Origin of the sequence: Anaerocaecibacter muris, assembly GCF_943192945.1 — a bacterium.
GTDB lineage: Bacteria > Bacillota > Clostridia > Christensenellales > Pumilibacteraceae > Anaerocaecibacter > Anaerocaecibacter muris.
The window spans coordinates 57,672-115,342 of sequence record NZ_CALPCE010000001.1; the positions used below are offsets into that span (position 1 = coordinate 57,672).

Here is a 57,671-nt window from a genome sequence, read left to right on the forward strand (position 1 = left end):
CTTTCTTCGTCCTGCTCGAAGCCGAACGCGGCGGGCGCGTTTTCCTTGACGACAACGGCGTTGTCGCGTGCCGCAGTAGCGGGCTGTTTGATATTTTCCGCAACTTCCGCGGGCGGCGCGACCCTTACGGGCGCGGGCGCGACGGAAGCGGCAGGTGCGGGCGCGGGAGGTTGCGCCGTTACGGGCGCGCTTTCCTGCGCGACGTTATACGCGGTTTTGCCGTGAACGTCCGAATAGCTTTCGCCCGTTTCGGACGCGTAATATCTGTCTATTATAGACCGCGGATCGAGCGCGGTGCGGGTTGCGGGCGGTTCTTCGATAACAGCCTGTTCCCTCGGTTGCTCACGCTCCTGCGCGGGGGAGGGTTGCTCGATTTGATCCGCATACGCAAATAAATTCTGTTGCGCGTATTCCTGTCGGGGCGCGGTGTTGCTATCCGCATAGCCGTCGCTGTACGAAAATAAATTTTGGGGAGCTTCCGTCGGCTCGGCATACTCGGGCGCTTTATACGCGGTTGCGTCGTCGATAGGTTGACTGTCCGCAAAGCCCGTCGCCGTTTCCGCCTGTTCGGAAACAGGTTCGCGCTTTTTGTCGCGTTTTTTGACCGAGCGGCGTTTGGGCACGGAATAGCCCTCGTCCTCGACGTCCGAATAATCGTCCGCGGGTTGTATGAACAGGTTGTCCGCCCCCGAAATAATGCCGCCGAACAGCGCGGTTGCGCGTTCGAACTCGTTTTTGTAACGGATAAACACGTCCTTGCCGCTTTCGGTAAGCGAATAATACTTGCGCCTGCCGCCGTCGGACTCGGACGAATCCCAATAGGACGTTACAAACCCCTGTTTTTCCAATCTTTTAAGGCACGCATAAACGGTGGGTTGCTTAATTTCCCACTGACCGTCGCCGCGCGCATTGATTTGCTTGATCAAATCATAGCCGTAACGGTCACCTTCGTACAATACCTTTAATATAACGGTATCAACGTTTCCGCGAATTAAATCGCTTTCAGCCATGCTTCACCTCTGTATCGTATTATACAATACTATTATGCCTATGTCAATGTTTTTTTGCACAAATTAGCCAAACGACGGTATTCGCGCTTTAACGACACACCCGCTATGTCCGTAATTTTTATAATTAGAGGCGGGATAAAGTCGAAATTTGCACAAATATTATTGACAAATTATGAACAATATGTTAACATTTAACTGTATACACATATAAATGTGAACAAATTGTTAACAAAATGCCGTTTGTCGGCGAACAACTTGCTTGAAGCGAGGTTACACGATGAAACATAAAAAAGATAGCTTGACAGTCCCGTCGCGGGCTAAAAAGTTTTTGATAGCGGCAATCAGCGCGATTATCGCGGTTGCGCTCGTATTGACGTGCGCGCTGTGCTTTACGCAACAGGCAAAGCGGGTTGGAGTGAACAACGAAGTGAACGGCGGCGCACAGCCGTCGCGCACGCTTTCGGCAAACCTCTCGGGCGATCAAACGGCGTTCGGCGCACTGCTCAACGGCGATATTATAGATTTTACTTACAGCGGCGGAGTTCGCTCGATAACGTTGCCCAAAGGTACGTATACTTTGGAAGTGTGGGGCGCGCAGGGCGGCGGCGGCTATCAGAACGGAGTTTTCAGTGCCGGCGTCGGATTGGGCGGCTACATGAAAGGAAATATAACGTTTTCCGCTACTACAACTGTTTATATATGTATAGGCGGAAAGGGTGCGGACGGCTTGTTAGGTAAATGGGGTAATCCTACGTCGTCTGCGGCGGGCGGATATAACGGCGGCGGTAATTCCGGTTGCGAAATGAATAACGACGCTAACGACGAAGGCGGCGGCGGCGGCGGCGCGACTCACATGGCTACAACCAATAGAGGAACGCTTAATAATTACGCAAGTTATACGACTGAACTCCTTATTGTTGCGGGCGGCGGCGGCGGAACGTCCTTTAACCGTGCGGCAGGTTTGGGGCTGGGCGGCGGATCGAGCGGAACCAACGGTAATACCGGCGCCACCGGCGGAACTCAAAGCGCATACGGCGCGGCAGGTACAAGCGGCGAAACGGGCGGAAACGGAAATCCGGGAACTTTCGGTAAAGGCGGCGCAGGCGGTCACGGCACTTCGGGCGGCGGCGGCGGCGGCGGCGGTTATCGCGGCGGCGGCGGCGCGGGTGTAGGCGGTGTAGGCGGCGGCGGCGCGGGTTATTTTAAAAGCGGTATGACCGCTACCGCGCAAAAAAACGGCGAGCAGTCGGGCAACGGCAAGGCGCGTATAACAGTCGTATCGGTCAATCAAAAGCCTACGGCTAAAAATAATACAACGCAGACAATCGCTTCGGGTTTGACGCTCGGAACGGCATATAATACCACTACCGGCAAAAAGGTATACGCGAGCGACTTTGCGCAGACTGCGAGCGGCACTGCTTTGGCGTTTACAAACGGCACTGCAAGCAATTTGGATTCGTTTACAACTACAGCCAACACGGGCTTGTTTTTGGATGCCGCTTGTACGAAAGTCGCTAACTCATATATGGATTGGACGTGGAGCGGCAGTAGCTATTTTACCGTAACAAAGATTTACAAATATCCGAGAAACGGCGTAGACGGCTGTACGTCAAACGGCAGACTTACACTATACGCGCGAGTGCGCGATACGTTTGTATCGGATAGTACAAATGCCGTAAAACAGCGAGGATGGGCGGTTATTCCGTTCTATTTGACTGTCAATAAAAATACAATAGCGGAAAAAACGGCGAGTATAACGTCGCCGTCGGCTGTGTTTTTGGGTAAATCCAATACTGCAACCGCTCCCGCAAAAGACGCGAGCGCTTCCACGATTTACAATCCCAACGGGCAAAACATCTATACCGTTATAGCAAAATCGCCGTTGCGCATTAACCAGTCGTTCACGATAAACGCGTCTGATTTGATTACGAGCAACTATAACGGAACTTATGCGCAAGCGGTCGTATCGCTGACAAATACGAGCGCGTTTGTAAACAGCAACGCAAACCGCAAGTTTAAGGTCAATCAGCTTGACGCAGGCTCCAAGGTAACGGCGTACACGTCTGCCAAAGCCGCGATTGCCAACGCGTTTACACAGTTGACGTTTACTTGTATAAATCCCGATTCGACGTGGCAGGTTGTTCCCGCTACTGTTTATGTCGTGGAAAAAACAAGCGCATACGGATCGGGTTATCCCAACTGCGTTGCGGACGTTGCCGCGATAAATATCAATATTGTCTTTAAAGTAGACAATACGCGGCCTGTGCTCAATTCTGCGAGCAATATTTACAATCTTAAAGTAGGCGAAACCAAGGCGTTATCTTTGGCGAGCTATTTTTCGGATGCGGACGGCGCGATTTCAACTTCCTCGCATAAGATAACCAACGTGATTGTTCCGTCGCACGAGTTTATGCAACTGGACAGATACGGCGACGTCGTTACGGTAGCTTCGCCCAACACGTCTTACTATAATATAGGAACGAAAACGGGCACGACGTCAAAAGACGGCATGTCCGACAGGGCGACGGGCTTTAATTCGGCGATTGCTTTTAACGCGACAAAGGGCGGCACGGACACTTCCAACGAGGCGTTTATGCGCTACACGTATTCGGGCGTAACGCTTAACGTCGTGGGGTTGCGTTCGAGTTTTTCGCAGTATACTTCCGCGCGGGCGAGCGGCGCTCCCGGGCATTTCTATTTATTGATAAATATACAGGATTTGCGCGAGCCGTCCGATACGGGAATTTGGTTGCCTATTGCATTTACGGTAGGGAAAGACACTTCGTATACGCCGGTTGCGGCTATAACTTCGCCCAATTCGGGCACTTGCACCGATAACCTTACGGGTCAGTCCGCGAGCGCGGCGTACCCGACGGCGGCGGGCGACGAAGGCGATTCGTTCTACTTTGCGCCTATGGCTATAAACTACAACGGATCGCACGTTGTGGGCAAGTACAAAGCGGAGGACGCGGACGGCAACAATACGGGCGCGTTGACCGACGCGGGACTTAAACCGCTTGCAATAGACGGCGACAGTTTTTCCACGTCCAACGGTCTTACGGGGCGCGGCGCAAAGCTCAATGAATTTTTGACTATAACGAGCGCGTGCACGCCCGAGTCCATAGTCAAGTCCGTTAGCTCTGCGGGTTATACGTTTGCAAACGGCGTTGCCGAAAATGTTTACTTCAAAGCGCAGTATATACCTATATATATAGAAAAAACTTATTTCGCCGCCGACCCGTATCTTAACGGGCGCGTGGTAGTCAATGCTACAAGTAACGTTGCGGGCATGGGCTTTAACTATTTGACGTTGACCGCCGACGGTGATTATTACGTGTTTAACGGCATAAAAATCACGCTCAAATCGGCGACCATGAACAGATATTTTTACGCCAATGTTTTGATTGCGGACAGTTCGGGCAAGTCAGTGTCGGGCGGCGTAAATATTGCAATACGCGTTACAAACTCCGCGCCGACCGTAATAACCGACGCCGATAAGGTTGCGACGTACCAAAGCGCGGACAATGCGTCTGCGGGCAGTTCTTACGAATACGATCCCGATAACGGAGTTACCACTCCCACATTTACGTATAAAATTCCGCTCGGATCGCGGTTTATCGTAACGCCTTACGACTTTGTTTACGATCCCGACATGGTGACCGTTCACGGCGAGCAAGCTATGCTTTTGGCAAACGGTTTTACGCTCAACGGACTTTCGGGCAGATATAACGCGAGCACGGGCACGCTTTCCACAAGTGCCGCCGCGTCGTCCGACAACACCGCGTTCGACGGTTTGTTCGACAAATCGGTGTATTCGGCGGAGTACTTGACAAGATTTGCCGAGCGGCTCGCGGTCGAAAACAATACGGTAGGCAAGGTGAGCAGAACGGCGAGCGGCACTGCGTCGAGCTCGGCTATCGACGCAAATCAAACCGTTCGGTTCGACAAGCTATACTTTACGCGCACGAGCGACACGTCCGACCCGTACACCTACAATCCTACGGGTACCGACTTTATTGTCAATAAATCCAACACCGACAGCTATATTTCGTGCGAATACGGCAAGTCGGTGCAGATAGGCTCCGTCACGTTCGGCATGGACTTTTTAATCTTTACCGCCGACACGCGCACGACGCGTCCCGCAATTATCGAGCTTGCGGTGCGCGACAGATACGGCGACGCTTCGACCGATAGCGGCACGGTTATTCCCGTGAGAATAATGATAGAGGTTGTCAACACCTCGCCGCGCGTTAAGGACGTCAATCGTTACGCGGAACTTGCCGTTTCGCCTATAAACTCCGACGGACAAATTCAGATAAGCGAGGCGTTGTTCTCCGCAAACGGCAACAAGGGCGCGGACGGTCTTATGATAGATCCCGACGACGATTCGCCCGAATTTATCACTTCGCGCGGAACGTTCCTTGCAAACACACCCGACCTTGCCAAGGCTTACTCGCATATCACTTCGTTTACCGAAATTCCCGCGCAGTTCTCGACTGACAACGGCGTCGCAAGCGGCAGACCGCTGTCCGATTACGTGTCGGCTTCGCTTATTTCGCGTTTCGAGCTGTCCGCAAAGGCAGTAAGCTCGACAAAGGCTATCGAGAGCGGCGTATACGTTTATTTCTTCGTAAGCGACGGCAACGGCGGCTCGGCGCTCGGCTTTGTGCGTATCGAGGTGGTCAACTCCGAACCCGTGCGCAACGCTTCGCCCGAAAACGGGTTTGACGGCAAAGACCCGCTGTGGGCTATCGAAACGACCAGCCTTGCCGATATTGCGCGCAACAGATATATAGTCGGCTCGACTGCGGCGGCGGAAAAACTCAAAGCCCAACGCGGCGCGACCGACGGCGATATTAAACTTATTTCCAACGATTACGACGGATTGCACAACGCAACCGTGCTTTCGCCCGTGACGGTAGTTAAGAACGCCGTTGACGGCAAGGACGTTACGAGTTATGTAAATCTCGACGTGCCCGAGGACAAAACGCAAGCTATTTCGCGCGCGACGTTTGAAAACGCCGTGCCGTCCGTTGCCGTGGCGCTCAATTTTTCGTCCTCAACCGCGCCCGCCGCGGTCACGGTGTTTACCGCGCAAAAGACGGAAACGGGATATAATCACATTGCGGCATTGCCCGAAAGTCAGTTCTATGTCGGGTTCCTGTTCATGCTGAACGGTAAATGGGTCGATCGCGACACGCTTTTGAACGAGCTTAACGGCAAGAGGATTGATCAAGTTTCGGACTGGTTCGACGAAAACGGTCGGTGGATTGCTACCGATTGGGCGTTGCATTTGCAGGCGGCGCGCGGCTTTAACGACCGCTTGGGCATTACTTTGTCGGTGCGCGATCAAGCCTCGGTCGGCGGCGACACCGCGGGCAAGGATACCGCGTTCGCGTCGGACAGAAACGGTAACGCGACTGTTGTCGGCAGACTGGAAACGACCGTGTATCACACCGTAATGAGCACCGGTATCCGTACAAAAGACGAATATTCGGCGTACAACGGATATTACGTTGTCGAGCACGCGTTGAATAACGTTAATACCGCTTACGTTCCCACGTATGACGGCGACAAAACCTCTGTTTACGGTTCGGGCGATGACGTTACGAATATCACATACAACACCGTCAGCGGCAAGAACGTTCTTGTTACCGACGGTAGCGGTACGGAAACGATAAAAACTCGCGCGACGGGCAGCGCCGATAACACGCTTGCGGGCACAAACTCGGGTGCGGTATATTCCGCTACCGCGGATTACGAAAACAGCGGCGCGTATCGATACCCGTCGGTTATCGAAATTCCGAGCGACACGACTAAAAACGTGTACGTGCCTATGAGCTACTTCGGACTTATTGAAGACCTTATCGGTATTAAACCGAACACTGTCGGAAGTGTTTTGTACCTCGAAGACTATGTCGGTTACGACATGCGCAAGTGTGCGGTTAAAACGTACTCGCGCAATAATATCGACGCGTACAAAAATTTGGTGTTCAATATTTCGGACGGCACGACGAGCTGGGGCTTTGACGGCGAATCGATTGATAAAAACCCGTATATCGATATTTCCGCGTTCGACGATTATTCGGCGGACGGCTCGACGAGCAGTGCGAGTAAGTTTACAGATAAATACAGCGCGCCGTACTACAATAACCGTCTTTCCGTTCCCACGGTAAACGGCAATAACGAGCTTATAGGATACGAGCAGGATTCCGCCAATGTCGATAACTTCGTCGGCAACGGAACGCTTATGTATCTTGAAAATCAAGCGACGCAGTTGCAAGAACACAACTTCGGGCTTGTGTTTAAAAAGAAAGACGTTCGCACGGGCGTGCGCGATTTGACGCTTACAATCAAGCTCGCGCGTTCCAAAGGCAATAAGAATGCCGAGGACAACGACGATGACGATTACCGTACCGTTTCGGTCAATATTCACATCGAAAACGCAAAGTTGGATTTATATGCGGACGACGGCACGGGCACCGAAACGGGCTTGAAGTACGACGGCACGACCTACTATTACGACGTGGAAATGCCGTCCGCGACGTCGCGTTCGTTCGCGCTGTTGCGCAGGAACGCCAACGGCAATATCGAAGCCGCGTCCGACGAGTTTAAAAACGCCGACAAGATAGCGTACACCGACGCAGACTATCACGACGGAGATTATCGCGACCGCGCGTACTTCCTTACCGATTCGTTTGCTCGGTTGTCGCAGTGGACGTCGGGCGAGGCGGGATATACCCGCGCTATGGCGCTTAACGACGATCAAACGAAGTTCGTCAACACCGCCGCGAGCAAGTCCGCGCAAAGCTCGCTTGCCAATTATTTCGGCGTGGACGTAAGCAATTTGGCGGACGTTGAAAACATTACTTCCGCGTTCTGTCCGAACGACGGTATTTACGGATCCAACTCTTATCCCAACGGTTCCGACGGTTATAGCAGTTATTTCAACGTGTCGCTGTCCGACGAGGGCAGGGTGCTTAACATCATGTCCGGTCGGCAGACGTTTATAAACGCCGTGGCTCTGCCCGCTATCGTGGGCGGCGCGCTGACGCAAGAGAACGTCGCGGAAGCATACGCCAAGCGCGGGCTTGTTGCTGTTTACGACAACGCGTCCGTCGATCCCGCGGAGCCGTCGCGCATTTACTATCCGTTCCGCGCGCTTATTTACGATAACTGCGGCGCGGGCTGGATGGACAGCGCGTGCGTCGCGGTGGAACTGCGCATTACGGTTACCAACGCCGATCCATCGCTCAAAACCGTGGGCGATGAGGTTATAGAAAACGGCAAGGTTGTCGGGCGCGAATATTCCATGAACCTCGCGGTTGGCAACAGCGTTACCATCAACCTTTACGATCTTGTTACCGACCCCAACATGTACGTCGAGGGCGAGAACGGATATTATATGCTCGCCACAGAAAAGACGTTTAAAGAGAACGCGAAGGGCATAGACCTCGAAACGGGCGACTACCTCGATTCGCCGTTCAAGTATGACGAATATCTTAACGGCAAATCGTACATTGCGGATAACTACGCAATGGATAAGGACGGTAAGTATTTCCGCGACGGCGGCGGCTTGTCGCTGATGTCCGACAAAACCAAAGACGTCACTATGTGGATGGAAACGCCGCGCGGCACGGTTTTGGGCAACGACGTTAAGCCGAGCACCAACAATATATCGTTTACCGTGCATAGACGTTCAACGCAAACGGTTGAGGAAAACGGCGTGGAAAAGAGCGTCGCCGTCAACCGTTACAAATTCACGCTCAAATTTTACGACAGTTTCGAGCGCAGCACGCTCAAATTCACGTTTATAATCAATGTCACCAATCAAGCCCCCGTCATTACCGCGACCAAGCGCAACTTTACAATGCGCGCGGGCGACGATCTGACCGTGCTTACTTCTTATTACGACGCGTTTATCGGCGGCGTTGCAGGCGGCTCTGCGGCTTACAACAATTCCGCGACAAAGGCGTATCTCGACGAACGCACCAATCCAAGCTCGGGCGTATACCTCGGCGACGGTCAGAATAACGCGACGGGCGACGAATACTGGAAGTTTAAGGATATTAACAGCAGCCTTAAAGACGAAATCGTGTACGACAGCACGAGCGAGGTAAAGCCGAATATTCATCTCGGTTATCTTGCGCTTGCAAGCGACGACACGCCGTGGAGTTTGCGTATTACCGACATCAAGTACGACAATAACCCCGCAACGTCCAAAATTTGGGTTGACGCGCGTGATTTCCAACTCAAACACGAGAGCGGCGACGACTTATCGACTCATCCGATTTCGTTTGTTATACGCGCGCAGTCCGCTTGCGTAAACGAGCCCGTCACCATAACCTTGACGGACGGCGAAAACGGCGTTGTAAGTTGCACGCTGTACATTACGATAGTCAGTTCTCCGCCCGTCGCGCTCGATTATTCCGACGCGACCGATCGCGAACAGATTAAAAAAGCGGGACTCGAACCCGAATCGGGCGCAAACGGTTATTTGGACGGCGTTTATCGCATATTCACCGTGCCGAGCGGCGCGGGCACGTTTGCGGTAGAGGGCTTTACAGACCTTAAAACCGCAAAACGCGAATTTACGATCAACATGCAAAACGTCGCAAAAGACCCCGACGGCACGTCCGAAACAGCCAATATGAAGCTGTACCGCGACGGTAGCTTTACGGTCAACGGCGTTGCGCTTGTACGCGACGACAGCAGGGTATATCACGCCGACTATTTCGATATAAGCGTTGCTTCCGACGAGCGGTCGTTCACTTTGACGGCGACGGGCTTTAACCCCGATTCCGATCGCGGTTACGAGGAGCTTACGTTCCGCATAGCGGACTACGGCAACGGCGATTATGCCAATACGTTGCTTATAACTTTGCGCGTGTACACGCTGTATTCCGATATGACAAACCCGACCGTTTCGGCTATGTCGGAGGGCGCATATACGAGCTATCTTAAAGGATCGCAGGTCGTCAATGTCAAGTCTTACGACGGTTATTACAGCACTGCCAATGCCGAACGTTCCAAGTACGCGTATTTGAAACTCGACGGCAATACGGGCAACGACGGCAACACGTCGTCGCCGATTGTCGATCCCGACGTTTCAAAAACCGATAAACAGACGTATACCGCGCGGCTTTACGCGTTTATCGATCGCAACGAGTCGGGCGAGTGGAAAAAACTTTCCGACACGTCGTTAAGATCCATGTTCAAACTGGACGCGGCGACAAAAACGTTTAGGCTGAACACCGATAACAACCGCGATTACAGCGACTATTTTATCGGTGGAATATCGTATAACGGCAACGACTTGCTTACGTCGAGCGGCGCGGCGACGCGCATTGCCGAAATAGGCAAGTATGTCGATTTCGAGTTTACTGCCGACGGGTCCGCGGTTATGTTTACGCCCAAAGCCTCCACGCTCGATAACGAGAATATCTTGTTGTACGTCGAGGTCGAGAAGTATTTGGGTTCGCGGTCGTATACGCGCAAAGACGCAGTGCTGTCCGCCGGGTCGCTGTTCAAGTTGAAAGTAGAGGATTCCGCGCCCAACGCCGTTACCGACCCCGATCTTGCGGAATCGGAAATCAAAGACGTAAACTGGCTTGCTTCGGGCGCGAAAGGCGACAGCATAACGTTTAAAATTCACGACCCCGAAAATCCGTTCGGCGCGTTGTTTACCGATTCGGACGCGGGCGATATAGTCACAGTCAAACCTATTACGGACGACGGATATAAAACCGTGCTTGCCGAGGCAATTAAGGACGACCCTTCGCTCGATTGGGCGGCGTCCGAGGGCAAGCCGCGCGCGTTTACGATTGACGTAAATCAAGAACAAGGAACGCTCACGATTACCGTCAATCGCAGAATTGATAAACTTGTCAACGGCAGATATGCTTCGTCGGTCAGCTTCCCCATAGTTTTGGAGGGCGTTGACAGAATGAATAAGAAGGCGCGCACCGTTATTCGCTTGACGGTGCAAAACCGCGAGGCGAGCGCGCGCCCCGAAGTTTCCAAGTTCGACGAGGACACGGGCGTAGGCTATACCTTCCTGCGCGATACCGAGGGCAATTATTCCATTGACGCGCGCGTCAGATTCAGCCAGCCGCTCGATATCGATATTTACGACTTTATGATCGACGAGGATATTACGTCCATGACCGCGGACACCGATTCTTATGTGTTTGCGGGCGTGTCCGAATCGACCGCCATACAGATTTATCCTTACAAGTATCTTACTAACGAGCTGCAACAGGTTTATTGGTACGACACTTCTTCCGGTCAGCCCAGCGACGATCCCGATAAAAAACGCGAAATCGCCACGGTCGAGCCGCTCGGCAAAGATAATTGGCACAGAACGGGGCTGCGTATTGTCGCAACGGATACCACGCGCACGCTTTCGGCGCGGACGTTCTTGCGCATAGCCGACAGATCGACGGACACAGTTACGAGCGACGAGGTAGGCGGCGTGTTTATCACGCTTAATATAACCGTCATGAACGATGCGCCTACCGTCAAGAAGGATATGGAAACTACGTCCGTCGTTATGATGGGTTCGGACAAAGCTACTCCGTCGGGCATACTTTGCTATATCGGCGACTATGTCGAGGATAAGAACGAATCGGACGTTGTGGGCGATATTCCCAGCGCGTCGTCGGACACATATCTGCGCGTATTCTCGCAACAGCCGCTCAAACTCGGCAGTCTGTATTCCAAAATGTACGACGCCGTAGCCGATCAGGGCGTCGATGCTGTTGCGACCGTAGATTCGTCGGCGTTGTTTACGGTCACTATACCGCAACAGTTGCCTGCGGATTTATTGCGCGCGCGCAAGGATGCGGGGCTTACTCCCGAGGATAAGGACGATAAAAACGACTTTAACCAGTGGTTTGTTATCACGCCTATCATGGGTTATTACGGAAGCGGATCGGTCGAAATTACGGTCGCCGACGGCGATATTAACGCTCACCCCGACACGCTCACCACCACGTTCCGTATCAACGTTCAGGTCGTGTACAGCCCCGACGAAATGGAAGACACGCTCAATCCCGTAACCGTCGCATGCTGTAAGACCGTCACGCTCGATACCGATTCGCTCATGCCCGAGCTTGAAAACAAGCTGGATATAGACTTGGGCGGCGCGCGTGCGGGCGAGAACGATACGTTCAGTCAAGCCGAATATTACGCGTTGACTTATGTCGATTTCCAGAACGGCGCGGATGGCGATTATGCCGAAATCAAGCGCGTCGGGTCTACTTCGACTTGGACGGTCACTGCGGGGCGGCAGGTCACTTTCGACCCGATTAGAGTAAATGTAAGATACTCGCTTATCTCCGACCCGACAAAGGTTTACAGCAAGCATTTCTTCCTTAACATAATAGCGAACAAAGCGCCCAAACTTATATACGGCGAGATAACGTTCGTGCGCTATAACAGAACGGACGATATTCTGCGCGACCTTAACGACGCCAACTCGATTAAGTTGCAGGCGTATCAACTGTTCTCCGACGAGGACGACCCGCAGGGCACGGCGTTGCGCTTTATCAGCGTCAAGTCCAAGGTTCCGTCGCTTGTCAAAGTGTCGCTGTCCGAGGATAAACGGTACCTCAATATCACGTTTGCGGCGCGCGGCGAGTCCGAAATTACGGTGGAAGTCACCGACGAAACGGGCACGCCGGTAAGTTTGACCTTTGTCGCCAAAAATACGGATCTACCCGAAGGCAGTCTGTGGTTGCGCATGCGCGTGAGCTTTGAATCCAACAAACTTGTTTGGGTAATCGTTATTTGCGCGGTAGCATTGCTGTTGATAATCCTTATAATTATAATAGCGGTGTTAAGCAAGCGCAAGCGCGAAAGAGAGGAGCTCGAAGCGTTGCTCGTATCCGAAATGGAAATAGAGGAGCAAATGTTGAAGCTCGCGGGCGGACCGTCGCCCACCGACTATCAGAGCTTCGGCTACCTGCAAAGCGCGCCCATGGAGCAAACGCCCGACCTCATGCTCGGCGCGGGCATGAACGACCCGTCGCAGGCTGTGGGCGAGCTTGCGCCACCGCCGCAGGACATAAACGACGGTATGCCGCCCGTTGACGGCGACAATAATATGTAAGCCGCGGCAGATTGCGCCCGCGTTTGTAAAGACAACAAAGTCACGTTAAAACCCCTCCGAATGAGCGACGCTCTATCGGAGGGGTTTTACAATGTATCGTATTTGCATTTAAATGCCGTTTATAAGGCGACTGATAAATTTCGACAAGATAATCGAATATATAAACTTTGTCGCCGTAAACGCCGTTAAATCGCTGTAATGCGTTGTTTTTGCGCGGCATTATATCGTTTGTCGTTATATGTAGCGTGACGATATTCGCGTGCGCAGTGTACGCGAGGGGAGTGAATATTAAGGTCGATTTAATTCTGATTGCAGGTATTCCGATTACAGTATGTCTATTTTTTCCGCGACGACTTTGCCCGTAGCTTTGTTGCTCAATCGCTTTATGTCGTCGATCGCGCCGGCTATGACGATAAGGTCGTCGGCGAGCAGTTTGCAGTCGCCCGCGGGCGAGGTAATTATTTCGTCGCCGCGTTTTATAACTACAATGTTTACATGTTCGGTGTTGCGCAAGTCCAACTCGATAAGTGTTTTATCCTGCCAACGTTTGGGCGTGCGAATTTCGACCATGCGGAAGCTGTCCGCAAGCGTCATTATTTCCACGACGTTGGGCTTGGCAAGCACGGCGGCAAGGCGTTCACCCATGGCTTCTTCGGGTATTACCACCGAGTCCACGCCTATGCGTTCGAGCACGAGTTTGTGTTTTTCGTCGCTCGCTTTGGATATAACTTTGGGTATGCCCATCTGCTTGCACAGCAGGCTGATGAATATGCTCGCTTCTATGTTGGATGCGATACATACTATTGCAACGTCCATGTTGTTTATGCCCAGACGTTCGAGGTTGCGTTCGTCGGTTGCGTCCATGCACACGGCGTGCGTGCAGTACGGCGATATTTCGTTTACCAGTTCTTCGTCCTTATCGACGACGAGAACTTCCGCGCCGTATTCGTTTAACGCTTTTGTGAGCGCGACGCCGAACCGTCCCAGTCCGAACACTACATACTGATTTTTCTTCATATTTGCTCCTTGTCTAACCTATCATTATATTGGCGGGCGGATATTTAATGCCCGCGTTGTCGCTGCTGGGGATCATCATGCCGATGCTCAACGGTCCGAGCCTGCCGATAAACATTACTATTATCAGTATATAATGAGCGGCGGGCGAGAGCAGCGGGCAAACGCCTACCGACAACCCTACGGTGGAGAATGCCGACATAACGTCGAAAAGCACCGAGGTCGTCGAAAAATTTCCGTCGGTATAGTTTATTATCACCGTTCCCGTCAATATCAGAATGCCGGCGAACAGCAAAACAGCCACTGCTCGGAACGCCGTTTTCGGCTTGACGCCGCGCATGCCGATCAATATGTCGTTTTTGCCGCGCAGACCGGAAAGACCCATAAGCAAAAGCACCGCAAACGTGGTCGTTTTTATTCCTCCGCCGGTGCCGCCGGGGGAAGCGCCTATAAACATAAGTATACAGGTAACCGTTCGCCCCTGCGTAGACAGATCGCTCTGCTCTATAGCATTAAAGCCTGCCGTTCGAGCCGTTACGGATTGAAAAATACTGTTTAGAAGCTTTTCCCCTCCGCTCATTCCCGCAGTTGCCGCAGAATGGAACTCGCTACCCAAAAAGAAGAACGTTCCGAAAAGGAAAAGAGCTAGCGAAACGACGAGCACTATTTTTGTGTGAAGCTTAAACCTTTTAAAACGAAATCTGCATGAAAATATGTCGTGTATAACGGTGAAGCCGAGCCCGCCGAGCGTTATGAGCGCCGCAACGATAAGCAACACGCCGGCATTGCCCTTGAAATCCGTCAGCGATGCGTACGGAGCAGCTTTCGAGCCGAGTATATCGAAGCCGGCGTTGCAAAATGCCGATACCGATGTGAATATAGCTTGCCAAATACCTATACTGCCGTTCTTCGTACAAAAGAATGGCAGCAAGAGCAGCGTGCCTGCAAGCTCGATCGCGCCCGTCATTATCGCGATATTGCGCACAAGCTTGACGATGCCTTTTATTCGATCCTGTCCGAGTGCTTCTTGCAAGGTTACGCGGTCTTTGAGAGTTATGCGCTTGCGGATTATCATGAATACGAGCGTCGCCAACGTCATTACGCCGAGTCCGCCTATTTGTATAAGAATAAGTATAATAACTTGCCCTAATGCGGAAAAATCGACGGTAGTGGAGCGTACGACCAATCCCGTAACGCATACTGCGCTCGCCGATGTAAATATCGCGTCGTTAAAGTTCAGCCATTCGCCGTCGGTATTGGAAACGGGCAGGGCGAGGAAAAACGCGCCTACAAACATGACTGCAAGAAAGCCCAACAACACTATAAGCATGGGGCGCATGCGCAGTTGTTTTTTTATTTTAGGTCGATCACCGCTCATTTGTTTGCACACTCCGTAAGTATACATGCGGCGTTTGCCGACATGGCTTCGCCGCTACCTATAATCCCCAGTCCCTCCGTCGTCGTTGCGGAAACGTTTATTTGCTCGACTTCGATATTCATAGCCTCCGCCAAACGCTTGCGAATTTCCGGAATAGCGGGCGCGAGCTTGGGGCGTTGCGCCGCTACTACCGCCGAAATATTTCCGACGGTCAGTCCGCGTTTTTTTACTCGGTTTGTCACGTCTTTAAGCAATTCGATAGACGAAGCGCCGAGAAACTTATCGTCGGTGTCGGGGAACAGCACGCCTATATCGGGCAACCCCGCTGCGGATAGCAATGCGTCCATTATCGCATGCGTCAAAACGTCCGCGTCGGAATGTCCGTCAAGACCGAGGTCGTATTCTATATTGACGCCGCCGAGAATAAGCGGTCTGTTTTTTACGAGCCTATGCACGTCGAAACCCGCGCCTATTCGACAGGAACGTGGAAGACTGCGATAAAGGTCGCTCGCTACGGTGATTTTTATATTGTCGTAATTTCCCTCGATAAGGCGAGGGGAATATCCCGCCGCGGCGTATACCTCCGCGTCGTCCGTACAGTTAGCCGCGCCGCGTTCGTATGCGCTCAAAATTTCCGAATATCTGAAAGTCTGCGGCGTTTGCATGTTATACAGCTCGGCGCGCGGCAGGCTTTGCACCTCTCCGTCTGAATTTACGCGCTTTACCGTATCCACCGAAAGCACCGCAACAATTCCGCTGCCGTGCTCGACGGCGGATTTTATAGAACGCAATATTAAATCTTCGGTCACGAACGGACGCGCGCCGTCGTGTATGACTACTATATCGCACGGGCGAGCTTTAAGCCCGTTATAAACGCTTTGCGCGCGCGTATCGCCGCCTTTTACAACGGTCGTGCGCGGATAGTCGGCGACTATTTCCTCGATACGGGAAAAGTCGGCGTCGGACGCTACGACCGTAATATCGGTTATAGAGTTTATGCCCGAAAAAACGTCGAGTGTCGTTTCGAGCACGGTTTTTTGTCCGAGCATGTGTAATACTTTGTTATATGTCAGTCCCGTTCGCTCGCCCTTGCCGGCGCACAGTATAACTGCGCCGACCGTCGCCGCACAGACATTGCAATCAGTTTTGGATTTCATACAATGTGTGCGCGTCCTCCTTCGACGCTTTTTCGTTCAACGACTTTACGGTGAACTTTATGGGCGTTCCCAGCCGAACTTCCACGACGTCGCCGATTTTTATAACGCACGCGGGTTTGACCTGCCTGCCGTTTACGTAAATCTTGCCGGCGTCGCAAGCCTCCGCCGCGACGGTGCGTCGCTTAATCAGTCTGGAAACTTTTAGGAATTTGTCTATACGCATAACTTTATTATTATACCACTGTCGAAAATAAAAGGCAAGTAATTTAACATAACGCCTTGTTGCGGCGAGGACGTGCGATTGAGTTATGGGGTGGTATCCAATGCAAGCCTATATGCTGCTTATATTATATAAGGTTTATAATAGGTGAGTGTATATAGCAGGAAAAGGCGAGGGCGACGACGATATTGTATCGTTGCAATTTTATATATTAGCGTAGCAAAAAAGCCTAAAAACCGCGTCGAAAAAAATTTTAAAAATTTTTTAAAAAATTTGTTGAAAACGCTTGACATTAAATATGGGGTTTGCTATACTAACAAAGCTGTCCGACGAAAGCAGACAGCAAGCACATTAACAAGTGAATAGATTTTAGCGAATTGAACTTTTTTAAAAACAAAGTCAATTATTTTATGTCAGTATGTTTTTGAGAAGGAATCGGTTACTTTATTATAGATAGCTTTAAGGGCTTGTCCCTTTGGTTATACAATTATTTTAGAGTTTGATTCTGGCTCAGGACGAACGCTGGCGGCGTGCTTAACACATGCAAGTCGAGCGGAATATGGGGGCTTGCTCCCATATTTAGCGGCGGACGGGTGAGTAACGCGTGAGCAACCTGCCTTAAACTGCGGGATAACACTTAGAAATAGGTGCTAATACCGCATAAGACCACACTTCGGCATCGGAGAGGGGTAAAAGATTTATCGGTTTAAGATGGGCTCGCGTCCCATTAGTTAGTTGGTGAGGTAACGGCCCACCAAGACTGTGATGGGTAGCCGACCTGAGAGGGTGATCGGCCACATTGGAACTGAGAAACGGTCCAAACTCCTACGGGAGGCAGCAGTGGGGAATATTGGGCAATGGAGGCAACTCTGACCCAGCAACGCCGCGTGAGCGATGAAGGTCTTCGGATTGTAAAGCTCTGTCGCAGGGGACGAAGTATGACGGTACCCTGTAAGAAAGCCCCGGCAAACTACGTGCCAGCAGCCGCGGTAATACGTAGGGGGCTAGCGTTGTCCGGAATTACTGGGCGTAAAGGGAGTGTAGACGGCTTGTCAAGTTAAGTGTGAAAGCCTGCGGCTTAACCGCAGAATTGCACTTAAAACTGACTCGCTAGAGTGCAGGAGAGGTGAGTGGAATTCCTAGTGTAGCGGTGGAATGCGTAGATATTAGGAGGAACACCAGAGGCGAAGGCGGCTCACTGGACTGTAACTGACGTTGAGGCTCGAAAGCGTGGGGAGCAAACAGGATTAGATATCCTGGTAGTCCACGCCCTAAACGATGGATACTAGACGAGGGTGGCTTGCCCATCCGTGTCGTAGCTAACGCATTAAGTATCCCGCCTGTGGAGTACGGCCGCAAGGTTAAAACATAAAGAAATTGACGGGTCCCCGCACAAGCAGCGGAGCATGTGGTTTAATTCGATGCAACGCGAAGAACCTTACCAAGACTTGACATTGCGTGACAGCCTGTGAAAGCAGGCCTCCCTTCGGGGCACAAAAACAGATGGTGCATGGTCGTCGTCAGCTCGTGCCGTGAGGTGTTCGGTTAAGTCCGTCAACGAGCGCAACCCTTATTTCCAGTTACCAATATTAAGTTAGGGACTCTGGAAAGACTGCCGTGGATAACACGGAGGAAGGTGGGGATGATGTCAGATCATCATGCCTCTTACGTCTTGGGCTACACACGTGCTACAATGGGCGCTACAAAGAGTTGCAAAGCCGTAAGGCCCAGCCAATCTCAAAAAAGCGTTCTCAGTTCGGATTGTGGGCTGCAACCCGCCCACATGAAGTTGGAGTTGCTAGTAATCCCGAATCAGCACGTCGGGGTGAATGCGTTCCCGGGGATTGTACACACCGCCCGTCAAGCCATGGGAGTTGGGGGTACTCGAAGTCGGTCACGCCAACCTGCAAAGGAAGCGTCCGCCTAAGGTAAAACCAATGACTGGGGTTAAGTCGTAACAAGGTAGCCCTACGAGAACGTGGGGCTGGATCACCTCCTTTAAGGAACCTACAATTAGAGTAGGTTGCTAAAAACAAAATTCAGTTCTCAATCGATTATCGGTTCGCTTAAATCTATCACTAAACTGTGTGTTACGAAAAGACTGTGTTTTATAAACGCGGTCTTTTTTGTTTTGCTAATTGTTTGGCATATGCGGGTAGCTGTTAATTATATTCATATTCGCTATTTGTAATGGAAAGTTTGTCGTGCGGTTTATCGTGCAATAACTCGCTTTTAAAAAATTAAATTGTATCGGCGAAATCATATTGTTTTGTCGGTTGTTTAGTGTTATAATACATTGGAAGTCCTGTAACATTATCGTGTATGTGAGGAAAAAATGAATTTGTACGATTTTGATGCGGAAGTTAATTACAAATCGGGCGCGTTTAATAAACATTACAGAACGCGCCTTGCCGGGAGAGTTAAGCGAATAGTGAAGCAAAATTTGCCGAATTCCGTTGCGGATAGTTTTTTGCACGGTAGATATTATACTGCGATAGTTACAAAGCCGCTATGTCTTTACAGGGTGTTTGGCAGATATAAAGGAGAATATTTTACGGACGAACAGGGAAACGCGCGCGTTGTGGGATCTTTTGCGAACGGGGCGTTCGTCACCACGGAGTTTGCGGAATCGAGAATAGACGCAAAAATCAGACTGGCATTAGAGCCTGCTTGGTTAAATTCTCATGCTTATGAAGCTAAAATCATAGTGCCGAAAGGTACGATTTTGAATATAGGTAAAGTCGCGCCCGTAACAACCAAAGGCGGGACGTTTTTAAGCGGCGGAGCGGATCAAATTTTATTGCCGCGTGATTGGTCGGAAAATATAATTGTCGGTTATCGTTATATTACGGTTACTCAATTAAGAAATCCGCCCGAATACAGTATTAAAAATATTCCGTCATTTGATATTAAAAGCACTGTTTATCCGCTTACGTGTCCAAAGTGCGGAAAGACAGATATTCGATTGTTATCGCAAGACGAACGGATCGATTATATTGGGTCAAAGGGCAATAAATATACGACGCGCCACATTTGTTTAAATCCTAAATGTAATTGTAATTGGTAAATATTTTGCGTCACGGTCTAAGCATTTAATAAGAAAAAACCTCGACGATAAGGAATTAAAGTCGAGGAGTTTTCCGTTCGCATAATTGCGATTTATTGTAAAGCGTGTTTTTCGGTTGCTAAAACATATTTGCTTTACAATATTATATTGCGCAGTCTTCGAACTATTATGCGCGCCATATCAAAATATTTTAAATTTTATGCAAAGCGTTCGGGCGATTTTCGTTTACGTATTGACAAACGCGCAAATTTGTTATATGCTTATACCGTATGCGCAAGGCATTTGCGCGTGCTCGGAGAAACGATGTTATGGAAAAGACAAAGACCGTCGCGTTAATCGCGCATGACAATAAAAAGCCCGATATAGTAAACTGGGCAGTGAATAATCGCGCCGCGCTTGAAAAGTTTAATCTTTGCGGTACGGGCACGACAGCGCGGCTTATTTCCGAAGCGACGGGGCTTAACGTCAAGCGGTATCTTTCCGGTCCGCTCGGCGGCGATCAGCAAATCGGCGCGAAGATAGCCGAAAAAAAGATTGACGTCGTTATATTCTTTTGGGATCCGCTTGCGGCGCAACCGCACGATCCCGACGTAAAAGCTCTTTTGCGCATTGCCGTCGTATACGATATTCCCATTGCGACAAACAAAGCTACCGCTAATTATGTAATACATTCTTCGTTGATTTAGGTTATTGCTATGATTTCCGTGCTTGGTGCGTATTCGGGTGAAACGTCAAACGAATAATAAAAGCACATACACGAAAGAAACAAATCTGTGATTGTCGAAAAAATCCGCAATGCTTATGCAGAGCGGATTTTTCATTGTCGCTGTAATAGCGATTTTATTTGTAAAGCGAATTTAAATCTTTTTCGGCGTAATAAAAGTTAATTGCTTTACACTTTTATATTGCGCAGAATTTGCCCGATTATTCGTACACTTGTAAATTTTCTTTTATGAATTGCAGGTAATCTTTGCGTTTAATCTCATAGCCGAGCGCGCAATATTGCGCGTAGGCGCGTTTCAGCCCGTCTGTAAGCTCTATTGTCGGCGGGGAGAGTTTGTATGCCGCCGAGCAGTCGAGGGCGTATGAATAGGCATAGAAGGGAAAATAACTGCGTTGCTCTACGTCGTTGCCGACGGTATAAACGCGCGGAGCTTTGCCCGCCGCGGCATAGCAAGCTCGCACCCATTCGATCCCGCTCACCGGCGCTGTACCTATATTGTACACGCGTTGTTCGGGCGTTGTTGTAATTAGAACTTCCGCAAAACGACAAACGTCTTCGACGTGAATAAATTGAAGTTTGAAACTTTCGTCTGCGGGTATGTATGCGGGCAAGTCGCGCGTAGCGCAGTCGAACATAAATGCTTCGCGGTACACGTTGTTATATTCGCCGTAAATGTATGGCGGGCGAACGGTATATGCGTCGGGAACGCGTGACGACAGCGCGCGTTCCGCGTCGATTTTGCCCAAGCCGTAGTCGCCCCAAAATTTGTTTATGCCCGTAGCCGTGTTTTCGGTAAACGGTTGCGCCGCCCATTCGGGATAAACCGCGCTCGAACTTATAAGCACATATTTGCCGAAGTCGCCGAGCGCGTCGAGTAAATTATTTACGTCGTTCGCGTTGTACGCCGTCACGTCCAAAACCGCGTCGAAGTAATGGCGTTTTAATAAGTTGCGCAAGTCGTTTCTGTCGGCAATTACGGGCGTTGCGCCCGCGGGTTGAGGTTTTGAGCCGCGGTTCAGAACAAAAACGTCATGCCCGCGGGCAATAAAATATTCCGCCGCATATCTGCTAACGAAAACCGTTCCGCCCGTTACCAAAATTTTCATGCGCACCTGCCTCGATAGTTTTCGATAGAATTATATCACGACTTTGGCGATATTGCAATATCGAATAATCAAAAAACGAAAAAATCCCGCAATAACGAGTATCGTGGGAATTTTCGTTTTCGCTTTCGTCTTTTTAAGCGAACCGTCTGTAAAACGCAGTGGAGTAGGAAGTAATATCAAAGTAGTTCAATAAACTTATCGTAAACCCGTAACGTCTTACACTATTATATTGCGCCGTTTTCGGCATATTATGCGCCGCGCCGAAAAAAATTTTTCCAGTTTTACAACACATATAACTTGACTGTCGCCGTCGCGCGGTATATACTTAAACCGTTGATAATCACGGTATTATAGGAGGGCGCGAATAATGATAGCTGCGGAAAACGTCGTTAAGAATTACGGCAATGCGGAAGTATTGAAAGGTGTTTCTTTGGAGGTTGCCGACGGCGAGTTTGCGGTTTTGCTCGGCGCGTCGGGTTCGGGTAAGACTACGTTGTTGACTGTGCTGTCGGGGTTGGAACGCGCGGACGGCGGGCGAATAGTATGCGACGGGCGCGACATTTCGGCAATGACCGACAAACAGCTGACGGCGTTTCGCCGCGAAGCCGTGGGATTTATATTCCAGCAATACTATCTGTCCGATAATTTGACCGTAGACGGTAACGTCAAGTTGGGCGCGCAACTTGCGGGCAACAGAAACTATCGCGACATAATAGCCGCGGTCGGGCTTGCGGATAAGCTGAAAAGCCTGCCGCGCGAGCTATCCGGCGGGGAGCAGCAGCGCGTTTGCATTGCTCGCGCGCTTGCCAAAAATCCCAAAATACTGTTTCTCGACGAGCCGACGGGCGCGCTCGACGAAACCACGGGCAGGAGCGTGCTCGATTACATAATAAAATTAAAGCATGAGCTCGGCTTTACCATGCTCGCGGTTACGCATAATATAAATATCGCAGAAACGGCAGACGCAGTTATAAGCATGAACAGCGGTAAAATAACCGAAATCTCGCGCAACGCCGCGCCCAAATCCGCTTACGAAATAGGTTGGTAAATATATGATAGTAAGCGTTAAGAGCGGAATAAAGCTGATAGGCATATCGATAGTGACGTGTTGCGCGGTGTTCGTTTGCACGTTTTTTACTAATTATTATTTGGACGTTAGGTCGTTGGCTCCCGACGCTGTCGGCGGTATGAAAGAACTGTTTGACGCGCAAATCGTCACGGCGAAGTTTACGTGTTTAATTACGGGCGGGGTGCTCGGCTTGCTGACGGCGGGCATGCTTGCATTCTACATCAAGTTGTTTATCGACAGCGAAAGCAAGCGGCTGGGCATGCTTAAAGCGATGGGCTATTCGTCCGCCGCGCTCGCGTTGCGGTTTTGGGTGTTTGGGTTGAGCGTGCTCATCGGCGCGGCAATCGGGCACGCCGCGGGTTTTGCGGTTATGCCGTACATTTACAAAGAAATGACGATTAGTGGCATGCCGCCGACGCAGATACGTTTTCACGCGGAGTTGCTTGTCGCGCTTGTCGTTGCGCCGTCCGTGGTGTTCGGAGCGCTCGCGTGCGCGTTTGCCGCGATAGCTTTGCGTAGGACTCCCGCGGAGTTGTTGCGCGGCGAGCGGCGGCGCAAACACAAAGCAAAACAGACGGGCAAGATAACCGACAAGCCCTTTTTGTTTGAAATGTGCGGCGCGACTTTGCGCGGCAAAAAATCGGCGGTGTTTTTTATTGCGTTCGCGTGTTTTTGCTTTGCGGCAATGATACAAATGGGCGTGTCTATGTTCGATTACAGCGGCGTTAGCATGAGTATGATGATTTTGTCGATCGGTTGCGTTTTGGCTGTCGTGGCGTTAATAATGGCTGTTACGACGGTGATAAACAGCAACAAACGCAATATTGCCGTAATGAAGGCATTTGGATATTCCAAAACGGAGTGTTCGGCGGCGTTGCTCGCGGGTTACGTTCCGTTTGCGTTAATCGGGTTTACCGTCGGCACTGTTTATCAGTATGTTCTTATGAACGTAATGATTAACGTCGTGTTTAAAGACGCATTGGACATGCCCGAATACGGGTTTGACGTGCCTGTGTTTCTTATTGCACTCGCCGCGTTTGTCGTGTGCTATGTCGCGGCGATGCTGTTCTATTCTTACCGAATAAGCAAGATTTCGGTCAAGTACGCAATGAGCGAAGAATAGAAAAGTCAGGGCGGAATAAAAATCGCAAAGCAAAACGTCGGCGTGTTTCAACCGACGTTTTTGTTGTTTTGCAACGGTTTGTTATTTGGATTTTTTATCGGTCTTGGGCATGGTCGTGTACTTGACTTCCTGCGGTTTTTCGCCGTCGCCGTCGTTGACCTTGCCGAGGTAAGAGGGGAGTTCCATGCCGTTCATTTTAAACAGTTCGTTGAGCGGGGGAACCGCGCCGAGCATGCCCGAAAGGAAGTTTGCGGTTGTCGGCTTTTCGCCGTTCATGCTGTCCCAAACAGTGACCTTGTCGATTTTAAGATTTTTGATAGCGTCCACTTGGAGTGCGACAAGGTCTTGAATTTTGTCGGCGATAAGCATCTTGACCGCGTCGTCGCTCTTGCCGCCCGTTGCGCTTATAATCTTGCCAAAGCCTTCCGCCTGTTTGGTAAGGATTTCGAGCTGACCTTTAGCTTCCGCAACGCGCTTGGCGTATTCTGCATCCGCTTCGCCCTGCGCCTGTCTGCGTATGCGTTCCGCAACGGCTTCCGCCTCGATTTCCGCTTTTTGCTTTTGGATTTCGGCGTTTACGAGAACGTCCGCTTCGAGCGTCGCACGCTCGCGTTTTGCACGTTCCGTTTCCGCTTGTTGTTCGGCTTTGTACGCTTCTTCGTTGGCTTTTGCTTGCGCTATAAATTCCGCGCTCTGCGCCAAACGGTTGGCTTCGGCTTCCGCCTCGCGCAGCTTGGCGTTGGATTGACTGATGAGAACTTTGGATTTGTTTTCGCCGTCGATAGCTTCGGAGTTGGCGGCGGCGACCTGTATACGTTCGTCGCGGTTGGCGTTGGCTTCGCCGATCGAGCCGTCGCGGTGTTTTTCCGCAACAGACTTCTTTGCGTCGTTTATAACTTTTTCCGCCGCCTCTTTACCGAGCGCCTCGATGTACCCCGATTCGTCGGTAATGTCGGTGACGTTGACGTTGATTAGGCGCAAGCCAATCTTTTTGAGCTCGCCCTCGACGTTAATCGATACCGCTTCCAAAAACTTGTCGCGGTCGGTGTTGATTTCCTCGATGTCCATGGTGGCGACTATCAAGCGGAGCTGACCGAAGATAATGTCCTCGGCGAGCCGCTGTATTTCGCTCAACGGCAAACCGCGCAGACGCTCGGCGGCGTTTTGCATGACGCCCGACTCGACGGAAATGCCGACCGTAAAGCGCGACGGCACGTCGATACGTATGTTTTGCCGCGAAAGCGCGTTTTTAAGATCTACCTGTATGGACATGGGCGTAAGGTCGAGAAAGCTGTACGCCTGAAAGAACGGCCATACGAACGCCGCGCCGCCGTGTATGCACTTGGACGAACGCGCTGTGCCGTCGGGCGCTTTGCCGACCTTACCGTAAATAACCATAACTTTGTCGGGCGGGCACTTTTTGTACCGCGTCGCGAGCGTTGCGATAAGAATTATCACGAGCAAAACGGCTACGACGACAATCGCGACGATTCCGCCTATTGCGCCGTTTGAGAGGGAAGAGAAAGACATTTGCATAAAGATTTACACTCCTTTGATGTGTTATTTGACAGTTTCGATTGTAATCGAGGGCTTTTTGTACTTGGTGACGAGCAGGACGTTTGCGCCGATATGCTTTAATACCTTTATTTCCGCAGCGGTCGGAAGCGGATCGCCGTCGTCGGTGACGGCTTCGTATTCGGTGTAGCGTTCCTGAATAAGCACGTTCACTTTGCCGTGACCTTGGCGCGCGGGCGGAACGGTAAGATACACCGTGCCGATTTTTCCGACTGCGTTTTGCGGATTGAGGTTGCCGCTGCTCTGCATTTTTTCCATGCCCAGCATTGCGCCCGCCATGCCGCACGCCGCCGCAAAACCGCAGACCAGCGCGACAATCAGCGAGTAGTACCAGTCGAGCGAATAGCACAGCGTGTAGCCGACCCAACCGCCGATAGCGAGAAACGCGATAATCGAACGCAGGCTTATAAGCCGCAGTCCGAACGCCGCCAAAGCTCCGCCGCCCGTATCGGATACGTCGGGCGCGCCGTCGTTAGCCCCCGAATCGCCGACGGACCCGCCGCCGTCGAGCATGGACGGAATGTCGCCCGAAAAGTCGCCGTCTGCGCCGTCCGCGAGGTCAAACCCGTCGCCGCCGTCGGTCAGCCCCCCGCCAATCGCGTCCGCGTCGTTCGAGCCGCCTATAAGCATCATAAGTATTTGCAATACAAGTAAGAAAGTCGCAACGCAGGCAATGATAAACATTGTCTGTTGAAATGTTGACATCGAATTCCACCACACGGCTCATAACCTCCTGTCGGATATTATATCAAACTTGCACGCATTTTGTCAATATCCGTAACTATATAATACACGCGGAAAATAATACTAATATTACGGAAAGATTAAAATTCGATTAAAACGGTTGCGCGTTGACAAACGTCGGGGATTGGGGTATAATTACGGGTATGGAACGCGTCGAACAAACTCACGCCCGATTTATAAGACCGCGCCGCATGCGCGCGCGTCGATATACGCCGCAGGGTTTCCGCGCGCAAAACGTAAAGTTTGCGTTGCGCCGCTTGCCGTTTAACCTGGCGGCGATTTTTTGCGCGCTGTGCGTTCCGTTGCTTGTAATGTTAGACGTGCGCGAGAGTGAAGCGGTTGCGGAGTGGTGGACGACGCACGTGCAGGCAGGCTGGGAAAAAGTTATCGGCACGCTCACGGATTGGTTGCCGTTTTCCGTTCTCGAACTGTTTATAGTGTCGGGCTTGATTGTCGGCGCGTTTTTGCTCGTAAGACTGTTTATCAATCTGTGCACGGCGAAGTTCAAAAGAATTTTAATCGGCGTGCTGTCGCTGTGCGTGGGCGGAGCGTATGTGCTTAATCTTTACGCGCTGTCAATGGGGTTCGGGTACTACCGCGCGCCCATGCCCGTGCCGCAAGCGGGTAAGGACTATTCGCAAACGCAGGCGCGCGCCGCAGTGGAATATTTTTTGGCAGACTACAACCGTCTTGCTGATACGTTCGACCGCGACGAAAACGGTTGCGTGATTTGCCCTTACACGATTTCGGAACTTGCGGACATTTTGGTCAAGGAATATTCAAGGCTTGACGACCCGTATTTTACCGCGTACACGCCGCGAATTAAACCCGTAGTAAACAGTTGGTTTTTGTCGGACACATTGACGACGGGCGTAACGTTTTTGCCGTTCGGCGAGGCTACCGTAAATACAGACGCTCCGCCGTCCACCGTGACAATCACCGCCGCGCACGAGCTTGCGCACGCAAAGGGCGTGCAGCGCGAAGGCGACGCCGATCTGTTGGCGCGATATATTTTGCTGTCGTCGGACGACGGGTATTTACGCTATTGCGGGTATTACGCATCGTTTGATAACCTGTTGGAAACAATGTTGCTGTTCGGCGACAATGCGGCGTATAACGAGCTGGGCGTCGGCATAAGCAAGCGCGTTTCGATCGAGCGCAGATACGCCATAAAATACTGGAACTCTCAACCCGATATAGTGGGGCGCATATTCCAATTTTTCAATAACGCGTACTTGCAGTTTAACGGCGCGTCCAACGGTACGGGCAGTTATGACGACGGCAACAAGAGCGATGTTGTTATACCGATAAATCCCGACACGGGCGAACCCGAAAAAGACCCCGACACGGGCGAAATTCTGCGCGAAGTGTACTATTCGCAAGTTCAAATGATGTACTTTTGGATTTACGAAAATCGCAGTCTTTAATTTAAACGCAATATAAATTATTCGTTGTATATCCGTTTCCATTGCGACAGGCAAGGAACGGATTTTTTGTATTGAGTATTTTTGTGATTGTGCATAAGTCCAATCGAGCAGTAAGTGCCACGCAACGGAAATAAATTGCAAAATAAGAAAAAAAGGTGAAAGATATGTGCCTAAATGGCTTGACAGGGGAGGGGGGCATTGTACAATAAAAAGCGGATAAGAAGTTATGTAAAGCGTCGAAAAAAATTGCGCGGTACATAACTTCAAATATATTCTGTTTGGAGGAAAAACATGAAGAAAAAATCGATTGCAATCATTTCGCTGGCGGCGGTCGGCGCGCTTATTGTGCCTTCTGCGGTTGCTTGCGGTAACTCAACCCCGTCATCTCCGCCCGAACCGCCTATTCACGAACACACTTATTCCGACGCTTGGGAAAGTGATGCGTCGGGGCACTGGCATAAAGCAAATTGCGGTCACGACGTGATAAGCGACGTGCTCGGGCACGAATACGTCGGAGGGGTGTGCAAAGTTTGTACTTATGCCGAACTCGATGCGTTCGAGTACGAGCGAGTGAGCGGCGGACATAAGATAACGGCGTTAAAGGACAAGTCGGCTACGCGAGTGAGCATACCAGATTCTATCAAAGAAATAGCCGCCGATGTGTTTAAAGACAGCGACTTGGAACGCGTGGATATTTGGAACGTTAAAGCATGGCTCGATATAGACTTTGAAAATTCGCAGTCAAATCCGCTGTACCGTGCAAAGGCTTTGTATCTTAACGATAGTCCCGTAGTTGACCTTGTTGTTCCCGACGGCGTTACGCAGATTAAGAATTATGCGTTTTACGGTTACGACGCGCTCAATAGCGTAAAGTTGAGCGATTCGGTCGAAACAGTGGGCGCGAACGCTTTTTACGACTGCAACGGTATAGTGCGGCTCGAACTCGGCAAAGGTTTGAATAATATCGGTATTGGAGCGTTCACGGGCGACCGCAGGTTGGTCGAAGTGTATAACTATTCGAGCCTGGATATTTCCGAATATTCATTTGCTAAAAACGCTTTGCGCGTCGAAACGAGCGCGACGGACAGCGCGCTTAAAAAAGCGGACGGCGGATTTACGTTTTATTCACTCGGTTCGGACAAATATCTTGTCAAGTACGACGGCGAAACGACGGACGTTGTGTTGCCGAGCGCTTGCGACGGCGGCGCATATACCGTGCGCGCCTATGCTTTTTACGATAATAAATACATAACGTCCATAGACATCGGCGACGGCGTTACTGCCGTGGGCAACAGTGCGTTCTACAACAATACGGCGTTGCGCACCGTAACTGTGGGTGCGAACGTCGCCGAGATTTCGGATAATGCGTTTATGTATTGCGACGCGCTCGGCACGGTTTACAATAATTCTGCGCTCGATATAGTAAAAGGCGCAACCACTCACGGCGGGATAGCGGAAAAGGCGCACTTCGTGTTCAGCAAAGGCAATCTCAACGACTACGATTATACGACGAGTTTGGGCGATTATTCGTTCGCCGTTAAGAACGGCAATTATTATCTTACGCGTTATAACGGGAGCGCGGTAGAACTCGTCTTGCCCGACAGCATAAACGGACACGATTACGCCATTGCCGACGCCGCTTTTAAAGACATCGAAGCGGCAGTAACGTCGGTCGTTGTTTCGGATGGCGTTACGGCAATCGGCGCGTATGCGTTTAGCGATCAAGCGCAACTTGCGCAAGTGACGTTAGGCAATAGTGTAAAGACAATCGGCGCGTATGCGTTTTACGGAACCGGTATTACGGAAATACGTATACCCGACAGCGTTACGTATATAGACGGTTTGGCGTTTTACGGTTGCGAATTCGGCGACGCCATGGAATACACTTACGAAGATAACGTTTGGTACATAGGCAGTACGGCAAACCCTTATCTTTTGGTGAAAACGGTCGTTGCGCCGAGCGACGGTTCGGCTTTGGAGCTTAACTCGCAAACAAAGGCTATTGCCGCTACCGCGTTCTATGCTTGCACTGCCGACGTAATTATCCCCGACGGCGTCGAGGTCATAGGCACGTATGCGTTTTACGGGTATCAAGGCAAATCGTTAACGCTGGGCGACGGTATCAAAAAGATAGAGGACGATGCGTTCCGCAGTTGCCGTTCTATTTCGCAGGTAAATGTCGGAAGCATGGAGACTTGGTTGGATATAGAATATGCCAACAGAATGTGCAATCCGCTTTCTTGCAAAGACACGACGGAATTGTATATAAACGGAGTTAAGCTGGGTGAAAACCTTGTTATCGACAGCGGCATAACCAAAATCAAAGCGTTCGCTTTTTACGGTTGCTGTCAGATTAAAACGGTGGAAATAGGCGGAACGGTTACGGAGATAGGCGAAAGAGCTTTTGAGAGCTGTAAGAGTTTACAATCGATTGTAATAGGCGGGTCTGTCAAGACAATCGGGAACTATGCGTTTAAAGCTAACGTAGGCTCTGCGTCGTTGACGGCGTTGACTTTGGGCGAAGGCATTATGACGATAGGCGACAGTGCGTTCGGCAGTCACGGCGCATTGACGGAAGTAGTTATCCCCGCAAGCGTCGTCAGCATAGGCAATCAAGCGTTTTATAGCTGTAAGCAACTTACAAGCGTCGAATTTAAAAACACCGAGGGTTGGCAACGCAGTAAGACCGCAGACTTTTCAGGCGAAGTCGAGCAAATAGAATCGTCTGCGCTTATAGACAAAGCGAGCGCGGCACGACTATTGACCGCGGCATTGTATTATTGGAAAAGAGGTTAGTAAAAAAGTCTTGCGCTTTGCGCAAGACTTTTGATGTGTGCGGCTAATGCATAGATTTCTCCGCTACGTTCGCTGGCGCTCACTTCGGTCGAAATGATGGGGGGATTAAGATAATAAATAATAGATAAAAGATAATAGTTGCGGAAGTTTTGCGAAGAGCAAAACTTGATTAGAGTATATAGAAAAGAAATGCTTATACTCCCATTATTTCGAGCTTGTCGAGAAATCAAGGCGAACCGCCGCAAAATGGTAAAGCAAAACCGCCGCAGGATAGGAGCGGCGGTATAAGGTTATTGCATTTATTACAGCAATATTTTCGGGTCGTACTCGGGTTTTTTATAGACGACTTCGGAGGGCTTTTCCGCGATTTCGGTTTTGAATACGTCCTGCCACTGTTCCGCGGTGTAGTCCTCGATAGTGCAGGTTATCCAATGTTTGTCCGCGCCGAGGTCGCGCGACAGCACTTCCACAAGGTCGCGCGCAAGTTTTTCTTTTTGGGCTTGGGTGCGACCTTCGAGCATTTTGATAGAGATATTAGGCATCGTTATTTTCCTCTCCGTCTTTTTTTGTTTTGCGCAACGGCGGCAATAGGTTAAGGCGCGTCATAAGCGGGATCATGCCGACCGTAATTGCTATGTTGATTATAGCTACCACCGGTTGGAGTGCGCGGTACGCGACAAAATATTGCCAGAACGTGAGCGTTTGATAATACTTATACGAGTAAAACAGTGCGAGCGAGTTGGCTATACACGTACAGAACAAGGTGCATGCAATCCCTGCCGCTATAAACTTGACGGCGTAGTTTTTGATAGGGAAATACCTGAATACGAGCGCGCCGATAATTCCGTAAAGCACATTGCCGATAATCAGATAAGGGTTCATTGCGCCTTTGGGGACTATTATCGCGCCCAGTACGTCCGATGTGAAGCATACGGCGCTGCCGCCGATTGCGCCGAGGGTCGCGCTTGCCATGAGCCAAATTACGTAAATCAGCGTAATTTTGAAACTTGGGGTGAGGGTGAGGTACTGACCGATTAGTTTCATGGCGATAGCGAGGGCGGAATACACCCCCGCGTAAGTCAGCCATTTGGTCGTGCCGAAGGTGAGTGAGTGCGAGCGGACCTTACGAGCTTTCGTATTGTTTATGTCCGGAGTCGCAATTTCCTGTTGATTGTTAATCAATGTCGGGCTTCTCCTTTATTTTTGTCCTTCGTTGTTTAACTTGCGTTGCGCTTCGTCGGACGTTTATAGTAATTAAATATTAGCACAACGCCCGCTCAAAGTAAAGCAAATTAAGATACTTTCGCTTTGCGGCGCGATAATTTTCTTTTTTTGCGGGTTTTGCCGATGGTCACGTCAAAGTCTATCGCGCCGAACACGACCGCCGCAAGCGCGGAAAAACTTACGCCGCCTATGCCCGCTATGATTATAGGCAACACCGTGCCCGAAATTATCGAAAACACATAGTCGGTAAACAGCCATGCGGGGTATGCCGCCGCGAGGCATATTAACAGCGGGCGGAAAAACGACAGCTTTATGCCCGTTCTTCGTTTTATGTCTATAACGTCGAGCACGGACGATACAATCAGGCTTACGCCGAAAGCTATCATAAACACGTCTATGTTAAACCGAGAATAAAACGCGAAGCAAATTATATACATGGTCGCTGCGCCTATCAGGTAGTTTATAAGCGATTTCTTTTCGAGGTCGAGCGAGTTGAGCATGGACGAGGCTATGTTCTCGAACGACAGCGGCAACAACAGCCATGCCGATTTTTTGAGAAATATTCCCGCGTCGGTGTTGTTGTATATGAACGTTCCGAGCGGTCCGCCGAGCGCGGCGTATGCGGGCAGAATCACCGCCGCAACTATTACCGAAAACGACAGCGCGCTCTCTATCTGGCGGCACATGCTTTTTTTGTCGCCGTGCGCATACGCTTCGGACAGAGTAGGGATCATTACGAACGCAAGCGACCCCACAACAGTGATGGGCAGGTACAACAGCGGCAACGCCATGCCCACGCACGAACCGAATATATACATAGACTGTTCGGAGTTCAGTCCGCTTGTCATGAGCAGGAAGGGCACGGCTATCGCTATTATGTAGTTGTTTACGCTGGACGTCGTGCGCGAGAACGTTATGGGCAACGACGTCGTTATAAGCGGTTTTATGTGTCCTTTGGGCGATTGGATTTTGCGCTTGCCTATAAAGTAGAACAGCGCGACGGCGATTGCGGAAACGAGGCACGCGACCGTCATGGATAGCGCGACGGCTTTTATTTTGTCCTTGAAAATGCCGAACAGCACCACGCAACACACAATGCGCGCAATCTGTTCTATAAGCTCCGCGACGCTCACCGTCGTAAACTTTTTTTCGCCCCACAGCACGCCGCGGAACGCCGAATATACGCCCGAAAATACGAGCGCGGGCAACATTATCATGACAAGCGTCATGGACTGCGATTCGGCGAACAGCGCGCCTATCGGCTTTTGGAACGCAAGCACTATCGAGCACACGACGACCGCCGTTATCAGTTCGAATATCAGCGCGGCGGAACATATCTTGCCGCCAATCGATTTATCCTTTGCCGTCAGCTTGGACACGACGAGCGGCACGCCCGACGTCAACAGCGTCAGCAGTACGAAAAAGAAGGACAGCGCGACCGAATAGATGCCCATGCCGACCGCGCCGATCTCGCGCGACAGATAGATTTTGAACAGAAAGCCGAGCATGCGCTCCGCAACCGTGAACGCCGTCAGCGTTATTACAGCCTTTGCAAGTGATTTCATCCGTATAGTTTATGTCGCGCCGTGCGGCAAAATGATTTTTCGGGCGCGGTATTGCGGGAAATTCCGCGGTTTTTTGCGCGACTTCGCGGCTTCTCTTGCTTTTTCGTGCGAATATTGATATAATATATTCGTGAAAATATACGCCGAAAAACATAACAGTCTAACCAGCACGGTTGCCGTCGCGGTCAAAACCGTCACGATATGCGTTATATCGCTCGCGTTGGCTTGCGTTTTTTTGGGCTGTTCGGCTTCCGCCGTGAACGTCGGGTTCACGCGCGAATCTATTACTTTATATGTAGGCGAGAGCCGCGACGTTGCGCCCTACGTCGTTTTCGATCCTATAATAAACGACAGCCGCGACAATTTAAAAATTTCGACCGACGGCGATTGTGTCGAGGTCGGCGGCACTGTGATTACAGCCGTCAAAGCGGGCGTTGCGACGGTGCGTGCGACGACGGCGAGCGGCGGACGCGACGGGGTTATGACCGTTACCGTTATCGCTCGCGAAGAACAAGACATGTATTTAGAGGTTGACGGGAAACTTTTACAGGCGTTATCCGACGGGCAAAAGCCCTCTGCGCTAACGTTTTCGGCTCGGTTCGAGGATACTGTTTTGCCTAACGGCATAGAGTGGCGCGTAAACGGCAAGACCGTGCAGACGGGCGCGTCGAGTACGTTAGAGTTTGCGCCTGTCGGCATAGGCGAATATACGGTCGCGGCGCAATCGGGCGATTTGCTTGCGGAACGCATCGTCAAGGTCTATCGCAAAACGCAAACGAGCGTCGAATATACCGGCAATCTTATACAGCCCGACGGGAATTTTTCCGCGGTGACGTTTTATGCGCGCGAGATTATGGACGCGGCTAACCCCGCTACCGTTTACGAGTGGCGCGTCAACGGCGTTGTCTCGGGCGCGCTCGGCGTGTTCGAGTTCACTCCACAAGCGGCTGGCGAATATAAAATTACGTTGGCGGTGAACGGAGTGACGCAGACGGTGGCGGGCGGCGACGGTATTGTCGTCGAGGCGACGGGCGATCGCGCGCCGCTCGGACGCGTGACGTTCGACGACGCGGACGGCGTTTATATCGATTGGGCGGACGGCGAGCCCATCGTGCGCGTCACGATTGTTTCGCCCGACGGGCGGCGGCGCGACATAGAGCGGTCGGACGCCGCGCATGCGTATAGGTTTTCGCGCGGTCGGTTTAACGCCGAGGGACTGATCGAACCGTTTGCCGAAAATCCCGCCGAGTATGCGATTACGCTGGTCGCGGAGGGCAAGCGCGAATTTAAGTTTACTCAATATCCCGAAGCCGCGCGCCGTTATGCGGACGAAAAGGTTTTGTGTCGCAATTCGTTTATATCGAGCGAGGCGGACGGTACGATGTACATAGCCGAGCTTTACGCCGTAGGCGCTTCGCGCGAGCGGTGCTATATCGACGGCGACGCGAATAAAATAACGTCGGCTATGCGTGCCGCCGCGAGCGATCTCGGCATGTCCGCATATATTGTTGCGGACGGGCATATAGCGACGGTCGAGCTTGACGGAATTGTGAACGCGCCGAGCAAATTCGACGCGGGCAACGCCGAACGCGTGTACGCCGTTATGCCGCATATCGAATACGATCAGACGGCGCGGAGACCGAGCAATTATGTTTTTGCGCTCGACCGCGTCAAAAAATCCGCGGAGGTCGAAAGTTCCGAACAGCTACTGCTTGCGACCGCATACGGAATACGTCCCGCGCCCGTTAAAAAGAGTACCGCCGAGGTTATATACGGTTCTGCGCGCAACAGGCTTGTTTCCATAATCGGCGCGGACTATACTGCGGAACAAAAGGTGCATGCCGTTTACGACTGGTTGCAGTGGGTGATTGTGCGAGCCGAAACGCCGAGCGCGACAGGTAGCGGGCGTTTTTTGGAGAGCGTGTTCGGAAGCGCGGAGCTTGACGTGCCGTCCGTCGGACTGCGGCGCGCCGCAGTTACGAGCGAGGGCGCGGCAAAGGCGTTTGCGCTTATGGCGCGTATCGAGGGAATTGACTGCGTTATCGAGTCGTCGGCAACGGCGGACGGCGGACGGAGGTTTTGGAATAAAGTCAAACTCGACGGGCGGTGGTACAACGTGGACGTTTTCGGCGGTAAAATTCCGTTCGACGAAATAGGGTTGTCGAGCGCGCGCGAGCTTACTTCGCACCGCGGACTGCTTACCGACGACGCGTATATGATTAAACAGGGTTTGACTCCGCAGGGCGGGGCTTTGGAGGCTTACGACGCGAGCAAGTCGGCGTACTTGGCAAAACGCGTAGCGTACGGCGCGTATTTCGATTATTACGCGGGCAAGTATGAAATAGCCGACGAAAGTATGTACGACGCGGCTGTCGCTTATGCGTTTGGCGCGTGCGCTATCGGCAGTGTGTCCGTGCCAGTGTACGGCGGAATAGAAACGTACATAAACAATACCTTGGGCGCGGAGTTTGCGTTGGCGGACGACGTGACGGACGACGAAGTTGCGACTGTAATAGAACAAATACGCGCCGCGGCGGATAAGTATGCGGAAAAGGTTTACGGTCAAAAGTTTGCGAGCAATGCGGTTGCGATATACCGCACCGATTATACTGTTACGGTTGCGGCTACTGCGCCGCGCCGCGGCTGACGGGAGGAATTATGACGAAAAAAAGTCATGCGTTTTTTAAAGCGTTGCGTGTAGCGACGGCGGCGGTTATTTCCGCCGTGATGGTTTTTGCGCTCGGCGGGTGTTCGCTTTTTCGTTCTTTATTGGACGACGGCGACGGCTCTATCGACTTTACGCGCAGTAGCATTACGTTACAAGTGGGCGAAAGATACAACCTTGCAAACATTATAGATTGCGATTCGACCGACTATACTTTGACTTCGTCCGACCCGAAAGTCGTTACGATTTCAGGCTCTACGGTTACGGCTAAAAGCGCGGGTACGGCTACCGTAAAGGCGAGCACGGGTTACGACAGCGACGTTTTGCGCGTGACCGTTAAACAAAAACAAGAGGACGCGTTTACGGTCGAAACGGACGGCGCGCTTGTCCAAACAATGGGCGAACTATCCGAAATTACGTTCATGCCAACGGCGACCGGTAGTATTGCGTCTTCGTCCGTGGCGTGGTACGTCGGCGGGCGGCTTAAAGAAATGGGGTACGCAGACGAACCGTTTAAGTACACGCCGACAGGTGCGGGCGCGTTTTCTGTAACGGCGAAGTGCGGAGATTTTACCTGTTCGCTAATAGTGCGCGTTTACTATCCGGTGACCGCCTCGGTCGAGTGCGACGGGGAGCTTAATCAAACCGCCGCGCCCTATTCCGATATAGATTTTAAAGTTCGAGTGGACGGCGACGGCAACGGCGCAAACCCGCCCGATTATATTGTTTGGTACGACAACGGTAAAATTATATCGGAAGGATCGGAACTCGCGTTTTCTTACAGACCCGCCGCGGGCAGGCATACGATAGCCGCCGAAGTGAACGGCGTGCGCGTGTATTCAACCGACGCAGTATTTAAGGGCGCGGCAGCAACTCCCGCCGCGCCGACGGTCGAGTTTGACAACCTTTTCCCGCATGTGTATGTGCGGTACGAAGTCGCGGGCGCCGCGCAGGTGGAAATAACTTCGCCGACGGGCTTGGCGGCTACGTTTTCGCAAAACTCCGCCGCGTATAAAGATTTGTTCGACGGCAACGGGTTTGACGCGGGGCAGTTAATTTCGCTGTGCGCAAGCGATTCCGGCAGACGATCGTATCGCGTGCGCGTCAAATCGCTGGGCGACGGCGACGCGCTAACCGAGGGCGAGTATTCCGAATATTACACGTTTACGCAACTTCCGTCGGCGGCAAAACCGTACTTGGAAACGCGCTGTCTTAACGGCGATCTTTACGTCACGTCCGACGTCGAGTATACCGAGCTTGTCGAATACTACGTTAATTTCCGCTCCAAAACGGTGAACGAGCCGAGCGTGTCGTTTGACTGTTATATAGCTTACGACATGTACGATAAGGACGCGTTGTGGAACGACGCGTTCCCGATAGCCGCGACGAGCGGGCTGTACAAGAACATAAAAACGACGTTCAAAAACAACGTTATGCGCACTTCGTTCACAGTAAATACCGTCAACAATCCGTCGCGCAAATCGTCCGCGGGCATGTTCGGCGAGGGGTATTCCAAACAGCTCCACGCCGTGCTTCCGCACATCAATTACGACGAAAACAAATACCGTCCCGACAGTCATGTTTTTCCGATTGACGAGCGTGAATATTCCGCGGCGGTCGAATATTCCGACGAACTGTATCTTGCGGCGGAGCGCGGCGTAAAGCCGTTGCCCAAGTCCGGATCGTCCGCCGAAACGCTGTACGAGCTTGCGCGAGCGGCACTGCGCGAAATTTGTTCGGACGATATGACCGACATGCAAAAGGCGCATGCGATATACGACTGGATTATGTGGAGGGTTGCTTACGACACGCCCGCGACAGAGGTATCGTCGGGCGGCGAAAAGTATTCGGCATACTATCTCGAAGGCGTGCTGGGCGACGGCAGTACGTCTATCGGCGGAGTGGTATATCCGCCTTACGCCGTTTGCGACGGCATGAGCAAGGCGTATGCGCTTATGTGCAATATAGAGGGAATACCTTGCGTGCGCGTCGTGGGCGAGGCGGGATCGTCGATATACGACCTCGGCGGGCATGCTTGGAACAAGGTGTTTATAGACGGCGCGTGGTACGTCGTTGACTGCACGTGGGGCGATTCGCAAGGTTCGCTCACGCTCGACGGCAACAAGTCGTCCGTTTACGAACTGGGCTTGCACGACTATTTGTTCGTAACCGACTCGGATATTTCGAGTACGCATTACGAACCTTATATGAACGACGAAAGCTCTATCGTGTACGCGCCCGCAACGGCTCGGCGCAAGCTCAACGTGTACAAGGACATGACCTTTAACGACGCGGTTATAGACTGCTATATCGCGGGCGGGCAGAACGAGCGCGAACGCATGCGCGAAATAGCGAGAAACGTAGCCAAGGCGTACAAGTCGCGATCGTCCGTCCGAATTGCGGGCGGCGTGAACGGCGGACAGTACGCAATAAATTATCAGGGCGTCGAAGTCTATTCCGAAAACGGTTTTACATTGTCCGACAGCGCGATACTCGACGTCGTAACGGCGGCAGTCAATGCGGAAAATTCTTCGCTTACCGTCAAGGTCGTAACTTACGACAATATTATGCTCATACTGTTAAAATAGTGATAAATCGCAATGCGCGTACTACTCGCGCGGCGAAAAGTCAAAACCGAATATCGGCGCAAAATAAAACGGCATAAGATTCGCTGCTTGCGGGCTTATGCCGTTATTTGTTTGCGTTAATTATATGAGCGATAAGGTTGCGAGTTGTATTTAAAGGTCGGCAAAATTTTTAACAAATAGTTTAAACGGGTCGCGCCAACACGTTTCGTCGTGAACGCCGTTGTGATTGTAGTCGAGCGTTATGTTTGTTGCGCCCGACGCGCGTAAAGCATTTGTTATATCGAACGCGTCGTTTACGAATAATTGCGGCACTTGTTTGATTATTTCGGGGTCGGGAACTTCGCCCGTTTGTTCGCTCCCGCCCGCGTAAACGGCATACAGTGCGTTTGGGTCGAATTTTGTTTCGTTCAAAAATTTGCCGTATGCTTGCGGGCTTACGAAAAGCGCTGCGGAAAACATGGCGTAAGCTCTTAACCGCGGATCGAGTTTTGCCGCATAGTATGCGGTCATGTTCGCGCCCGCGCTCGACCCTGCCATGGCGTAAAACTTAAAGCCGAAGCGTTTGTCGAGGTAGGGGATTATTATGGTTTGGATATAGTCCGCGTATACTTCGGCTTTGCCGCCGCATAGCGGCAAGCCGTATTTGTCGAGTTCGGTGGGGAACGGCAAATAATCGTCGTTCCGCGTTGCGCCGACGCTGTCGATACCGATTATCGCCGTGTTTTTTACGCCCGCCGCTTTAAGCGCGTCTATTGCGCGCCAGCTTTTTTTATACGCCGCGTCCTCGTCGTAGAACACGTTTTGCCCGTCGTGCATGATTATCGCGCGGTCGGCTTTTTGGGGAACGTACAGTCTTACCGTGCGCGCGTATGCGCCTTTGGAGAGCACTGCTATTTCGTATTTGCGTTTCATTGTTCACCGCCTTCGGTTAATTATACAGCGGAGCGCGGGAATTGTCAATATTTATTCCCAAATTGCGCAAAAGCCTTGATTTTGTAATTTGCGTGTGGTATAATCGCGGTATATGAAAATTCAACTCGAAGAGAAGTCTGCCAAGTTTATAAGCAGTCTTGCCGAAAATGTGTACGTGGTCGGAGGTTACGTGCGCAATAATTTATGCGGCTATAAATGCACGGATATAGACATTGCGGGTCCCGTGCCCGCGCTCGCGCTTAACTTGCCGCCGCACACGTCCATGAACATGGTTAATCACCGCATGGGCACGGCGCAGCTTGTTTACGACGGCGTTAAGTACGAATATACGCCCTTCCGCGTGGAAGTATACGGGGCGGGCGGAGAGCATACGCCCGTGCACGTCAGTTTTACTACCGATCTCAATGCCGACGCGCAACGCAGGGATTTTTGTTGCAACGCCATATATTACGACGTCAAGCGCGACGAAATTATCGACCCGCTCAACGGCGTGCGCGACGCGGAACAAAAAATTCTTCGCGGCTGCAACAAGCACGTTTTCGAGTCGGACGGACTGCGGTTGCTGCGGCTTGTTCGGCTCGCCGCCGAGCTTAACTTTAAGATAGAGGGCGAAACGGCGCGCGCCGCAAAAGCCATGAACGACAGGCTGAACGACATCACAAGCGAGCGCAAGCGCATGGAGCTTGATAAAATTCTGTATGCGGACACCGTCAACGACGTTGCAAACGCGCAATATCGCGGACTGCGGCTGTTGAAGCAACTGGAACTGTGGAAGTATCTTATTCCCGAAATAGCGGGTTGCGACGGCATTGCGCAGCCCGAACAGTATCATAAATACGACGTTATGGAACACTCGTTCAGGTGCGTGCTAAATGCCGCGCCGGTACATAATTTGCGGCTCGCGGCGTTGTTGCACGATGTGGGCAAGCCGTACTGCTTCCAAAAATTCGGCAATTTTCACGGTCACGAAAAAAGTTCGGGCATAGCCGCGCGCATAATCCTAAACCGCTTGCGCTATCCCAACGACGTTATAGAACAGGTGGTTCGTCTGTGCAGTCTGCACATGTACGACATGCGCGGCGACGCGCGCGAGTCCAAAATTCGCGTGTTTGTGGCAAAGAACTTCGACCTTATAGACAAACTCGTCGCACTTATCCGCGCGGATAAACTCGCGACGGGCATGGCGAACGCCGAGGAAGTCAACCGGCCGCACAGGTTCGAGATAGTGCGCGAAAAGTTGCTCGCCGAGGGCGCGCCCATTCTAAAACGCTCGCTTAAAATTTCGGGCAAGGACTTGGCGGACATGGGGTTTGAGAGCGAGGCTATTTCCGCCGCGCTCGAAGAACTGTGGCGCGAGTGCATAATCAATCCGCAAAACAACAATGCCGAGTGGCTTAACCGCGCGGCGGCGCGCCTGCCCAAAAAGCCCGAGCAGGTCAAACGCGCGCCCGCTTCGCGCAATCGTTCCAAATAGAATTTAAGCCTGCCCGCTCGATAAAATAATATTTTGCGATTACATATTTTCGATATTATTCGACATACTATCGGCGTATGAAGTTTACGGGCAGATTGAAATACATATTCGTTATTGCTCTTGCGGCGACTTTATTCTCGTCGTTTTTCGCCGCGCGAGCATGGGCGGAAGTCGAGCCCCGACAGCCCGCGGCGCGTGTGACAGTGACGGCGGGTGCAAAGACTTTCGAGTACGTCGACGAAAAAATAATACCGTCCGACTTTACTGTCGCGGAACAGATAGAATTGCGAAAAATAAACGCGCCGCTCGACCGCAAAATCGAGTTTGTCGATATGTGTCTGTCCAAGGGTGCGGACTATAAAACCGCGCTGGGCGTGTGTTTTCCGCGGCTAATTTACGTTGTGGACGAAATTGCCGAGAGCCTGCGCATTGACCCTGTTGACGCAAAGGTCGTATACGACGGCAGTAAGTTCGGCGTAACAAAGGACAAAAAGGGTCGCGCGCTCGACGAAAACAAGCTGTATGCGAGCATATATTGCTGTCTTAAATTTTCGGGCGGCGGCGCGGTAAACGCAACGGCGGAAGAGGTTTTGCCCGCCGTTACGGAGAGCGAGTTGCGGCGCAATATTACGCTTCGCGGCGAGTACACTACCGACTTTACTACGTCCACGCCCGCGCGGGCGCATAACGTGGCGTTGGCTTTAAAAAAGTTCGACGGCATGGAATTGCCCGCAGGCGAAGTATTGTCGTTTAACGACCGAGTAGGCGCGCGCACAGTCGAAAACGGATTTCAAAGCGCAAAGATAATAGTAGACGGTCAGTATGTCGACGGCGTGGGCGGCGGAGTATGTCAGTCGTCCACCGCGCTGTATAACGCCGCGCTTCTTGCGGGGCTCGATTGTTCCGCCAACGCGCACTCTATTTGTCCGTCGTACTGCCCCGCGGGATTGGACGCTATGATTAGTTCGGTAAGCGATATGCGCGTCGTCAACAACACGGGGCGAAGCGTGTACGTGTCGGTGCGCGTTGCGGGCGGAAAAGCAAACGTCAGAATTTTCGGCGCGCCGCCCGAGTACAAGATAGTGCCCGAGAGCGTCACCGTCAAAACCGTCAAGTGCGAGGAACTCGAAACGGTGGACGTCGAGCGCAAGTATTTCGGCGCGGACGCAGTTTGCGGCGACAGGCTGTTGGTCGCGCTCGGCAAGGACGGAGTAGTGAGCGAAACGTATTTGAAATACTACAAGGACGGCAAGTTTATTAAGCGCGTAAAAATTCGCGCCAACGAATACAAGCCCACGCCGCAGATTGTAGCGATCGCGCCTTAATCGGTTGCAAAGCGACGCTTTAAAACGTAGGAAATATAGAATATACGGGCAACGGCAGAGAGAAAACACGTAATCTTTTTGCCGTTGTTATGCTTTTTAATTAAACGCTTGACAAAAAGACAAATAAGGAATAGAATAAAGGCATGATGAATGCTTTTTTAAGCGCGTTTAATTGGTACGGATTTTTGATTGCCACGGGCATTGTTCTGGGCGTGGTAGGCGCGTATTTCGTTGCCAAGCGCAGAGGCATGGAAGGCGACGTAATTATCGACATGATAGTTATCTGTTTGCCGCTTGCCATACTCGGCGCGCGTATTTATCACGTCGTTTTCGACGTGCTCGCGGGCAACGAGTGGACTTTTGCGGAGTTCTGGGGCTTCGACAGCGGCAGCGGCAATTTTGTGGGGCTTTCCGGTCTTGCCATTTACGGCGGATTGTTCGGCGCGCTTATAGGCGCGGTGATATTCCGTTTTTGGAAGAACCGCAAAAAACTTCCCGAAAACAAGCGCGTGTCGTTTTGGCAGATTGTAGACATAGGCTTTTTGTTTATAATCCTCGGTCAAGCCGTCGGCAGATGGGGTAATATCGCCAACTCCGAAGGTTACGGCAACGTCATTACCAACACCGCGTTACAGTGGTCGCCGTTCGGCATGATAGGCAGGGACGGACTTTGGCATTATTCCATACCGCTGTACGAATCGATTTGGGATTTGATAGGATTCGGCATACTGTTTTGGCTGTATATCGGCAGGCACAAGAGTTTCGACGGGTTCGTCTTTGCGGCTTACGGCATATACTACGGAATAGGGCGTACATGGATCGAGGCGATAAGGGTAGACGACGTTTTGTATCTCGGCGGTATGCGCGTGAGCGTATTCGTAAGCGTTTTGTTTATACTCGCCGGCGTTGCGATTATCGTCGCGCACATAGTGCGCGCCAAAAAAGCCGACAAAAAGATTTTTATATTCGTCGATCAAAAGAAACTCAACGACGATTACTTCGAGTACGAAAAGACCAAGTTGGCGCACCCCATGCCCGACATCGTGTTCTTTAAAGACCGTAAAAAGAAAAAGAACGGCGCGGAGAGCGTTGTGGTAGATAAAAACGGCGTTGCCATACGCGTGGAAGCCGAAAACGACGACGTCGTTCGGAACGATGTAAAGCCGGAAAAACTTTCCGATAATAATAGAACGGCGACGGTTGCTTCGGAGGACGATTATGAAGACAAGTGGGACGACTGACGTCGTATTGCCGCTTACGCGCAAGCAAAAATGCGTTTGTAATGCGGTCATGGGCGTGTTGCTTGTCGCCGCGGGCGTTATTCTCGCGCTTGCGGGCACGGGCGTAATATCCGCGTCGGTCAGGGCTATCGCCGCGCCGACTATTTTGTTCGGGTTCGGTATGTCCGTGCTGTTCAGCGCGATAGTCGCGCGCAACGCGCTGTCTATGTGGCTGGCGGGCGTTATTTTGGCTTGCGGGTTTACTTCGCTTTTTGCGGTTATAACAACGGCGGGATATTCAAATCTTTTCCCCATTTACGTCGCCGCGCCGGGGATAGGCTGTGTGTTTTCGATATGGTTTGCGGAAGCCAAATATCCGCAAGTAAAAGCAATGGTGTTTTTCGGCGCGTTTGCCGCGGTGTTCTCGCTCGCTTCGTCGGGCGCGTGCGGCTGGGGGCTTACGGGCGGACTGCTCGCGGCGTGCGGCGGCTTGTTTGTTATAGCTTACGCCGTCGAATCGTATTTTAGAAAGGAAAAAGACGAAAATGCGTAATCTTACGATGATGACAGACCTCTATCAGCTTACCATGATGGACGGGTATTATTTAGAGGGTAAGGCAAACCAAACTGCTGTATTCGATTTGTTCTTCCGACAAAAGGACGAAATAAATTACGCCGTGTTCGCAGGACTGGAACAGGCGATAGACTACATTAAGGATTTGCATTTTTCGAGCGAGGACGTGGAGTATTTGCGGTCGCTAAAAGTTTTTCACCCGCAGTTCCTCGACTATCTTAAAAACTTTAAGTTTACGGGCGATATGTATTCGGTGCGCGAGGGCGATATAGTTTATCCGCAAGAACCCATTGTCGTCATAAAAGCGCCGCTTATCGAGGCGCAACTTATAGAAACCGCGTTGCTTAATATCATAAGTCACCAAACTCTTATCGCGACCAAGTCCGCGCGCATAGTGCAGGCGGCGCGCGGAAAGAGCGTTGTGGAATTCGGTCTGCGCCGAGCGCAAGGACCGGACGCGGGTATTTACGGCGCGCGCGCGGCGATTATCGGCGGGTGCAACGGCACGAGCAACGTGCTAACGGGACAGATGTTCGATATTCCCGTAAGAGGCACGCACTCGCACAGCTGGGTCATGAGCTTCGACAGCGAAATCGATGCGTTCCGCGCGTTTGCCGAAGTTTATCCCGACACATGCTTACTGCTTGTCGATACTTACGATTCGGTGCAGGGCATAAAAAACGCCATTACCGTTTTTAACGAGCTTAAAGCGGCGGGGCACAAGCCCGTCGGCATAAGATTGGACAGCGGCGACATTGCGTATTTGAGCAAGCTCGCGCGCAAAATGCTCGACGACGCGGGCTTTAAAGACGCGGTCGTTATGGCGTCGGGCGACATCGACGAGTATCTTTTGGAATCGCTCAACAACCAAGGCGCGCGCATAGATATGTACGGCGTAGGCACAAAGCTCATTACCAGCGAAGGTACTCCGTCGCTCGGCGGCGTGTACAAGCTATCGGCTATCGAGCGCGACGGAAAACTCGAACCGCGCATGAAAATATCCGATTCCATTGTCAAAGTGACAAACCCCGGATTAAAAACGTTGTACCGCATATACGACAAGTCGAGCGGCATGGCTGTCGCCGACTTGATTGCGCTCGACGGCGAAAAAATACAAAAACCGCTCGTGCTCACGCACGAAACGGAGCGTTGGAAAACAACCACGCTCGAAGACTACGGCATACGTTGCATGCTGAATAAAATTTTCGAGAACGGCAAGAATGTATACGAACAGCCGTCGCTCGGTCGGATTGTAGAGTTTGCCGAGTCCGAAAAAGCCAAGTTCTGGGACGAGTACAAGCGCATAGACAACCCGCAGATTTACAAAGTAAACCTGTCGGACGGGCTTTACGAATTAAAGCACAAAATTCTCAAACAAAACAAAAGCAAATAGTTTTACGAAAGCCGAGAATAATATTTAAAGACGGGTCGAAATGGACGAAAAAAAGAAAGTTTATTCAAAAGCCGAGTTCAACAACTATGCGGAAGCGGTAAGGCGCGAGTGCGAGCAAACGCTCATGCGCCAGCGCGAGCGCATAGAAGAATTGCGCAAGAGTTTATCCGCCGCGGAAAAGCGCATTGCCGAGTACGAAAGTCAAAAAGAAATCGTGTACAAAGCGATTACCGCCGCGCTTAAAAAAGCGGACGACATAGAACGCGTGTCGCTTATAAAGTACAATCAGGAAATTGCGCAGTTGAAGAGTTTTCACGACAAGTGGATAGGCTACTATAACAAAATAATCGAGGCGTACCCGTTGGACGACAATCTTGTCGCGGCGAGCAAGACGAGCGGCAAGATAGCCGAAGTGCTCGACAAGGCGGGCGATATAGAGGCGCAGTACGAAACCGAACGGCAACGCTTGATGTCGTCTTTGCAGTCCGAGAACGAGGACGAGTTTGTACGGGAAACAGCCGCCGCCACGCCGCAAAATACGGACGACGAATATACCGACCGTTCGCCCGCGGGCTTCTCCTTTGCCGAAGCGCTTCACCCCAAAGAGGACTTAAAGGACATTATGCGCGAACTCGGCGTTCTTATGGACGACTGATCCGCACCGCCGAAACTAATTAAAAACAGCTTACGGGCATTACGCGTCGCAGGCTGTTTTTTGTTGTGTTTTATATGGCGGGGAAGTGCGGCAGACTTACGATAAGTCGGCTTAATTAACTCCGTCGTTATGTTCGTCGAGGATTTTTTCCAGCATTTCCGCCGCGTCCTTGACGCAGTCGGGGCACTCGCGCAACAGCTTGCCCGTTTCCGTGCCTTTAAGAGTTTTGCAAGTGACCGTGCCGTTGCGTTCGTTAAATTCCGTCATTATTGCGCGCATGTCCTGCACCGTCTTGCGCCTGTCCTTGTTGTGCGCGCCGAGCACAATGCCTGCGCCGATTATAGACCCGCAAGTGCCTTCGAGCGTGCCCATGCCGAACCCGAACCCCTGCGCCAAATCGCTCATAGTCTTTTCGTCCATGCCCGCAAAGTCGCAGTACGTGCAAGCAATAGCCTGCGCGCAGTTGCACTTGCCGCTCCGTTTTAGCTCCGCCGCTTTGTCCGCTCTGCTTTCCATAATACTCGCTCCCGTTTTTTCTGATTATATAATATATGCCGATATATGTCAACGCTTTCGCTCCGCTCCGTTTTTTTGCGACAAAATTTTTCGACTTTTTTCGTAAAAACACTTGACAAACCGTTCAAGTGATAATATACTGTTATTGAACATTTGAATAATTGTTCAATCGATATATCGACGGAGGATGTAATGTCGAACGAGAAACTAAATACTTATGACGAGTGCGGTGAGCACGGCGGGGAAGCGCACGCGCATGCGGCGACGGTCAAGCGGGCGCGGGAGCTTATGCCCGACGAGGACGTGTTGACCGACATAGCCGAACTGTTTAAGGTGTTCGGGGATTCGACGCGCACGAAGATACTTGCGGCGTTGTCGGTATCGGAAATGTGCGTGGCGTGCATATCGTCAACGCTCGATATGAGCGTGTCGGCGGTGTCGCATCAGTTGCGCATACTGCGTCAGTCGAAACTTGTAAAGACGCGGCGCGACGGCAAGGAAATTTATTATTCGTTGGACGACGGGCATGTGGAGCGCATTATAGGCACCGCGCTCGAACACGTCAAGGAACTTTAAGGAGGTTTGACATGGTAAAGACTTATAAGGTAGCTAATCTCGATTGCGCCAATTGCGCCGCAAAGCTCGAACGGGCTTTGTCCAAGATAGACGGGGTAAACTCCGCGGCGGTAAACTTTTTCGCGCAAAAAATAACGCTCGACATAGAAGACGGCAGGGTTGACGGCGTTATTGCGGACGTTAAAAAAACTTGCAAAAAAGTAGAGCCGGATATGTCGGTCAAATTCGACTGATACTGTTTAAAACATAAAGCGGGTACATAATGAGCAAAAATCAAAGACATCTTATGCGAATAATCATAGCCGCCGTATTGTTTGCGGCGGCGCTCGCGTTACACATGACGTTGGAAGATCGCGCGCCTGTTTGGGCATGGCTTATCGTCTTTGTCGCCGTTTATTTGATTATAAGTTACGACGTGCTGTTGCGCGCGGGGCAAAACATAATTCACGGCAAGATTTTCGACGAAAACTTTTTGATGATTGTGGCGACGGCGGGCGCGTTCTGCGTGTTCGAGTTTGTCGAGGCTGTCGCGGTAATGCTGTTTTATCAGGTTGGCGAGTTCTTTCAGAATTATGCGGTCAACAAGTCGCGCAAGTCGATAGCCGCGCTCATGGACATTTGCCCCGAAACGGCGCGCGTTGCGACGGACGACGGCGGCGAAATAACGCTCGACCCGTCAGAAGTGGAAATCGGTTCGTTAGTGGTCGTGCGCGCGGGTGAAAAAGTGCCTATCGACGGTGTTGTAGAAGCGGGCGACGGGTATCTCGACTGCTCGGCTTTGACGGGCGAGAGCGCGCCCGTTGCCGTTACGGCGGGCGACGTCGCGCTGTCCGGCTCTATCAGTACAGGCGGAGTGTTGCGCGTGCGCACGCAAAAGCGGTACGAGGACAGCGCGGTGTCCAAGATTTTGGAACTTGTGGAAAACGCTTCGGCTAAAAAGGCGCGCGCCGAAAACTTTATTACGCGGTTCGCGGCGTGGTATACTCCCGCGGTCGTAATAGCCGCGCTGTTGCTCGCGGTCGTACCGCCGCTGTGCATTGCGTACAACAGCGGCGCGGTGTGGACGGACTGGGTCACGCGCGCGCTTACTTTTCTTGTAGTGTCGTGCCCGTGCGCGCTTGTCATATCGGTGCCTATGTCGTTTTTCGGCGGGATCGGCGCGGCGTCCAAGCACGGTATTTTGGTTAAGGGCGGCAACTATTTGGAACTGCTCGACAGAGCGGGCGTGGCGGTTTTCGATAAGACGGGAACTATTACCAAGGGCAAGTTCGAGGTCGTTTCGGTCGCGTGCGCCGACGGCGTTTCGCGCGAGGAAGTTTTGCTCGCCGCGGCGCGGGCGGAATACAGTTCGCTGCACCCCGTCGCCGTGTCGGTTGTGGAAGCGGCAAAAGCATACGGGTTTGCGCCGTCGTCCGCCGACAGCGCGACCGAGCTTGCGGGACGCGGCGTGGTTGTGCAAGCGGACGGCGAAACGATAGCTTGCGGCAACTTGAAACTTATGAGCGAGCGCGGCGTGAATATCCCCGACGGGTTTATATCGGACAGCGCGGGAACGGTCGTGTACGTCGCGCGCGGGGAGAAATTGCTCGGCGCGATAGAAGTTGCCGACGGGCTTAAAGAAGATTCGGTTGCGGCAATCGGCGCACTTAAAGCGCAGGGCGTAAAGACCGTGATGTTGACGGGCGACAATAGGACGGCGGCGGCGCGCGTCGCGGCGGAAGCGGGCGTGGACGAGTACCGCGCGGAGCTTTTGCCCGATATGAAAGTCACCGAGTTGGAAACGGTAATCGCTCGCGAGCGCGGCGAGGACGACGGATCTCGGCGCGGCAGGGCGGTTGCGTTTGTGGGCGACGGGATAAACGACGCGCCCGTGCTGTCACGCGCGGACGTAGGGATAGCGATGGGCGCGCTGGGCAGCGACGCGGCTATCGAGGCGGCGGACATCGTGCTTATGAACGACAGCCTGGCGCAGATTGTTCTTGCCAAGCGCATAGCGCGCAAGACCGTCGGCATAGTCAAGCAGAATATAATTTTCGCGCTTGCCGTAAAAGCGATAGTGCTTGTTCTCGCGGCGTTCGGCATAGCCAATATGTGGCTTGCGGTGTTTGCCGACGTGGGCGTTGCGGTGCTTGCGATACTCAACGCAATGCGCGCGCTCAACGTAAAAACAGCAAGGGATAAGCGCGCAAAGACGGTCGCGCAAACGCCGCCCGCCTCGCGATAGCTCTGTTGCCTAAAACGGCATAAACGGGCGCACGGCGCAAAAATCGCGGTATTTCGGCGATACGTAATCAACTAATATGCTTGTAAACCGCCAAAACGCTTGATTTCGGCGGTTTTGTGTTGTATAATTTCCATATAATACAAAGAGAGGAAATCATGAACGCAAAACAGATTAAACACTACGAAATATTGAGCGAATTCTTTAATTCGGACATACTCAAACAAGCGGCTGTCGATAAGTATTTCGGCGCGCTGTTAAAACTCGACTACGCCTTTGCCGAGGATTTGTGGGAGTTTATGCTTATTCGCAGCGACGCGGACTTAAAGAATATAGCGGTCGCGCGGCTGTACATAGACAGAGCGTTCGAGTTGTTTTATGCCGCTAATGCGCCCAAAGCGTTAAAGACGGTAGTCGATCGCGCGGTCGTTCAACGCGCGGTGTTTGGGTTTTCGCCGTCGGCGGCGGACGGGGAATTGTTTAACCTGCCCGTCAACCTGCTCGTCGCAAACAAGACCGAAACGGTGGACGCAATACTTAAAAACGTCGCCAAAAACGAAGCTATGGGCGTGTCCTACGGCGAGTATATGATTAAGTTTTTGGATAAGTTCTTTATCGAAATGATGAAAAAGAACGCGCAACGCAAAGTCGAACTCAACCGCAAACAGTCCGCGTTGTTGATGTCGCTTGTGCAAAAGGTCAAAGGCGACGAGCGGGCAATGCTTGTTCAGCGCGTCAAAGAAGTGCTTTAAACTTATATTCGTCGGCGGATACGAACGGCGTTCGTCAGTTCGCTTTGGGACAGTATAAAAAATACGGCGTTAATAACGCGGCGGAAATTATTTATTACTTTACTTATCGGAGGCAAATTTATGCGCAGAACCAAAATCGTTTGCACGCTCGGACCCGCAACGGAAGATTATGCCGTTCTTAAAAACATGGTGCGCGCGGGCATGAACGTCGCGCGGCTCAATTTTTCGCACAGCACTTACGACGACCACAAGCGGCGTATAGATATGGTCAAACGCGCGCGCAAGGAACTCGGCATGCCCGTGGCTATCCTGCTCGACACCAAAGGACCCGAAATTCGCATAAAGACTTTTAAGGACGGCAAGGTCGAACTTAAAAAAGGCGATAAGTTTACGCTCACCACGCGCGAGGTCGAGGGCGACGAAAAGTGCGTGTCGGTTACTTACGAGGATTTGCCCAAGTACGTCAAAAAAGGCGCGCGCATACTTGTCAACGACGGGCTTATCGAACTGTCGGTAGACAGCATAAGCTCGACCGATATTATCACTACCGTAATGAACGACGGGCATCTTTCCGACCGCAAAAGCATCAATCTGCCCGATACATTTATCGATATGCCGTACCTTTCGGATGCGGACCGCGCGGACATAGAATTCGGCATAGCGCAGGACGTGGACTATATAGCCATGTCGTTCGTGCGTTCGGTCGAGGACGTGCGAATAGTCAAGCGGCTATTGAACGAGCACGACGCGAATAATATTCAGCTCATAGCCAAGATTGAAAACCGTTCGGGCGTGGAGAACGTAATGTCCATACTCGCGGAGTGCGACGGCGTAATGGTCGCGCGCGGCGATATGGGCGTGGAAATCCCGTTCGAGGAACTGCCCGGAATACAAAAAGACATAATTTCGCGGTGCTACCGTCAGGGCAAAAAGGTTATCACGGCGACGCAAATGCTCGAATCCATGATTTCCAATCCGCGCCCGACGCGCGCTGAAATTTCGGACGTAGCCAACGCGGTGTACGATGGTTCTTCGGCAATCATGCTGTCGGGCGAAACGGCGGCGGGCAATTTCCCCGTGGAAGCGGTGCACACTATGGCGACAATAGCCGAGCGCGCCGAGAGCGGCATTAACTATAAAAAACGGTTCCGCACGCTCGACCCCGAAATAAAAACCGTGACCGACGCGGTGTCGCACTCCACCTGCGCCGCGGCGTTCGACCTTGACGCAAAGGCGATTATTGCGGTGTCGCAGTCGGGTTATACCGCGCGCAAAATTTCGCGGTTCCGTCCGTCCGCGCCCATTATCGCGCCGACGACTTCGGCAAAGGCGTATAATCAGCTCGCTATGAACTGGGGCGTTATTCCTACGTTGAGCAAAATGCAGGAATCGTCCGACGAATTGTTTAAGCACGTTATCACTTGCGCGCTCAATACGGGCTGCGTGTCCGAGGGCGATCTCGTGGTTATCGCGGCGGGCGTGCCCGTGGGCGTTTCGGGCAATACCAACACCATGCGTATCGAATACATAAAAAAGTTTAACTGACGCGCGCGCCCGAAACGTGCGACAGCGAGGAATAGAGGAAAAGGGAATATGAACGAGGCGGATAAAAAAAATATACTGGTCGTCGAGGACGAAGCGCAGATTTCGCGGTTTTTGCAGTTGGAACTGGAACACGAGGGTTATGCGTGTTCGGTTTGCGCCGACGGCAGAGCGGCGCTCGACGCGGCGCTCGCGCAAGATTTCGATTTGATTGTTTTGGACGTGATGTTGCCCTCGCTAAACGGCATAGAAGTTTTGCGCCGTTTGCGACAGGTCAAGCAAACTCCCGTAATAATCCTTACCGCGCGCGATCAGGTTGTGGACAAAGTGACGGGGCTTGACATAGGCGCAAACGACTATATGACCAAGCCGTTTGCCATAGAGGAGCTTTTGGCGCGCATACGGCTTCACACCAAACGCGCCGCGACGCAGGCGGCGGTGGGCGATATGGTTTGCGGCAAGCTGTCCGTAAGCTCGGCGGCGCGCATTGCGACTTACGACGGGCATGCCATAGACCTTACGAAAAAAGAATTCGACTTGCTCGAATATCTTATGCAAAACAGAAATATAGTGGTCAGCCGCGAACAGTTGCTCGACTCCGTTTGGGGCTTTGATTTTTACGGCAGTACCAACGTCGTGGACGTGTACGTGCGGTATCTGCGATCCAAAATAGACGACGTGTATAACGTCAATCTTATAGAAACCGTGCGCGGCGCGGGTTACGTAATAAGATGAGCGGCAATACGGACGACAAACAAATAGACGCGCAAGCCGACGGCGAAAACGGCAACGGCGACGCGGTTGAGCCTGTGGTCGAACCTGCGGGCGGCGCGACCCCGCGCGTCGGCGACGACGAAAAGCGGGAAGCCGTTAAACAGACCATTGCCGAAATAAAAAGCGAAAACGCGCCCATGGTCAAGAAAAAATATACCGCGGTCGAAATCACGTTGATTGTCGTCGCGGTTTTGTTGTTTCCGCTCACGCTTATCGTGCTGGGCGTGCGCGCGCTATTTAAAAAATTCAGACTGGGCATAACCGCAAAAACGACGGTTGTATTTACGCTTGTTTTCGGCTTGATGATTATCGGATATTCGGTTTTCGTGCTTGCAAGCATAAATAAATTAGTGGAAAGCGGCGAAGGCTTGACCGCGGCATACATGCACAGGCTTATAATAACTTCGTCCGTGCTTGTCGCTGTATTTATCGTGCTCGGCGCAGTGCTCGGCGGCTTTTCAAGTCAGTACATGATAGGACCCGTGCGCAAAATCACGCGCAGAATAAAGGAAATTTCGGACGAAAATCTGTCGGCGCGCGTGGACGCGGTCGATTCGCAAGACGAGCTTACGGAGCTTACCGACCAAATCAACGCCATGCTCGATTCGTTGCAACAGGCGTTCGAGCGGCAAGAGAACTTTGTTTCAGACGCTTCGCACGAACTTAAAACGCCGCTGTCCGTAATTGCGGGATATGCAAATCTGTTAAGACGTTGGGGCAAGGACGACCCAAAAATTTTGGACGAGTCGGTAGAAGCGATAGCGCGCGAAAGCGAGAATATGAAAAGGATTGTGGACCAGCTTTTATGGCTTGCAAAGCTCGGCAATTTTACGCTTAACAATTCGGTGTTTAATCTTTACGAAACGGTTGAGGACGTTGTTGACGGTTATAAAATGGTCAACGCCAAACACGACATCAGTCTTACCGGCGACGTTTCGGTCACGCTGAACGCCGATAAAAACCTTATAACCGAGGCGGTGCGCACGCTTGTGGACAACGCCATAAAATACACTCCGCCGCAAGCGGGCGTTATAAAACTCAATATAACAAAAACCGACGGGCATGTGGAACTGTCCGTAGCGGATAACGGCATAGGAATTTCCAAGGACGACCAAGCTCACATCTTTGAACGGTTTTACCGTTGCGACAAAGTGCGCGGCAGGGAATCGGGTTCGAGCGGACTGGGCTTGACTATCTGTAAGTCGATAGTCGAAATGATGGGCGGCAAAATAACCGTCGAGAGCGAACTCGGCGTGGGCAGTAAGTTTAAAATAGCGTTATATTGAATAAAATAGAAAATTTTATTTATTGTCGTTTTCGTCGTCGCTGTATTCTACAAGTTCGTCGAGCGTTATTCCGAAAATCTCGGCGAGTTTGCATAATGTGTATATATCGGGCGTGCTGTATCCGTTTTCGTAGTTGCTGACAAGGCTTTTTTTTCCGCATAGTTTAACGGCAAGCTCGTTTTGCGATAAACCAAGTTGCTTACGGTAGTATTTTATATTTTCCGTAATCCTTGTCACCATTCTTAAAATAAGAATAAAATAATTTTATACCTTTTTGTCGATGTTACAAGATACTTGTACTTTTATGACAAAATAGGAAAATAAGTTTATACTTTAATAAGACGTGACAAGGAGTATAACATGAGTAGACTGTATGTAGTAGGCGATAAGATGTACAATCCCCAAGACTGGATCTTGATTAAGGCGTATAATCGATATATGCGGGGCATATACAAACCCACTTGCGATACGGTCAGCCAATTTTTAACGGAATATATTAACAAAAACAGAAAGGGTGTAAGCGATGATCTTATGTTCAATGCGCTTTTGCTCGAAATCATACTTGTTTCGGAGTTTAAGATACGGAGAATAATAAGAAACTCGCCGTATGAGTGCGCGTTTTTTAATGAAATGGGGGAAATGTTGACTGAATGCGAGAGCGAGATAAAAAAAGGTTACGACGGGAGCGCTTTTATGGTTTATTACGAATGGTTTACTGCGTGTTTGTATCAATTCGATTGCAAATTCCGACGTATTAAATTAAGTGAAAAATTTAAAATCGGTAGCGGCGGACGAAACAAGGAAAAACAAGAATAGCGAAATTTTTTCGGGTCGACTTGTCCTATTTTTGATTTTCGCGCATACAATATTAACGTGAAATTCGGTTGGGAAACTATTTTAATATTTATAGCCGCGGTCGCGCTTGTCGGCACCGTCGTATGGGTTACGCGGTTAAAGACGCGCGGGGTTGCGCGGGTGCTTATCAACTCGCTAGCGGGCGGGGCGTTGATAGCGGGGCTGTCGGCGTTTAACATTATTGTTTTGCCCGTAAACGCGTTTAACGCGCTTATAGTGGGGTTGCTCGGACTGCCGGGGGCGGGAGTCGTCGTTGCCGCGGCAATGCTGTTGTAATCGTGCAATTTGTATTGCATTAGTATATGATTGAGGCGGATATACTTGACTAAACGTCGAGTAGTGTGATAAACTTTGTTATATATTTAATTTGGAGTTTATCATGGCAGGTAATAACGACAGGTTTGTCAATCAGATAGCCGACATCAAAGCCGACTACACCAAGTGGTACACCGACGTGTGCTTAAAGTCCGAGCTTTGCGATTACGGACCCGTTAAGGGAACGATGATTTTCAGACCTTACGGCTACGCTATTTGGGAGCTTATACAAGCGGAAGCGGACAAGCGGTTCAAGGCGCACGGCGTAAACAACGCGTATTTTCCCATGCTTATTCCGCAGTCGTTCCTCATGCGCGAGGCGGAACATGTCGAGGGGTTTGCGCCCGAAGTCGCTACCGTTACGCACGTCGGCAACGCCGAGCTTGCCGAAAAGCTGGTGCTTCGCCCGACGTCCGAAACGATTATCGGCAACATGTATTCCAAGTGGATCGAATCTTACCGCGATCTTCCGTTAAAGCTCAATCAGTGGGCTAACGTTGTGCGCTGGGAAAAGACCACGCGTCCGTTTTTGCGGACGAGCGAATTTCTTTGGCAGGAGGGGCATACCGCGTTTGCCACCGCCGAGGAAGCTAACGCCGACGCGCTCGAAATGCTCGAAGTCTATAAAGAACTTGCCAACGACGTACTCGCTTTGCCAGTGCTTACCGGCCAAAAGTCCGAAAAGGAAAAGTTTGCGGGCGCGGTTGCGACTTACGGCATGGAAGCTATGATGAAAGACGGCAAGAGTTTGCAGTCGGGAACCACGCACTACCTCGGCGATAATTTTGCCAAGGCGTTCGACGTCAAGTTTTTGGATAAGGACGGAACGCACAAGTATGCGTATCAGGCGAGCTGGGGTATTTCCACGCGGCTTATCGGCGCGATTATCATGGCGCACGGCGATGAGCGCGGACTGTGCTTGCCGCCCAAGGTCGCGCCCGTTCAGGTTGTCATTATTCCTATCGGCGCGGCTAAAAATCCCGACGTTGCGGTCAAAGCCGAAGAAATCAAGTCGAGCCTTGTTGCCGCGGGCGTGCGCGTAACGGTCGATAACGGCGAGCAGTCGCCGGGGTTCAAGTTTAATCATTGGGAGTTGCGCGGCGTGCCCGTTCGCATCGAACTCGGCGCGCGCGATCTCGCTTCGGGCGTTGTGACCGTTTGCCGCAGGGATAATTCCGAAAAGTTTACCATGCCTATCGACGGCGGTATAGCCGCAAGCACGGTCAAACTGCTCGACGATATTTCCGCGGATATGCTCGAAAAAGCGCAAGCGTTTACGACCGAACATATCGTGCCGGTATCGTCCATGGAAGAAATGGAAAAAGCGCTCGACGGCGGAAACTTCTGCGACGCGTATTGGTGCGAGGACAGAGAGTGCGAGGACAAGATAAAACAGCAGTACGCCGCCACGTCGCGCGTGTTCCACGCCGACCAGTCGCACGTCGGCGAACATACCTGCGTGTGTTGCGGAAAAAAAGCAAAGCGCAGAATTTATTTCGCGCGAGCGTATTGATATTTTGTAATATCGTTGGAAAGTGTGTTCTTGTAAAAGTAAAGGGAAAGGCGGTTATCGTAAAGCGGTAAAGTTGTCGCATTAAATTAAGCAAAACAAAAACCGCGAGGCGTTTGTCCTCGCGGATTTTGTTTTAGCTTTATTAAGAGAGTTTTTGGAACTTGCCGTCCTTTTTGTGCACGACGAGCTGTGCGTGCAAGCGGCGGGCGAGGTCTTTTGCGACGGGCAAACCTTCTTGCTTGGTCGCTACTCTGCGATAAGTGCGGTCTGTGTCCGAGCGCAATATTACCCAGTTCATTTTTATACGGTCGTATTTAAGCGTAACTTTAATCGCCGAAGATGCGTCGCCGTAATCGTCGTAATATTCGTCGTCGTCATCGTCGTCGTACTCGGGTTCTCTCACGCTTGCGGGTTTTTTAGCCGTGCGCGCCGCGCGCGATTCGGTTGCCCGTGCGGTTTCCGCTTTGAGCTTGTTTACGTCGTCTTGCAATTCCTTATTGGAACGGTTGAGATCGCTTATTGTTTTAAACAGTTCGTCGTTATCGACTTTACGTTCCGACGATTTTTCAAGCTCTGCGATACGCGCGTCTTTTTGGCGCAGTTCGTCGTTGAGCTTGGCTATCTGTTGCGCCGCGCGATCGTTAAGCGCCGGTTGTGTGGACTGATATTCGCGTTCCAGTTCGGCGCGTATAGTCGGTTCGAGTTCGGCGCGGAGTTCGTTGCGCAGTTTCGCTTCGTCAACGGGTTGGGCGTCGCCCGATTGCGCTATCAGCTTTTTGATTTTCTTTTTGTTTTTGCTGTGGCGCACGGCTACTATAATAAGCGTTATTATCAGTATTAGCGCGAGCGCCGCAACCACAACAGCCAGTAATGCGGCATAGCTCAATATCCATGTCCAACCGAGCTTTTCGTAAAAGAATTTATCCAGTCCGCTCATTCCCGTTAAGGTAAAAGTCATTGTTTCAAAAAACGTCATATCTCTCCTCCGTCAATGCTGTTTTATATAATTATATCACCGTCATATCGGGTTGTCAATAATTATTATAATTTTATTGTGCGCAAATTATGGAAATTAACGCGCGCCGTGGTTGCACATTTTGCAATTTACTTGGCATGCGCGCGCTTGCGCTTGACAAAAATCGCCAAAGCGGGTATTATAGTCAGTGAAAGATTGCCCTGTTAT

Annotated in this window: 40 protein-coding genes and 1 rRNA gene (1 of these 41 only partly in view); 26 read left to right on the top strand and 15 right to left on the bottom strand. The window is 51.4% G+C overall.

The window, feature by feature from the left end:
* Positions 1-1,010 carry the 5' portion of a PadR family transcriptional regulator gene (locus tag NFR57_RS00250; RefSeq protein ID WP_251181827.1) on the bottom strand. 685 nt of this gene lie to the left of the window's left edge, so 1,010 of the gene's 1,695 nt are visible here — the first part of the coding sequence; the start codon lies at positions 1,008-1,010; its stop codon lies beyond the left edge, outside the window.
* A gap of 277 nt (positions 1,011-1,287) precedes the next feature.
* On the opposite strand from NFR57_RS00250, the gene NFR57_RS00255 reads away from it, so the two are divergent.
* Entirely contained in the window at positions 1,288-13,122 is an 11,835-nt protein-coding gene (locus NFR57_RS00255) for a glycine rich domain-containing protein (protein ID WP_251181828.1), read from the top strand.
* Between the two features lie 324 nt (positions 13,123-13,446).
* On the opposite strand, the gene NFR57_RS00260 is transcribed toward NFR57_RS00255, so the two are convergent.
* Genes NFR57_RS00260 through NFR57_RS00275 form a run of 4 tightly spaced genes read right to left on the bottom strand, consistent with a single transcriptional unit; the run spans position 13,447 to position 16,894 of the window.
* Positions 13,447-14,139 (bottom strand): potassium channel family protein, encoded by a 693-nt coding sequence (locus NFR57_RS00260; protein ID WP_251181829.1) that lies wholly within the window; start codon positions 14,137-14,139, stop codon positions 13,447-13,449.
* A 13-nt stretch (positions 14,140-14,152) separates the two neighbouring features.
* Entirely contained in the window at positions 14,153-15,514 is a 1,362-nt protein-coding gene (locus NFR57_RS00265) for a TrkH family potassium uptake protein (RefSeq protein ID WP_251181830.1), read from the bottom strand.
* Complete coding sequence (gene ispF / locus NFR57_RS00270) at positions 15,511-16,671, bottom strand: 2-C-methyl-D-erythritol 2,4-cyclodiphosphate synthase (RefSeq protein WP_251181831.1); 1,161 nt, start codon at positions 16,669-16,671, stop codon at positions 15,511-15,513. The genes NFR57_RS00265 and ispF overlap by 4 nt, the downstream gene beginning before the upstream one ends.
* A complete protein-coding gene (locus tag NFR57_RS00275; RefSeq protein ID WP_251181832.1) occupies positions 16,655-16,894 on the bottom strand; it encodes an RNA-binding S4 domain-containing protein in 240 nt (79 codons plus the stop codon). Before NFR57_RS00275 ends, ispF begins: the two co-directional genes overlap by 17 nt.
* Before the next feature lie 484 nt (positions 16,895-17,378).
* On the opposite strand from NFR57_RS00275, the gene NFR57_RS00280 reads away from it, so the two are divergent.
* The 3 genes from NFR57_RS00280 to NFR57_RS00290 all read left to right on the top strand — a co-directional run bounded on the left by NFR57_RS00280 (position 17,379) and on the right by NFR57_RS00290 (position 20,644).
* Positions 17,379-18,891: ribosomal RNA gene (locus tag NFR57_RS00280) — 16S ribosomal RNA — on the top strand.
* A 335-nt stretch (positions 18,892-19,226) separates the two neighbouring features.
* A complete protein-coding gene (locus NFR57_RS00285) occupies positions 19,227-19,958 on the top strand; it encodes a hypothetical protein (protein WP_251181833.1) in 732 nt (243 codons plus the stop codon).
* A 308-nt stretch (positions 19,959-20,266) separates the two neighbouring features.
* Positions 20,267-20,644 carry a methylglyoxal synthase gene (locus tag NFR57_RS00290; RefSeq protein WP_251181834.1) on the top strand — a complete coding sequence of 126 codons (378 nt, stop codon included), beginning with the start codon at positions 20,267-20,269 and terminating at the stop codon, positions 20,642-20,644.
* A gap of 238 nt (positions 20,645-20,882) precedes the next feature.
* Here the strand turns inward: NFR57_RS00290 and NFR57_RS00295 are convergent, their stop codons facing one another.
* Complete coding sequence (locus tag NFR57_RS00295; RefSeq protein ID WP_251181835.1) at positions 20,883-21,788, bottom strand: NAD-dependent epimerase/dehydratase family protein; 906 nt, start codon at positions 21,786-21,788, stop codon at positions 20,883-20,885.
* A 367-nt stretch (positions 21,789-22,155) separates the two neighbouring features.
* Here NFR57_RS00295 and NFR57_RS00300 point away from each other — a divergent pair, with 367 nt between their 5' ends.
* Complete coding sequence (locus NFR57_RS00300; RefSeq protein ID WP_251181836.1) at positions 22,156-22,836, top strand: ABC transporter ATP-binding protein; 681 nt, start codon at positions 22,156-22,158, stop codon at positions 22,834-22,836.
* Positions 22,837-22,840: 4 nt separating this feature from the next.
* On the top strand, positions 22,841-23,980 hold the full coding sequence (locus NFR57_RS00305; protein WP_251181837.1) for an FtsX-like permease family protein: 1,140 nt from the start codon (positions 22,841-22,843) through the stop codon (positions 23,978-23,980).
* Positions 23,981-24,061: 81 nt separating this feature from the next.
* On the opposite strand, the gene NFR57_RS00310 is transcribed toward NFR57_RS00305, so the two are convergent.
* Complete coding sequence (locus NFR57_RS00310) at positions 24,062-25,516, bottom strand: flotillin family protein (protein WP_251181838.1); 1,455 nt, start codon at positions 25,514-25,516, stop codon at positions 24,062-24,064.
* Between the two features lie 24 nt (positions 25,517-25,540).
* Positions 25,541-26,260, bottom strand: coding sequence for a hypothetical protein (locus tag NFR57_RS00315; RefSeq protein ID WP_251181839.1), 720 nt, complete (start codon positions 26,258-26,260; stop codon positions 25,541-25,543).
* A gap of 182 nt (positions 26,261-26,442) precedes the next feature.
* Here NFR57_RS00315 and NFR57_RS00320 point away from each other — a divergent pair, with 182 nt between their 5' ends.
* Both NFR57_RS00320 and NFR57_RS00325 read left to right on the top strand, forming a co-directional pair.
* The gene (locus NFR57_RS00320; RefSeq protein ID WP_251181840.1) at positions 26,443-27,726 is read left to right on the top strand and encodes a DUF3810 family protein; all 1,284 of its coding nucleotides are present in this window, start codon (positions 26,443-26,445) and stop codon (positions 27,724-27,726) included.
* A gap of 291 nt (positions 27,727-28,017) precedes the next feature.
* Positions 28,018-30,522 carry a leucine-rich repeat domain-containing protein gene (locus NFR57_RS00325; protein WP_251181841.1) on the top strand — a complete coding sequence of 835 codons (2,505 nt, stop codon included), beginning with the start codon at positions 28,018-28,020 and terminating at the stop codon, positions 30,520-30,522.
* Positions 30,523-30,824: 302 nt separating this feature from the next.
* On the opposite strand, the gene NFR57_RS00330 is transcribed toward NFR57_RS00325, so the two are convergent.
* From NFR57_RS00330 to NFR57_RS00340, 3 genes are all read right to left on the bottom strand, one after another.
* Positions 30,825-31,064 carry a tautomerase family protein gene (locus NFR57_RS00330; RefSeq protein ID WP_251181842.1) on the bottom strand — a complete coding sequence of 80 codons (240 nt, stop codon included), beginning with the start codon at positions 31,062-31,064 and terminating at the stop codon, positions 30,825-30,827.
* Positions 31,057-31,704 (bottom strand): ECF transporter S component family protein, encoded by a 648-nt coding sequence (locus NFR57_RS00335; RefSeq protein ID WP_251181843.1) that lies wholly within the window; start codon positions 31,702-31,704, stop codon positions 31,057-31,059. Before NFR57_RS00335 ends, NFR57_RS00330 begins: the two co-directional genes overlap by 8 nt.
* Before the next feature lie 110 nt (positions 31,705-31,814).
* Positions 31,815-33,311 carry an oligosaccharide flippase family protein gene (locus tag NFR57_RS00340; protein ID WP_251181844.1) on the bottom strand — a complete coding sequence of 499 codons (1,497 nt, stop codon included), beginning with the start codon at positions 33,309-33,311 and terminating at the stop codon, positions 31,815-31,817.
* A 130-nt stretch (positions 33,312-33,441) separates the two neighbouring features.
* On the opposite strand from NFR57_RS00340, the gene NFR57_RS00345 reads away from it, so the two are divergent.
* Together NFR57_RS00345 and NFR57_RS00350 are read left to right on the top strand one after the other, a co-directional pair.
* Entirely contained in the window at positions 33,442-35,958 is a 2,517-nt protein-coding gene (locus tag NFR57_RS00345) for a hypothetical protein (protein WP_251181845.1), read from the top strand.
* Between the two features lie 11 nt (positions 35,959-35,969).
* Positions 35,970-38,564: a transglutaminase domain-containing protein gene (locus tag NFR57_RS00350; protein WP_251181846.1), complete on the top strand. Its 2,595-nt coding sequence runs from the start codon at positions 35,970-35,972 to the stop codon at positions 38,562-38,564.
* Positions 38,565-38,714: 150 nt separating this feature from the next.
* Here NFR57_RS00350 and NFR57_RS00355 read toward each other — a convergent pair whose 3' ends face one another.
* The gene (locus NFR57_RS00355; RefSeq protein WP_251181847.1) at positions 38,715-39,476 is read right to left on the bottom strand and encodes an alpha/beta hydrolase-fold protein; all 762 of its coding nucleotides are present in this window, start codon (positions 39,474-39,476) and stop codon (positions 38,715-38,717) included.
* Between the two features lie 112 nt (positions 39,477-39,588).
* Here NFR57_RS00355 and NFR57_RS00360 point away from each other — a divergent pair, with 112 nt between their 5' ends.
* From NFR57_RS00360 to NFR57_RS00385, 6 genes are all read left to right on the top strand, one after another.
* Positions 39,589-40,971, top strand: coding sequence for a CCA tRNA nucleotidyltransferase (locus NFR57_RS00360; RefSeq protein WP_251181848.1), 1,383 nt, complete (start codon positions 39,589-39,591; stop codon positions 40,969-40,971).
* A 77-nt stretch (positions 40,972-41,048) separates the two neighbouring features.
* Positions 41,049-42,296 carry a VanW family protein gene (locus tag NFR57_RS00365; RefSeq protein ID WP_251181849.1) on the top strand — a complete coding sequence of 416 codons (1,248 nt, stop codon included), beginning with the start codon at positions 41,049-41,051 and terminating at the stop codon, positions 42,294-42,296.
* A gap of 143 nt (positions 42,297-42,439) precedes the next feature.
* Positions 42,440-43,537 (top strand): prolipoprotein diacylglyceryl transferase, encoded by a 1,098-nt coding sequence (gene lgt / locus NFR57_RS00370; RefSeq protein WP_251181850.1) that lies wholly within the window; start codon positions 42,440-42,442, stop codon positions 43,535-43,537.
* A complete protein-coding gene (locus tag NFR57_RS00375) occupies positions 43,515-44,069 on the top strand; it encodes a hypothetical protein (RefSeq protein ID WP_251181851.1) in 555 nt (184 codons plus the stop codon). Before lgt ends, NFR57_RS00375 begins: the two co-directional genes overlap by 23 nt.
* The gene (locus NFR57_RS00380) at positions 44,062-45,483 is read left to right on the top strand and encodes a nicotinate phosphoribosyltransferase (protein ID WP_251181852.1); all 1,422 of its coding nucleotides are present in this window, start codon (positions 44,062-44,064) and stop codon (positions 45,481-45,483) included. The genes NFR57_RS00375 and NFR57_RS00380 overlap by 8 nt, the downstream gene beginning before the upstream one ends.
* Positions 45,484-45,523: 40 nt before the next feature.
* Positions 45,524-46,138 carry a hypothetical protein gene (locus tag NFR57_RS00385; protein ID WP_251181853.1) on the top strand — a complete coding sequence of 205 codons (615 nt, stop codon included), beginning with the start codon at positions 45,524-45,526 and terminating at the stop codon, positions 46,136-46,138.
* Between the two features lie 111 nt (positions 46,139-46,249).
* On the opposite strand, the gene NFR57_RS00390 is transcribed toward NFR57_RS00385, so the two are convergent.
* The gene (locus NFR57_RS00390; protein WP_251181854.1) at positions 46,250-46,654 is read right to left on the bottom strand and encodes a C-GCAxxG-C-C family protein; all 405 of its coding nucleotides are present in this window, start codon (positions 46,652-46,654) and stop codon (positions 46,250-46,252) included.
* 192 nt (positions 46,655-46,846) lie between these two features.
* Between NFR57_RS00390 and NFR57_RS00395 the strand changes: the two genes are divergently transcribed.
* The 7 genes from NFR57_RS00395 to NFR57_RS00425 all read left to right on the top strand — a co-directional run bounded on the left by NFR57_RS00395 (position 46,847) and on the right by NFR57_RS00425 (position 53,805).
* Entirely contained in the window at positions 46,847-47,230 is a 384-nt protein-coding gene (locus NFR57_RS00395; RefSeq protein WP_251181855.1) for an ArsR/SmtB family transcription factor, read from the top strand.
* Between the two features lie 11 nt (positions 47,231-47,241).
* Positions 47,242-47,463, top strand: a complete 222-nt coding sequence (locus NFR57_RS00400) for a cation transporter (RefSeq protein ID WP_251181856.1) — start codon at positions 47,242-47,244, stop codon at positions 47,461-47,463.
* Positions 47,464-47,492: 29 nt separating this feature from the next.
* The gene (locus tag NFR57_RS00405) at positions 47,493-49,454 is read left to right on the top strand and encodes a heavy metal translocating P-type ATPase (RefSeq protein ID WP_251181857.1); all 1,962 of its coding nucleotides are present in this window, start codon (positions 47,493-47,495) and stop codon (positions 49,452-49,454) included.
* A gap of 155 nt (positions 49,455-49,609) precedes the next feature.
* Entirely contained in the window at positions 49,610-50,203 is a 594-nt protein-coding gene (locus NFR57_RS00410; RefSeq protein WP_251181858.1) for a hypothetical protein, read from the top strand.
* Between the two features lie 120 nt (positions 50,204-50,323).
* A complete protein-coding gene (pyk, locus tag NFR57_RS00415; protein ID WP_251181859.1) occupies positions 50,324-51,748 on the top strand; it encodes a pyruvate kinase in 1,425 nt (474 codons plus the stop codon).
* Positions 51,749-51,796: 48 nt separating this feature from the next.
* Entirely contained in the window at positions 51,797-52,480 is a 684-nt protein-coding gene (locus tag NFR57_RS00420) for a response regulator transcription factor (RefSeq protein WP_251181860.1), read from the top strand.
* The gene (locus NFR57_RS00425) at positions 52,477-53,805 is read left to right on the top strand and encodes a sensor histidine kinase (RefSeq protein WP_251181861.1); all 1,329 of its coding nucleotides are present in this window, start codon (positions 52,477-52,479) and stop codon (positions 53,803-53,805) included. The genes NFR57_RS00420 and NFR57_RS00425 overlap by 4 nt, the downstream gene beginning before the upstream one ends.
* 15 nt (positions 53,806-53,820) lie before the next feature.
* Here NFR57_RS00425 and NFR57_RS00430 read toward each other — a convergent pair whose 3' ends face one another.
* Positions 53,821-54,045 carry a helix-turn-helix domain-containing protein gene (locus NFR57_RS00430; RefSeq protein WP_251181862.1) on the bottom strand — a complete coding sequence of 75 codons (225 nt, stop codon included), beginning with the start codon at positions 54,043-54,045 and terminating at the stop codon, positions 53,821-53,823.
* Positions 54,046-54,165: 120 nt separating this feature from the next.
* On the opposite strand from NFR57_RS00430, the gene NFR57_RS00435 reads away from it, so the two are divergent.
* From NFR57_RS00435 to proS, 3 genes are all read left to right on the top strand, one after another.
* Positions 54,166-54,621: a hypothetical protein gene (locus NFR57_RS00435; RefSeq protein WP_251181863.1), complete on the top strand. Its 456-nt coding sequence runs from the start codon at positions 54,166-54,168 to the stop codon at positions 54,619-54,621.
* Between the two features lie 57 nt (positions 54,622-54,678).
* Positions 54,679-54,936, top strand: a complete 258-nt coding sequence (locus tag NFR57_RS00440) for a hypothetical protein (RefSeq protein WP_251181864.1) — start codon at positions 54,679-54,681, stop codon at positions 54,934-54,936.
* A 103-nt stretch (positions 54,937-55,039) separates the two neighbouring features.
* Positions 55,040-56,488, top strand: a complete 1,449-nt coding sequence (gene proS, locus NFR57_RS00445; protein ID WP_251181865.1) for a proline--tRNA ligase — start codon at positions 55,040-55,042, stop codon at positions 56,486-56,488.
* 142 nt (positions 56,489-56,630) lie between these two features.
* On the opposite strand, the gene NFR57_RS00450 is transcribed toward proS, so the two are convergent.
* A complete protein-coding gene (locus NFR57_RS00450; protein ID WP_251181866.1) occupies positions 56,631-57,464 on the bottom strand; it encodes a DUF2188 domain-containing protein in 834 nt (277 codons plus the stop codon).
* Positions 57,465-57,671: the final 207 nt, after the last annotated feature.

Excerpts from the sequence above, each read along its gene's own strand:
- NFR57_RS00255 (WP_251181828.1), top strand. The coding sequence starts at position 1,288 with ATGAAACATAAAAAAGATAGCTTGACAGTCCCGTCGCGGGCTAAAAAG.
- NFR57_RS00260 (WP_251181829.1), bottom strand. The coding sequence starts at position 14,139 with ATGAAGAAAAATCAGTATGTAGTGTTCGGACTGGGACGGTTCGGCGTC.
- NFR57_RS00265 (WP_251181830.1), bottom strand. The coding sequence starts at position 15,514 with ATGAGCGGTGATCGACCTAAAATAAAAAAACAACTGCGCATGCGCCCC.
- ispF (WP_251181831.1), bottom strand. The coding sequence starts at position 16,671 with ATGAAATCCAAAACTGATTGCAATGTCTGTGCGGCGACGGTCGGCGCA.
- NFR57_RS00275 (WP_251181832.1), bottom strand. The coding sequence starts at position 16,894 with ATGCGTATAGACAAATTCCTAAAAGTTTCCAGACTGATTAAGCGACGC.
- NFR57_RS00285 (WP_251181833.1), top strand. The coding sequence starts at position 19,227 with ATGAATTTGTACGATTTTGATGCGGAAGTTAATTACAAATCGGGCGCG.
- NFR57_RS00290 (WP_251181834.1), top strand. The coding sequence starts at position 20,267 with ATGGAAAAGACAAAGACCGTCGCGTTAATCGCGCATGACAATAAAAAG.
- NFR57_RS00295 (WP_251181835.1), bottom strand. The coding sequence starts at position 21,788 with ATGAAAATTTTGGTAACGGGCGGAACGGTTTTCGTTAGCAGATATGCG.
- NFR57_RS00300 (WP_251181836.1), top strand. The coding sequence starts at position 22,156 with ATGATAGCTGCGGAAAACGTCGTTAAGAATTACGGCAATGCGGAAGTA.
- NFR57_RS00305 (WP_251181837.1), top strand. The coding sequence starts at position 22,841 with ATGATAGTAAGCGTTAAGAGCGGAATAAAGCTGATAGGCATATCGATA.
- NFR57_RS00310 (WP_251181838.1), bottom strand. The coding sequence starts at position 25,516 with ATGCAAATGTCTTTCTCTTCCCTCTCAAACGGCGCAATAGGCGGAATC.
- NFR57_RS00315 (WP_251181839.1), bottom strand. The coding sequence starts at position 26,260 with ATGTCAACATTTCAACAGACAATGTTTATCATTGCCTGCGTTGCGACT.
- NFR57_RS00320 (WP_251181840.1), top strand. The coding sequence starts at position 26,443 with ATGGAACGCGTCGAACAAACTCACGCCCGATTTATAAGACCGCGCCGC.
- NFR57_RS00325 (WP_251181841.1), top strand. The coding sequence starts at position 28,018 with ATGAAGAAAAAATCGATTGCAATCATTTCGCTGGCGGCGGTCGGCGCG.
- NFR57_RS00330 (WP_251181842.1), bottom strand. The coding sequence starts at position 31,064 with ATGCCTAATATCTCTATCAAAATGCTCGAAGGTCGCACCCAAGCCCAA.
- NFR57_RS00340 (WP_251181844.1), bottom strand. The coding sequence starts at position 33,311 with ATGAAATCACTTGCAAAGGCTGTAATAACGCTGACGGCGTTCACGGTT.
- NFR57_RS00350 (WP_251181846.1), top strand. The coding sequence starts at position 35,970 with ATGACGAAAAAAAGTCATGCGTTTTTTAAAGCGTTGCGTGTAGCGACG.
- NFR57_RS00355 (WP_251181847.1), bottom strand. The coding sequence starts at position 39,476 with ATGAAACGCAAATACGAAATAGCAGTGCTCTCCAAAGGCGCATACGCG.
- NFR57_RS00360 (WP_251181848.1), top strand. The coding sequence starts at position 39,589 with ATGAAAATTCAACTCGAAGAGAAGTCTGCCAAGTTTATAAGCAGTCTT.
- NFR57_RS00365 (WP_251181849.1), top strand. The coding sequence starts at position 41,049 with ATGAAGTTTACGGGCAGATTGAAATACATATTCGTTATTGCTCTTGCG.
- lgt (WP_251181850.1), top strand. The coding sequence starts at position 42,440 with ATGATGAATGCTTTTTTAAGCGCGTTTAATTGGTACGGATTTTTGATT.
- NFR57_RS00375 (WP_251181851.1), top strand. The coding sequence starts at position 43,515 with ATGAAGACAAGTGGGACGACTGACGTCGTATTGCCGCTTACGCGCAAG.
- NFR57_RS00380 (WP_251181852.1), top strand. The coding sequence starts at position 44,062 with ATGCGTAATCTTACGATGATGACAGACCTCTATCAGCTTACCATGATG.
- NFR57_RS00385 (WP_251181853.1), top strand. The coding sequence starts at position 45,524 with ATGGACGAAAAAAAGAAAGTTTATTCAAAAGCCGAGTTCAACAACTAT.
- NFR57_RS00390 (WP_251181854.1), bottom strand. The coding sequence starts at position 46,654 with ATGGAAAGCAGAGCGGACAAAGCGGCGGAGCTAAAACGGAGCGGCAAG.
- NFR57_RS00395 (WP_251181855.1), top strand. The coding sequence starts at position 46,847 with ATGTCGAACGAGAAACTAAATACTTATGACGAGTGCGGTGAGCACGGC.
- NFR57_RS00400 (WP_251181856.1), top strand. The coding sequence starts at position 47,242 with ATGGTAAAGACTTATAAGGTAGCTAATCTCGATTGCGCCAATTGCGCC.
- NFR57_RS00405 (WP_251181857.1), top strand. The coding sequence starts at position 47,493 with ATGAGCAAAAATCAAAGACATCTTATGCGAATAATCATAGCCGCCGTA.
- NFR57_RS00410 (WP_251181858.1), top strand. The coding sequence starts at position 49,610 with ATGAACGCAAAACAGATTAAACACTACGAAATATTGAGCGAATTCTTT.
- pyk (WP_251181859.1), top strand. The coding sequence starts at position 50,324 with ATGCGCAGAACCAAAATCGTTTGCACGCTCGGACCCGCAACGGAAGAT.
- NFR57_RS00420 (WP_251181860.1), top strand. The coding sequence starts at position 51,797 with ATGAACGAGGCGGATAAAAAAAATATACTGGTCGTCGAGGACGAAGCG.
- NFR57_RS00425 (WP_251181861.1), top strand. The coding sequence starts at position 52,477 with ATGAGCGGCAATACGGACGACAAACAAATAGACGCGCAAGCCGACGGC.
- NFR57_RS00430 (WP_251181862.1), bottom strand. The coding sequence starts at position 54,045 with ATGGTGACAAGGATTACGGAAAATATAAAATACTACCGTAAGCAACTT.
- NFR57_RS00435 (WP_251181863.1), top strand. The coding sequence starts at position 54,166 with ATGAGTAGACTGTATGTAGTAGGCGATAAGATGTACAATCCCCAAGAC.
- proS (WP_251181865.1), top strand. The coding sequence starts at position 55,040 with ATGGCAGGTAATAACGACAGGTTTGTCAATCAGATAGCCGACATCAAA.
- NFR57_RS00450 (WP_251181866.1), bottom strand. The coding sequence starts at position 57,464 with ATGACGTTTTTTGAAACAATGACTTTTACCTTAACGGGAATGAGCGGA.